The sequence below is a fragment of the Corticimicrobacter populi genome, assembly GCF_003123725.1.
Taxonomy (GTDB): Bacteria; Pseudomonadota; Gammaproteobacteria; order Burkholderiales; family Burkholderiaceae_B; genus Corticimicrobacter; species Corticimicrobacter populi.
The window spans coordinates 228374-286044 of record NZ_QETA01000004.1; the positions used below are offsets into that span (position 1 = coordinate 228374).

The 57671-nt window shown below is 62.7% G+C and carries 50 protein-coding genes and 1 tRNA gene (2 of these 51 running past the window's edge); 33 read left to right on the plus strand and 18 right to left on the minus strand.

The features are described 5' to 3' along the window. The 3 genes from DD235_RS11085 to DD235_RS11095 all read left to right on the plus strand — a co-directional run. A protein-coding gene (locus DD235_RS11085; protein WP_109062142.1) for an ABC transporter permease crosses the window boundary here: on the plus strand, nt 1–413 show its 3' portion. The gene continues 418 nt to the left of window position 1, outside the view; 413 of the gene's 831 nt are visible here — the last part of the coding sequence; the start codon falls outside the window, past its left edge; its stop codon occupies nt 411–413. Nucleotides 414–496: 83 nt separating this feature from the next. Then, on the plus strand, nt 497–1576 hold the full coding sequence (locus DD235_RS11090; RefSeq protein ID WP_109062143.1) for an ABC transporter substrate-binding protein: 1080 nt from the start codon (nt 497–499) through the stop codon (nt 1574–1576). After that, nucleotides 1573–2268: an SDR family NAD(P)-dependent oxidoreductase gene (locus DD235_RS11095; protein WP_109062144.1), complete on the plus strand. Its 696-nt coding sequence runs from the start codon at nt 1573–1575 to the stop codon at nt 2266–2268. Before DD235_RS11090 ends, DD235_RS11095 begins: the two co-directional genes overlap by 4 nt. A gap of 6 nt (nt 2269–2274) precedes the next feature. Here the strand turns inward: DD235_RS11095 and DD235_RS11100 are convergent, their stop codons facing one another. Next, a complete protein-coding gene (locus tag DD235_RS11100) occupies nt 2275–2577 on the minus strand; it encodes an ArsR/SmtB family transcription factor (RefSeq protein ID WP_109062289.1) in 303 nt (100 codons plus the stop codon). A 139-nt stretch (nt 2578–2716) separates the two neighbouring features. Between DD235_RS11100 and DD235_RS11105 the strand changes: the two genes are divergently transcribed. Next, nucleotides 2717–3808 carry an NADH:flavin oxidoreductase/NADH oxidase gene (locus DD235_RS11105; protein WP_109062145.1) on the plus strand — a complete coding sequence of 364 codons (1092 nt, stop codon included), beginning with the start codon at nt 2717–2719 and terminating at the stop codon, nt 3806–3808. Between the two features lie 46 nt (nt 3809–3854). Here the strand turns inward: DD235_RS11105 and DD235_RS11110 are convergent, their stop codons facing one another. Further along, the gene (locus DD235_RS11110) at nt 3855–4742 is read right to left on the minus strand and encodes an EamA family transporter (protein WP_109062146.1); all 888 of its coding nucleotides are present in this window, start codon (nt 4740–4742) and stop codon (nt 3855–3857) included. Next, nucleotides 4739–5371: a LysE family translocator gene (locus DD235_RS11115; RefSeq protein WP_109062290.1), complete on the minus strand. Its 633-nt coding sequence runs from the start codon at nt 5369–5371 to the stop codon at nt 4739–4741. Before DD235_RS11115 ends, DD235_RS11110 begins: the two co-directional genes overlap by 4 nt. Before the next feature lie 125 nt (nt 5372–5496). Between DD235_RS11115 and DD235_RS11120 the strand changes: the two genes are divergently transcribed. The 3 genes from DD235_RS11120 (at nt 5497) to DD235_RS11130 (ending at nt 8905) form a co-directional block, all read left to right on the plus strand. Continuing rightward, the gene (locus DD235_RS11120) at nt 5497–6069 is read left to right on the plus strand and encodes an LOG family protein (protein WP_109062147.1); all 573 of its coding nucleotides are present in this window, start codon (nt 5497–5499) and stop codon (nt 6067–6069) included. A 156-nt stretch (nt 6070–6225) separates the two neighbouring features. After that, nucleotides 6226–8154: a DUF294 nucleotidyltransferase-like domain-containing protein gene (locus tag DD235_RS11125; RefSeq protein WP_109062148.1), complete on the plus strand. Its 1929-nt coding sequence runs from the start codon at nt 6226–6228 to the stop codon at nt 8152–8154. Between the two features lie 13 nt (nt 8155–8167). Next, nucleotides 8168–8905, plus strand: a complete 738-nt coding sequence (locus DD235_RS11130; protein ID WP_162300471.1) for a 3'-5' exonuclease — start codon at nt 8168–8170, stop codon at nt 8903–8905. A gap of 91 nt (nt 8906–8996) precedes the next feature. Here the strand turns inward: DD235_RS11130 and DD235_RS11135 are convergent, their stop codons facing one another. Together DD235_RS11135 and DD235_RS11140 are read right to left on the minus strand one after the other, a co-directional pair. Further along, nucleotides 8997–10199, minus strand: a complete 1203-nt coding sequence (locus DD235_RS11135) for an MFS transporter (RefSeq protein WP_109062150.1) — start codon at nt 10197–10199, stop codon at nt 8997–8999. A gap of 131 nt (nt 10200–10330) precedes the next feature. Beyond that, a complete protein-coding gene (locus DD235_RS11140) occupies nt 10331–10639 on the minus strand; it encodes an Rdx family protein (protein WP_109062151.1) in 309 nt (102 codons plus the stop codon). Nucleotides 10640–10813: 174 nt separating this feature from the next. Here DD235_RS11140 and DD235_RS11145 point away from each other — a divergent pair, with 174 nt between their 5' ends. Further along, complete coding sequence (locus tag DD235_RS11145; RefSeq protein WP_109062291.1) at nt 10814–11143, plus strand: YegP family protein; 330 nt, start codon at nt 10814–10816, stop codon at nt 11141–11143. A gap of 18 nt (nt 11144–11161) precedes the next feature. Here DD235_RS11145 and DD235_RS11150 read toward each other — a convergent pair whose 3' ends face one another. Further along, on the minus strand, nt 11162–12751 hold the full coding sequence (locus DD235_RS11150; protein WP_109062152.1) for a methyl-accepting chemotaxis protein: 1590 nt from the start codon (nt 12749–12751) through the stop codon (nt 11162–11164). Nucleotides 12752–12909: 158 nt separating this feature from the next. Beyond that, the gene (locus DD235_RS11155) at nt 12910–13842 is read right to left on the minus strand and encodes a DMT family transporter (protein ID WP_109062153.1); all 933 of its coding nucleotides are present in this window, start codon (nt 13840–13842) and stop codon (nt 12910–12912) included. A gap of 147 nt (nt 13843–13989) precedes the next feature. Here DD235_RS11155 and bfr point away from each other — a divergent pair, with 147 nt between their 5' ends. Continuing rightward, entirely contained in the window at nt 13990–14454 is a 465-nt protein-coding gene (bfr, locus tag DD235_RS11160; RefSeq protein ID WP_109062154.1) for a bacterioferritin, read from the plus strand. A gap of 166 nt (nt 14455–14620) precedes the next feature. On the opposite strand, the gene DD235_RS11165 is transcribed toward bfr, so the two are convergent. Beyond that, nucleotides 14621–15040: a winged helix-turn-helix transcriptional regulator gene (locus DD235_RS11165; RefSeq protein ID WP_109062155.1), complete on the minus strand. Its 420-nt coding sequence runs from the start codon at nt 15038–15040 to the stop codon at nt 14621–14623. Between the two features lie 234 nt (nt 15041–15274). Here DD235_RS11165 and DD235_RS11170 point away from each other — a divergent pair, with 234 nt between their 5' ends. The 9 genes from DD235_RS11170 (at nt 15275) to DD235_RS11205 (ending at nt 29514) form a co-directional block, all read left to right on the plus strand. Beyond that, nucleotides 15275–16036 (plus strand): SDR family oxidoreductase, encoded by a 762-nt coding sequence (locus DD235_RS11170; protein WP_109062156.1) that lies wholly within the window; start codon nt 15275–15277, stop codon nt 16034–16036. A 65-nt stretch (nt 16037–16101) separates the two neighbouring features. Further along, nucleotides 16102–16992 carry an SDR family oxidoreductase gene (locus DD235_RS11175; protein ID WP_109062157.1) on the plus strand — a complete coding sequence of 297 codons (891 nt, stop codon included), beginning with the start codon at nt 16102–16104 and terminating at the stop codon, nt 16990–16992. A 216-nt stretch (nt 16993–17208) separates the two neighbouring features. Further along, nucleotides 17209–17946 (plus strand): SDR family oxidoreductase, encoded by a 738-nt coding sequence (locus DD235_RS11180; RefSeq protein WP_204524240.1) that lies wholly within the window; start codon nt 17209–17211, stop codon nt 17944–17946. Between the two features lie 258 nt (nt 17947–18204). Next, nucleotides 18205–20322: a methyl-accepting chemotaxis protein gene (locus tag DD235_RS17150; RefSeq protein WP_109062159.1), complete on the plus strand. Its 2118-nt coding sequence runs from the start codon at nt 18205–18207 to the stop codon at nt 20320–20322. A gap of 56 nt (nt 20323–20378) precedes the next feature. Further along, nucleotides 20379–21614, plus strand: a complete 1236-nt coding sequence (locus DD235_RS11190; RefSeq protein WP_109062160.1) for an MFS transporter — start codon at nt 20379–20381, stop codon at nt 21612–21614. Then, on the plus strand, nt 21611–21745 hold the full coding sequence (locus tag DD235_RS17155; RefSeq protein ID WP_275667549.1) for a hypothetical protein: 135 nt from the start codon (nt 21611–21613) through the stop codon (nt 21743–21745). Before DD235_RS11190 ends, DD235_RS17155 begins: the two co-directional genes overlap by 4 nt. A gap of 22 nt (nt 21746–21767) precedes the next feature. Beyond that, complete coding sequence (locus tag DD235_RS11195; protein ID WP_109062161.1) at nt 21768–24494, plus strand: PD-(D/E)XK nuclease family protein; 2727 nt, start codon at nt 21768–21770, stop codon at nt 24492–24494. Beyond that, the gene (locus DD235_RS11200; RefSeq protein WP_239990118.1) at nt 24491–27964 is read left to right on the plus strand and encodes a UvrD-helicase domain-containing protein; all 3474 of its coding nucleotides are present in this window, start codon (nt 24491–24493) and stop codon (nt 27962–27964) included. Before DD235_RS11195 ends, DD235_RS11200 begins: the two co-directional genes overlap by 4 nt. Further along, entirely contained in the window at nt 27961–29514 is a 1554-nt protein-coding gene (locus tag DD235_RS11205; protein WP_109062162.1) for an MFS transporter, read from the plus strand. The genes DD235_RS11200 and DD235_RS11205 overlap by 4 nt, the downstream gene beginning before the upstream one ends. Here the strand turns inward: DD235_RS11205 and DD235_RS11210 are convergent. The 6 genes from DD235_RS11210 to DD235_RS11235 form a co-directional block, all read right to left on the minus strand. Next, on the minus strand, nt 29453–30265 hold the full coding sequence (locus DD235_RS11210) for a phosphodiesterase (RefSeq protein WP_109062163.1): 813 nt from the start codon (nt 30263–30265) through the stop codon (nt 29453–29455). The two genes, DD235_RS11205 and DD235_RS11210, sit on opposite strands and share 62 nt — an antisense overlap. A 71-nt stretch (nt 30266–30336) precedes the next feature. Further along, nucleotides 30337–31167, minus strand: a complete 831-nt coding sequence (locus tag DD235_RS11215) for a carbohydrate ABC transporter permease (RefSeq protein ID WP_109062164.1) — start codon at nt 31165–31167, stop codon at nt 30337–30339. Nucleotides 31168–31184: 17 nt separating this feature from the next. Next, nucleotides 31185–32081, minus strand: coding sequence for a carbohydrate ABC transporter permease (locus DD235_RS11220; protein ID WP_109062165.1), 897 nt, complete (start codon nt 32079–32081; stop codon nt 31185–31187). A 13-nt stretch (nt 32082–32094) separates the two neighbouring features. Continuing rightward, complete coding sequence (locus tag DD235_RS11225; RefSeq protein WP_109062166.1) at nt 32095–33357, minus strand: ABC transporter substrate-binding protein; 1263 nt, start codon at nt 33355–33357, stop codon at nt 32095–32097. Between the two features lie 36 nt (nt 33358–33393). Further along, entirely contained in the window at nt 33394–34560 is a 1167-nt protein-coding gene (locus DD235_RS11230; protein WP_109062167.1) for an ABC transporter ATP-binding protein, read from the minus strand. Then, entirely contained in the window at nt 34557–35345 is a 789-nt protein-coding gene (locus DD235_RS11235; RefSeq protein WP_109062168.1) for a DeoR/GlpR family DNA-binding transcription regulator, read from the minus strand. The genes DD235_RS11230 and DD235_RS11235 overlap by 4 nt, the downstream gene beginning before the upstream one ends. Before the next feature lie 316 nt (nt 35346–35661). On the opposite strand from DD235_RS11235, the gene ahpC reads away from it, so the two are divergent. Further along, entirely contained in the window at nt 35662–36225 is a 564-nt protein-coding gene (gene ahpC / locus DD235_RS11240) for an alkyl hydroperoxide reductase subunit C (protein WP_109062169.1), read from the plus strand. 270 nt (nt 36226–36495) lie between these two features. Further along, nucleotides 36496–38058, plus strand: coding sequence for an alkyl hydroperoxide reductase subunit F (ahpF, locus tag DD235_RS11245; RefSeq protein WP_109062170.1), 1563 nt, complete (start codon nt 36496–36498; stop codon nt 38056–38058). A gap of 98 nt (nt 38059–38156) precedes the next feature. On the opposite strand, the gene DD235_RS11250 is transcribed toward ahpF, so the two are convergent. From DD235_RS11250 to mutM, 4 genes are all read right to left on the minus strand, one after another. Next, nucleotides 38157–38627, minus strand: coding sequence for a hypothetical protein (locus DD235_RS11250; RefSeq protein ID WP_109062171.1), 471 nt, complete (start codon nt 38625–38627; stop codon nt 38157–38159). A 34-nt stretch (nt 38628–38661) separates the two neighbouring features. Continuing rightward, nucleotides 38662–40059 carry a DUF3999 family protein gene (locus DD235_RS11255; RefSeq protein ID WP_109062172.1) on the minus strand — a complete coding sequence of 466 codons (1398 nt, stop codon included), beginning with the start codon at nt 40057–40059 and terminating at the stop codon, nt 38662–38664. Then, nucleotides 40056–43028 carry a DUF2339 domain-containing protein gene (locus tag DD235_RS11260; RefSeq protein ID WP_109062173.1) on the minus strand — a complete coding sequence of 991 codons (2973 nt, stop codon included), beginning with the start codon at nt 43026–43028 and terminating at the stop codon, nt 40056–40058. Before DD235_RS11260 ends, DD235_RS11255 begins: the two co-directional genes overlap by 4 nt. Nucleotides 43029–43118: 90 nt before the next feature. Continuing rightward, nucleotides 43119–43946: a bifunctional DNA-formamidopyrimidine glycosylase/DNA-(apurinic or apyrimidinic site) lyase gene (mutM, locus tag DD235_RS11265; protein ID WP_109062174.1), complete on the minus strand. Its 828-nt coding sequence runs from the start codon at nt 43944–43946 to the stop codon at nt 43119–43121. Nucleotides 43947–44019: 73 nt separating this feature from the next. On the opposite strand from mutM, the gene DD235_RS11270 reads away from it, so the two are divergent. The 13 genes from DD235_RS11270 to DD235_RS11330 form a co-directional block, all read left to right on the plus strand. Next, nucleotides 44020–45876, plus strand: a complete 1857-nt coding sequence (locus tag DD235_RS11270) for a tetratricopeptide repeat protein (RefSeq protein ID WP_109062175.1) — start codon at nt 44020–44022, stop codon at nt 45874–45876. Then, nucleotides 45873–46469 (plus strand): lipoprotein insertase outer membrane protein LolB, encoded by a 597-nt coding sequence (gene lolB / locus DD235_RS11275; protein WP_109062176.1) that lies wholly within the window; start codon nt 45873–45875, stop codon nt 46467–46469. Before DD235_RS11270 ends, lolB begins: the two co-directional genes overlap by 4 nt. Then, nucleotides 46466–47389 carry a 4-(cytidine 5'-diphospho)-2-C-methyl-D-erythritol kinase gene (gene ispE, locus DD235_RS11280; RefSeq protein WP_109062177.1) on the plus strand — a complete coding sequence of 308 codons (924 nt, stop codon included), beginning with the start codon at nt 46466–46468 and terminating at the stop codon, nt 47387–47389. Before lolB ends, ispE begins: the two co-directional genes overlap by 4 nt. Before the next feature lies 1 nt (nt 47390). Continuing rightward, nucleotides 47391–47466: transfer RNA gene (locus tag DD235_RS11285), tRNA-Gln, on the plus strand. 118 nt (nt 47467–47584) lie between these two features. After that, complete coding sequence (locus tag DD235_RS11290) at nt 47585–48535, plus strand: ribose-phosphate pyrophosphokinase (RefSeq protein WP_162300472.1); 951 nt, start codon at nt 47585–47587, stop codon at nt 48533–48535. A 124-nt stretch (nt 48536–48659) separates the two neighbouring features. Next, nucleotides 48660–49262, plus strand: coding sequence for a 50S ribosomal protein L25/general stress protein Ctc (locus DD235_RS11295; RefSeq protein WP_109062178.1), 603 nt, complete (start codon nt 48660–48662; stop codon nt 49260–49262). 92 nt (nt 49263–49354) lie between these two features. Beyond that, the gene (pth, locus tag DD235_RS11300; RefSeq protein ID WP_109062179.1) at nt 49355–49945 is read left to right on the plus strand and encodes an aminoacyl-tRNA hydrolase; all 591 of its coding nucleotides are present in this window, start codon (nt 49355–49357) and stop codon (nt 49943–49945) included. A 3-nt stretch (nt 49946–49948) separates the two neighbouring features. After that, the gene (locus DD235_RS11305; protein ID WP_109062180.1) at nt 49949–50764 is read left to right on the plus strand and encodes a CPBP family glutamic-type intramembrane protease; all 816 of its coding nucleotides are present in this window, start codon (nt 49949–49951) and stop codon (nt 50762–50764) included. A gap of 113 nt (nt 50765–50877) precedes the next feature. Next, the gene (gene ychF / locus DD235_RS11310; protein ID WP_109062181.1) at nt 50878–51969 is read left to right on the plus strand and encodes a redox-regulated ATPase YchF; all 1092 of its coding nucleotides are present in this window, start codon (nt 50878–50880) and stop codon (nt 51967–51969) included. Nucleotides 51970–52160: 191 nt separating this feature from the next. Then, entirely contained in the window at nt 52161–53663 is a 1503-nt protein-coding gene (locus DD235_RS11315) for a tetratricopeptide repeat protein (protein ID WP_162300473.1), read from the plus strand. A gap of 57 nt (nt 53664–53720) precedes the next feature. After that, on the plus strand, nt 53721–54263 hold the full coding sequence (locus DD235_RS11320; protein ID WP_109062294.1) for a sigma-70 family RNA polymerase sigma factor: 543 nt from the start codon (nt 53721–53723) through the stop codon (nt 54261–54263). Next, nucleotides 54260–55231, plus strand: a complete 972-nt coding sequence (locus DD235_RS11325; protein WP_109062183.1) for a FecR domain-containing protein — start codon at nt 54260–54262, stop codon at nt 55229–55231. Before DD235_RS11320 ends, DD235_RS11325 begins: the two co-directional genes overlap by 4 nt. Nucleotides 55232–55317: 86 nt before the next feature. Further along, nucleotides 55318–57671 carry the 5' portion of a TonB-dependent siderophore receptor gene (locus tag DD235_RS11330; RefSeq protein ID WP_109062184.1) on the plus strand. It continues 28 nt past the right edge of the window, so the window shows 2354 of its 2382 coding nt (coding positions 1–2354); the start codon lies at nt 55318–55320; the stop codon falls past the right edge of the window.

The window sequence follows — 57671 nt, forward strand, 5'->3', positions numbered from 1 at the left end:
GGTTTGGCGATGGTTCCAAGATCGCCATTGCGGCGCTGCTGTCGTTTTTTCCGGTACTGATCAACAGCTTCACGGGGTTGCGCGCCATTGAGCCTGAGCGGGTGGATCTGATGCGGTCGCTGTCAGCCACGCGCTTCGAAACCTACCGCATTGTCAAGCTGCCCAATGCCGCGCCGTATATCTTTGCCGGACTCGACATGGCGGTGGTCTATGCCCTGCTCGGGACCATCGTGGCCGAGTTTCTGGGCGCGCAAAGCGGCATGGGCGTGGTGATTACGCAGGCCCAGGCCGTGACCGACGTGGCCGGTGTCTTTGCGGCGCTGGTGATTCTGGGGGCCATGGGGATCTGCCTGCATGCGCTGGTGCGCAGGCTGGAAAAACGGCTGATCCACTGGACCGACCGGGGGCGCTAGCGCTGCCTGGACAGGCCCGGCAACGGGTGATGGCAAGACCTCATGACAAGGCCGAATAGGCAGGCCACACAAAGGAGCGAGACATGAAACAGATCGACAGAAGGACATTTCTGGGGGCGGGTGCCAGCCTGGCAGCCTGGTCCATGTTGCCGGGTTTGGGCATGGCGCAGCAGGGAAGCAGCCTGCGGCAGGTGCGACTGGGCGTGGGGCTCAAGGCCATGAGCCCGATCGTGATCAACCTGGTGATCGGGGAAATCCTCGGCTACAACGCGGCCGAGGGCTTCACGCTGAATACGCTGGCGCTGGGCACCAATGCCAATGTGCAGGTCGCGGTGGACCGGGGCGAGGTCGATTTCGGCGTGGGCGTGCCCTCGTTCGGCCTGCCGGTGCTGGCCCAGGGGGACTGGAAGCTGGCCCGTAATTTCTATCAGTACACCTACCCGTACAAGTGGGACATTGCCGTGCTGCCGGATTCGCCCGTGCAATCCTATGCGGATCTGAAAGGGCTGCGTATCGGCGTGTCGGATTTCGGTGCTACGGACTATCCGGTCACGCGCAATGTGTTGCGCCTGCAGGGGCTGGACCCTGATGGCGATCTGCAATGGATCGCAGTCGGCAATGGCGTACCGGCAGGGGTGGCGTTGCGGCGGCAGGCGGTGGATGCCCTGGCCTATTTCGATACCGGCTTCGGGCAGATCGAGGCGGCGGGTCTGCCGTTCCGGTTGCTGCCCCGACCGGACAATCTGCCGCTGGTGGGCGGCCAGTTCCTGCAGACGCGTGTCAGTACGCTCGACAGTCATCCGCAGTGGGCCGTGGGCCTGGGGCGCTCGGTCAGCAAGGCGTCGACCTTCATCCTCGAAAATCCGCGTGCCGGGGCGCTGGCTTTCCTGCGCATGTATCCGGAAACCGCGCCGCGCGGTGCCAGCCAGGATGCTGCCGTGGAGGCCGTGCTGCAGGCCATCTCGCGTCGCATCAAGCTGTACCGTCCGCCTTATCCCGATGTGTCGATGGGCTATATCGAGGTGTCGGAATTCCGGACCGAAGCCGAGATGACGGGCCTGCAGATCGCGGATTATGCGCCTTTCTATACCAATGACCTGATCGGGCAGATCGATGATTATGACCATGAGGCGATCCGTACCCAGGCGAGGAACTACACATGAGCGTCGGCCGGCAGGAAGACCGCCATGCCCTGGTGACCGGGGCGGCTTCCGGCATCGGGCTGGAGATCACGCGGCGTCTCGTGACGCAGGGCTGGCGCGTGACGGGTCTGGATCGACAGCCGGTGGCCTGCCCGGGAGTCGATTGCCGGGCGGTCGATCTGTCTGATGAGGCTGCACTGTCGGCTGAATTGGCGACCCTTGTGCAGGTGGATGCGGTGGTACATGCGGCAGGCTTCATGGCAGCCGCGCCACTTGGCAGCCTGGATTCGGAGGTGGGAAGGCGGCTGTGGCAGGTGCATGTGCAGGCAGCCGCCTTGCTGGTGGATGTGCTGGCCGGTCGCCTGCCGGATGTGACCGGACGGGTCGTGCTGATTGGCAGCCGTACGGCTGCCGGGATGGCCGGACGCAGCCAGTATGCGGCCTGCAAGGCAGCGCTGGTCGGTCTGGCCCGGTCATGGGCGGCAGAGTTGGCACCGCGTGGCGTGACGGTCAATATCGTGGCACCCGGGGCGACGCGCACGCCCATGCTGGACGACCCGTCTCGTCACGGCTGCATGCCGGTGCTGCCGCCCATGGGGCGCTATGTCGAACCATCGGAGGTGGCCGCAGCGGTGTGTTTTCTGCTGAGCAGCGAGGCGGGATCGATCACCGGGCAGCAACTGGTGCTGTGTGGAGGCGGTTCTCTGGCGTAAGGCGAGTCAGCGAGGCGTACCCAGTATGGCCGCCATCAGGCCAGGCCAGCGTGCATCGAGTTCGGCCCGGCGCAGCGAGTTGATGTGGGTGGTGCCGGCGTGGTGGGTGCAGACCAGACCGGCATCACGCAGCACGCGAAAGTGGTGCGACATGCTGGATTTGGGGCGGCCGCCGTCCAGCTCGCTGCAGGTAGCTGCCGTGGTGGCGGCCAGGGTACGCACGATGTCGAGGCGCACGGGATCGCTGAGCGCGTGGAACAGGCGCTCCAGGGTCAGGTCTTCGACGGCAGGATGTTTGAAGGGACGCATGATTCGAATCATACCCATGAATCATGATTTTGTTTTATTATTCGAATATTCTCGAATTATAGAATATGCCCGGCTCCACAGGCGAGCCGATGCTGTCCTCAACGATCCATGCCGGATCAGCCGTCAGGAGAACCTGTTCATGTCATCCCTGTTTCAGCCCTTTTCCCTTAAAGATGTGACGCTGCGCAACCGCATTGTCGTGCCGCCCATGTGCCAGTATCAGGCCCGGGATGGCGTAGCCAACGACTGGCACCAGGTCCACTATGCCGGTCTGGCGCGTGGCGGTGCCAGCCTGGTGATCGTCGAGGCGACCGGCGTCGCCCCCGAGGGGCGTATTTCTCCCGCCTGCCTGGGGCTCTGGAACGATACCCAGGCTGAAGCGCTGGTGCCCATCGTGCAGGCCATCGAGAAGGCCGGTTCCGTGCCGGGCATCCAGATCGGCCATGCCGGCCGCAAGGCCAGCGCCAACGTGCCATGGGAAGGCGATGACCATATTGCGGCGGATGATCCGCGTGGCTGGGAACCGATCTCGCCGTCTGCACTGGCCTTTGGTGCCAATCTGCCGCGCGTACCGCGTGAGATGACGCTCGACGACATCGCCCGGGTCAAGGCCGATTTCGTGGCGGCGGCGCAGCGGGCGCGCGATGCGGGTTTCCGCTGGCTGGAGCTGCACTTTGCGCACGGCTATCTGGGACAGAGCTTTTTCTCCGATCATGCCAATCAGCGCACTGACGCCTACGGTGGCAGTTTCGAAAACCGCATCCGTTTCCTGCTCGAAACGCTGGCCGCCGTGCGCGAAGTCTGGCCCGAGAATCTGCCGCTGACGGCGCGTTTCGGCGTGCTTGAGTATGACGGTCGTGATGAGGAAACGCTGGTCGAATCCATCGAACTGGCGCGTCGCTTCAAGGCTGGTGGCCTGGACCTGCTGAGCGTGAGCGTTGGCTTTTCGACCACGCAGGCCAGCATTCCCTGGGGCGAGCCGGCTTTCCTGGGCCCGATTGCGCAACGGGTGCGCAGCGAGGCATCCCTGCCGGTGTCGGTGGCCTGGAATATGGGACAGCCTTCGGTTGCCGCACAGGTGCTGGCAGCAGATCAGGCCGATCTGGTACAGATCGGCAAGGGGCATCTGGCAGATCCACACTGGACCTATGCTGCAGCCAAGACGCTGGGCGAGGCCCATCCGTCGCAGTGGCTGCCGCCGTCGTACGAATACTGGCTGCGCCGTTATTGATCTTGCGCTGTCCGGCAGGTGCCTTGGGAGGTGCTTGCCGTGCAGATCAGGACGGTTGCTGGGCGGCCGCGGCCACCGGTGGCCGTGCCTGGATCGTGCAGATGCTGCCGACCGAGGCCAGGATGGTGCAGCCGATGGCCAGCCACTGGATGGCGGACAGGTGTTCGCCCAGCACCATCAGGCCCAGCAGTGCCGCCACGGCAGGTTCCATGCTGATCATGATGCCGAAGGCTTCGCGTGGCAGGCGCTTGAGGGCGACCATTTCGAGCGACATCGGGATGGTGCTCGAAACCAGCGCAATGCCCATGCCGAAGAACAGCAGTTTCCAGTCGAGCAGGGCCGTGCCGGCATGGATGATGCCGACCGGCAGCGCCACCATCGAGGCGACCACCAGGCCCAGCGAGACGATATGCCCCGAGTGCAGGTGGCTGGCACGCTTGCCGTAGATGATGTAGAGCGCCCAGCACAGGGCAGCCCCCATGGCGTACAGCACGCCCACGGGGTCGAGGGAACCGGCACGTGCGCCCAGCGGCAGGATCAGTCCCAGCCCGAGGGTGGCCAGACCCAGCCACAGGAAATCGATGCGGCGGCGCGATGACAGCAGCGCCACGCCCAGCGGTCCGCTGAACTCGATGGCCACGGCAATGCCGAACGGGATGGTGCGCAGTGCCATGTAGAACATCAGGTTCATGACGCCCAGTGCCGCGCCGTACTGGATGATGGCGCGTGCATCCTTGCGGCTCAGTGGCCAGCGCCAGGGGCGCCAGAGCAGCAGCAGGATCAGCGCCGAGAAGCCGACCCGCAGGGCGGTCGTGCCCTGAGCCCCGATAATGGGGAACAGTTGCTTGGCAAACGAAGTGCCGAGGCCCAGCGCCGTGACCGAGCCGAGGACTGCCAGGAAGGGCAGGGCGCGTTGGAACAGGGAGGCGTTCACGCTGTACTCCGGGTGGCCGTGACCAGCCTGATCGCCAGTCCAAGGAACAGCAGGCCGGTGAGCCGGTTGAGCACGATCTGGATGCGTGGTGAGCGGGCCAGTACATGGCCCAGCGAACCGGCCAGCAGGGCGATGAGGCTGAACACCAGCAGTGAGCAGAGGATGAAGACACCCCCCAGCAGCAGTAACTGCGGCGCAAGCGGACCGCGTGCCGGATCGGCAAATTGTGGCAGGAATGCCAGGAAGAAGATCGACACCTTGGGATTGGTCACGTTCATGATGATCCCGCGCAAGTACAGACGGTGCATCGGTACCGCCGGTGCCTGGGCCTGGAGTGTCGAGGCACCCGCTCGCCAGGCCTGCCAGGCGAGCCAGGACAGATAGCCGGCTCCGGCGATCTTGAGCACGGAAAAGGCCAGCGCCGATGTCTTGAAGACCACGGCCAGCCCCAGCGCTACGGCACAGGTATGGACCAGCAGGCCGGTACACAGTCCCAGTACGATGATCAGCCCGGCACGGCTGCCGCGCAGCGTGGCCTGGGACAGGACGAACAGATTGTCAGGGCCGGGGGCCAGTCCGAGCAGAATCGACGCCATCGAGAAGGCGGCCAGGGTATCGAGCGGGAGCATGTCGGGCATGAAGGAAAGAAGCGCACGCCGACGGCCGGCATGCGCATCTGTCCATTGTGCCAGAACGGTGCATGACTTTGGATGGATGGGCATACAATCGTTGCTTTGCTGACAGGGAGCCAGGCGTGCGGTTGTGTATTTTTTCGGGATCTAATGCGGGTGCCCGGCCCGCGTACCGGGAGCAGGCTGCGCTGCTCGGCACGGCACTGGCACGTGCCGGCATCGGGCTGGTCTATGGCGGGGCGTCCGTGGGTCTGATGGCGGCGGCAGCCAATGCGGCGCTGGCCGAGGGCGGCGAGGTGATCGGGGTGATTCCGCAGTCGCTGATCGACAAGGAAATTGCCCATACCGGTCTGAAAGACCTGCGCGTGGTTGGCTCCATGCATGAGCGCAAGGCGCTGATGGCAGAGCTGGCGGATGGCTTCATTGCCCTGCCGGGTGGCTGCGGCACGCTGGAAGAATTGTTCGAAGTCTGGACCTGGAGTCAGCTCGGGCATCATGACAAACCCTGCTCGCTGCTCAACATCGAGGGTTTCTACGACAGCCTGCTGGCCTTTCTGGACCATGCCGCCAGCGAGGCCTTCATGCAGCCCCAGCATCGCAGCATGCTGATCGTCGAGCGCGATATTGATGCGCTGCTGGCCGCAATCCGCAGCTATCAGCCTCCGCACGTCACCAAATGGATCAATAAAGGCTGATTTTGTTGTTGCCAGCGGCACGCTCCGAGGCGGTATGATGGGCTAGACCGTATCCATGGCGTGCATCAGCCTGCTGTCTTGCGCGCAATGGACCGGGTTGCCATCAAAAAACAGGGCTGACCGATACCGGATCGGCCTGAACAGGAGACAGCCGTCATGGGGCAGCACGCCGATCATGCCGGGCGGACTGCAGTCGCGCAGAATGTCCAGGGCATCATGCAGTTCCTGCAGCAACATCCGCCGTTCGATCAGATGGAGCAGTCGCATCTGCTGGCACTGGTCGAGCACGCCAGTCTGGGTTTTCATGCGGCCGGTTCGGTCATTGCCTGCCCAGCTGATGGTGTGGCAAAACGCTGGTTTCTGATCCGGCAGGGACTGGTGGAAGGCGTGCGCGAAACCAGGGATGTCAGCCCTGGCACTGACGGTTTCCAACTGGGGCAGGGTGACGGCTTTCCTGTGGCGGCCCTACTGGGTGAGCGACCCACCCGTACGACATACCGCGCTGTGGTCGATACTTTCTGTCTGCAGCTCGATATGGAGATATACCTTCGGCTGCTGGATATGTCCGAGCCTTTTCGGGCATTTGCCATGCAGGGGGCGAGCAGTCTTTTCGGCCATCTGCATCAGCAGGTACAGATGCAGGCCAGTGCGCACCTTGGTGCACAGTATTCGCTTGATACCCCGCTCTCGGTGCTCATGGCTCGCGAACCGGTGGCCTGCACGCCCGATACACCGTTGCATGAAGCGGTGCAATTGATGCATGAACGTCAGGTGGGCAGCATTGCGCTGGTCGATGCTTCGCAGCACCCGGTTGGCATCTTTACCCTGCGTGACCTGCGTCGGGTCGTGGCTTCAGCGGAGTTGCCCCTGTCCCGGCCCATGGATCAGTTCATGACGCCTGATCCGATTTGCCTGCCTCCCGTGGCAACCGCTTTCGACGCGGCATTGCTGATGACCCGACATCATATTGCGCATATCTGCGTGGTTGAGGCCGGACGTCTGGTGGGGGTCATTTCCGAGCGTGACCTGTTTGCCCTGCAACGTGTTGATCTGGTACATCTGGCGCGAGCCATCAGCCAGGCCGACAGCGTGGATACGCTGGTGGAGCTGCGTCCGCAGATGACACGACTGGTCAATGGCATGCTGGCGCATGGCGCAGATTCGGAGCAGGTGACGCGTGTCGTCACGCAATTGAATGATCACACGACAACGAGAGTGATCGAACTGATGCTGGCCATGCATGGCGATCCTGGCATCGCGTTCAGCTGGTTGGTGTTTGGTAGTGAAGGACGGGGTGAGCAGACGCTGCTGACGGACCAGGACAATGGCATGCTGTTCGAAGCCGAAGGGGCCGCTGCGGCCGAGGCAGCGCGTGCCCGGCTGTTGCCGCTGGCGAACGCCATCAACCAGGCGCTGGATCGCTGCGGGCTGACCCTGTGCAAGGGCAATATCATGGCCGGCAACCCTGACTTGTGCCTGTCCCAGCAGGAATGGTTGCAGCGGTTTGCGCGCATCATACGGACGCCCGAGCCGGAGAATGTTCTGAAGGCGACGATTTTTTTCGATCTCAAGCGTCTTTGGGGGGCGGACAATGGTTTCAATCAATTGGTAGATGCGCTGCTGAATATGGTGGCCGACAGTCCGGCCTTTCAGTGGACGATGGCACAGACCGCCTTGAGACATCGCCCGCCGACCGGCATGATGCGGGCGTTCCTTGGACAGACGCTCGGTTTTGGGGAGACGGTTCTGAATCTCAAGACCGAAGGGTTGACTCCCTTTGTCGACAGTGCGCGCATTCTTGCATTGGCACAAGGTATCAGGGAGGCCTCTACGCTGGCGCGCCTGCGTTTATTGGCGGAACGAGGGGTGATCGAGCGTCGCAATGCCGAGGCCTATGTCAAAGCCTATAGTTATCTGCAATTGCTGAGGATGCGGCAGCACCAGCAGCAGGCCCTGGCAGGAGAACCCCTGGACAACCGTCTGGATCCGGCGCGCCTGGATGTGCTGGATCGTCGCATTCTGCGTGAGTCCTTGCGGCAGGCTCGGCATATTCAGGCGTTGCTGGCATTCAGATACAGGCAGTGAGCACAGGAGGCGCATGATGCGATGGTTGTCCGAACTGTTGGGGCGCAGCAAGCCTGCGACAGCGAGTGTCGTTGATCCTGTGCAGCAGGCGCGGCTGGCGGCCTTACCGGCACTTGTGCAGGCTGCGGATACCGATCTGATGCAACAGCCCTTGCTGGTGCTGGACCTTGAAACCAATGGACTGGATGTCCGGCGGGACCGGGTGCTGTCGATCGGTGCCGTGCGTATCGAGGGCGGACGGATTCCACTGGCGAAGACGTTCGAACGCGTACTGTGTGTGGACATTGAATTGCGTCCCGACAGTCAGCTGATCCATGGCCTGACGCAGGCGGATCTGGCGGCCGGTGTGGCACCAGCCGGGGCGATTCTGGATTTGCTCGAGTATGGTGCGGATGCCGTCTGGCTGGCCTATCATGCCGAGTTCGACCGCCGTATGCTGGCACGCTGCACGCAAGAGGCGCTTGGGCTGGCGCTGGTTCATGCACCCTACGATGTCGCGGAACTGGCCCCCATGTTGTGTCCTGAGATGGCTGTGCCCCGAGCGGGCCTGGATCACTGGATCCAGGCGCTGAATCTGCCGATGCCGGCACGCCACCATGCCGTGGCGGATGCCATGGTGACTGCGGAGATCATGCTGGTGTTGCTGCAGCGTGCCAGGGCGGCAGGGATGCAGACCTGGCGTGATCTCGACATGGCTCTGGCGCAGTGGAGACGACGGCAGGCACAAGCAGGCAAAGCTGTATTCTGTTGACCTGGCGAGTTGTAGATACAGTGCATGAGCCGTGAGCCGTGAGCCGTGAGCCGTGTGGTGTGTGGTGTGTGGCCGAGCGGCTGTGGAGGCTTTATGTGTTCGAGGGGCCGACTGGCAGCAGCTCTTTCCAGCCTACCAGCAGTGCGAGCAATGACAGCGTCAGGCCCGCGCAGGTAATGCCTGTCCATCCGTAGTGCTGGAACAGGCTGGCAGCCGTGATGGATCCCAATGCGCCGCCGGTGAAATAGCACGTCATATAGCCGGAATTGAGGCGGTTGCGGACTTCGGGGCGCAGCTTGAAAATGGCACTCTGGTTGGAGACATGCAGGAGTTGCAGTGCAAAGTCCAGGATCAGGATGCCCGCAATCAGTGCGATCAGCGAAGCCGGCGCAAAGGCCAGCACCAACCACGAACCCAGCATGCCACCCAGTCCCAGCATGGCTGCCAAACGGGAACGGCCCCGGTCGGCCAGGCGACCGGCCAGTGATGCGGCCAGCGCACCAAACGCCCCGGCCAGACCGAACAGACCGATGACGGCATCCGAATAATCATAGGGCGGTGCCGACAGCAGGAAGGCCAACGGTGTCCAGAACAGGCTGAAATTGGCGAAAACCAGAAAACCCATCAGAGAACGCTTGCGCAGCAAGGGCTCTTCGGCGAACAGCCTGAGAGCCGAGCGCAGTAACTGACCATAGTGCAGGCCGGCATTCTGCTGGTAACGCGGCAGGCTGCGCGCCAGCGCCAGCGCGGTGATCAGCATCAGTGCAGCAGCCAGCAGATAGACAGTACGCCAGTCGGCAATCGACGAAATGGCTCCGGCCACCGTGCGCGCCAGCAGGATACCCAGCAGCAGGCCGCTCATCAGCGTGCCGACGGCACGGCCGCGCTGCTCGGGCGCGGACAGTGTGGCCGCCAGCGGCACCATGATCTGTGCCGCCACGGAAAACAGACCTGTCATGGCCGTTCCCAGCAGCAGCCAGGGCAGGCCGGTTGCCAGGCCGCTGATCACCAGCCCCACGCCCGACAGCAGGATCATGCCGACGATCAACCGACGCTGCTCCAGCAGGTCGCCCAGCGGCAGCAGCAGGAACAGACCCAGGCCGTAGCCAAGCTGTGCCGCCGTGACGATGGTGCCGGCGTCGGTCAGCGACAGACCGAACTGGTCCGCGATGGTCTGCAGCAGCGGCTGCGCATAGTAGTTGCTGGCCACGGCTACACCGGTGGCAACGGACATCAGCAGAATCAGCGCCTGGCCCAGTGGAGGCTGGCGGGTCGGGGAAGACGGGGATGACATGGGAAGGGATACCACGATGTGGGCCCTGCATTGTAGTGGTGCCCACCTGAAATGAAGATGAAAGCGGGCCTGGTGTGGTGTGCAATGCCATAGGTATGAACAGCCTGGTCCTGGGCGCTGTGCCGGAGCGGTCAGGCCGTACCGGCGGGCGTGTGGGCGCGGTCGATGTGCCCCAGGTCGCGTGCCGGGTCGAGCCGGTCGCGCACGCGTTGCTTCAGGATCTTGGCATCGGGAAAGCCACCGTCGATCTTGCGATCCCAGATCAGCACGTCATCGTAGCGGACCTGGAAAATACCGCCGGTACCCGGGACGAGCGTGACGCCGGCCAGGTCGGTAGCAAAGGTCGACAGCAGTTCCTGCGCCATCCAGCCGGCACGCAGCAGCCACTGGCACTGAGTGCAGTATGTGATCGAGATGTGCGGAGCGGGATGCGATTCCATGAGTCCGGGGCGGCTTTGCATTTGTTGTCGTACCGACAGGCACACTAGGGGCGCACGGCGGCGATTTCTGGATATTATTGATCGTACCGCGCACGGCTGCAATGGATGCGATGCGGGTGCGGTATGAATGGCATGTTTGTCTGTGTATCCCATCTACCCTCGGAGGGCGAATCCATGGCGGGCTATTTTGTACTGAAAAGCAGCGGCGATCATTTCATGTTCAACCTGAAAGCCGGCAACCACGAAACCATCCTGACCAGCCAGCGCTACAAGAGCAAGGCGGCAGCGCAGGGCGGTATTGCCTCGGTGCAGAAAAATGCTGCCGACGATGCCCGCTACGACCGCCTTGTTGCCAAGGATGGCTCGCCTTATTTCACGCTCAAGGCGGCCAATGGCGAGGTGATCGGGCAAAGCGAAATGTATTCGGGAACGGCGGCACGCGACAAGGGTATTGCTTCGGTCAAGGCCAACGGCGCGACCACGGACATTCGCGACGAGGCCTGAGCCTGGGGACTATCGCTTTCATTTTCGGTTGTCAGGCCGGGTATCTCCGGCCTGTTCCGCCGACGGACGGACCGACAGGTAACCGATCCGGAACCCGCCCCAGTGTTTGCCTTCTACATAGATCGGGACCGACAGGTCATGCATGACCTCGCCGGTATCGCGCTTGTACGTCTGCAGCAGGAATGGTCGGGTATGTGCGCCACAGCGGCTGCCGGTGCGGTCCTGAAACAGCCGCTTGGTGCGGTTGTTGACCAGGTCGGTTGCATAGTCACCGCTCAGGGGCTGTGAATAGCGCCGGTTGTGGGTCGGGAAGTAACCCTGGTCGTCCACGGCACCGGCATAGCTGATTTCAGGCATGGCTGACAGGATGGGTTCCTGGACGGACGGCAGGACCTGATCGGTGAAACTGTCGAAGCGGGTCCGGTATTTGGGTGGACGGGTATCGGGTATGGGCTGGTATTGCCGGTCGAACAGGGCTTCGCGTGAGATCTGCCCCGAGGCAATCGCCTGCTCGAACAGCTTGCCAACCGCGTGCGCGGCATCGGCAGCGATACGGCGGATGACATCATGGCGGGTCTGTACGCCGCTCAGTGCAATCATCTCGAATAACTGTTCAGCCCGTTCGGCCAGTCGCATGGCCGAGTCCGTGGCGTGCGGCAGCGAGGCGTCGGTGCCCTGCATGCGATCGTGTACATCATCGATGGCCGTGGTGATGGCCGATGCCGTGCCGACATGCTCCCGGCTGGCGGCTGCAATGGTGTCGATTTCGCTGCCCGAGATACTGGCGTGTTCGTCGATGGCGGCCAGCAGGGCATGGACCTGCACGATCTGCTGTGCGGCCTGTTCGACAGAGCCGCTGAGGGCCGACATGTCGCGCACGGCCTGCTCGGCCTCTTCGTTGATGGTGCCCAGCATGCCGCCGATCCGTTCCGTTTCCTGCTGGGTACGTTGTGCCAGCCGGCGCACTTCGGTCGCCACCACGGCAAAGCCTGCACCATGCGCGCCGGCCCGGGCTGCCTCGATGGCGGCATTGAGCGCAAGCAGATTGGTGCTGGCGGCAATTTCGTCAATGGCGGCCGTGATGCCATGGATGCCCTGGGCGCGTTCCTGGAGGTTGCGCAGGCTGCGTGCGGCTGTTTCTGTATCCTGACGGGCAGCCTTGATGTGTGCCAGTCCCTGGTCAGCAGTCTGGCGGCCCTGCGCACTGTTGTCGCGTACTTCGCGAGCCAGTTGGGCGGCCCGTTCGATGCCGACGGCAATCTGGTCGGATGCGGTGGCACTCTGGCGGGACTGGTCTGCGATCCGGTCTGCAGCCTCGATATCCTGATCGACCTTCTGCTTGATGGTGTCGATGAAGTGTGAGGTTTCAGCTGCCCCGATCATGATCTGATCGATCGCGGGGCCGGTCTGTTGCAGCCATGACTCGCTGCCCTGGCGGCGGCGCAGCAGGTGCCATGCCGGTAGCGACAGGACGGCACCTATCGCCGCAGCCAGCCACGGTGGCAGGTCGGGCACATAGGTGGTGAGGGCGGCAGAAGTCAGTGCTGCAAGCAACAGGGCTGCCGCCAAGGCACCTGCGGTACGCAGCTTGGGTGGATATGCCCGCATTGTCTCCTCCTGGCGGGTGGCGAAACTTATTGTCTTTTTGGACTGATTTTGTCTGATTGTATCGTTCGAGTGAGACTTTTTGAGGCTCTTAGACCAAGGGATAAGGAGCGCTTGCTTGCCCGGGCCGGTGGGCATGGAAAAGCAGGGGCAGATGCACCCTACGCCTTGTGACGCCACTCCCAGAATGCAATCGCGATTCCGCTGCCGCAGATCATGGCAATGCCCAGCCAGGTGGTGGTGTCCGGAAACTGACGCCAGACCAGCCATCCCGTCAAGGTGGCGCTGACGATCTGCAGATAGGTATAAGGTGCCAGCATGGAAGCCGGGGCGTGGCGGTAAGCGGCAATCTGGAGCAGATGGCCCAGCGCACCACTGAGCCCGGTCGACAGCATGACCAGCCACACCGCGGGTGGCAAGGTTGCCAGTTCGGCCTGCAGCCGGCCCAGACCATAGAAGGGCAGAAGCAGCGACAGCAGGCAGGTGCCGACCATGCCGCTCCAGACCAGCGAGGTCAGTGGGTGATCGCGGGCAATACCGCGTGTGGCGATGAACTGGCCTGCCAGCAGACAGGCCGCCAGCAGCGCGAACAGGACGCCGATCGGATGTAGTCCTCCGCTCGGGCGCACGATGACGAGCACGCCCAGAAACGCCACGCCGGCAGCGACCCAGCGCGACAGCCGGGGGCGTTCGCCGAGCAGCCAGGGGGCGGCGCACAGCACCAGCAACGGTGCCAGGAAAGCGATGGCGGTGAACTGTGCCTGGGGCAGGTACGAGAGTGCCATGAAGACACAGAGCGTTGCTCCCAGCATGAGCACGCCGCGCAGGACCTGACGGTGCGGTACGGTGCTGCGGAACAGGGACCGGCCCCGCGTCGGCATGAAAATGCCGACGACCAGCACGAGATGCATGGCATACCGGAACCAGGCGACCAGCAGCAGTGGGCCGCCTTCGCCCATGGTCCATTTGCTGCTGGCATCCAGACAGGAAAGAACCACCGAGGACAGGGCCAGTAGACCTACGCCGAGCAACGCAGAAGGGCCGCTCTCGCCGGATCGCGAGGCGGCAACGTCGCGGGCGTTGGCGCGGAACATGGGATTCTCCTGAGACAGAGGGCGAGTTATAGCATGGGTGTAAGAATCAGGCGCAATAACCATCGACATGGCAGGTATAGGCAGTGCCATACCCCTGTGTCATACTGCCGCCATCATCAAATATTGCCCAACAGAGAGGGTGCGATCATGCAAGGAAACCCCGAAGTCATCGACTATTTCACCAAGCTGCTGCGTGGCGAACTGGCTGCACGCGACCAGTATTTCATCCATTCGCGTACCTACGCACATCTGGGGTTTACCAAACTCTACGATCGCATCAACCATGAAATGGAAGAGGAAACCCAGCACGCCGACGCGTTGCTGGAGCGCATTCTGTTCCTCGACGGCAAGCCTGATATGCGTCCTTCCGAGTTCACGCCGGGTGTCGATGTCCCCGACATGCTGCGCAAGGATCTGGCGCTGGAGTACGAAGTGCGCGCCGCACTGCGCAAGGGCGTCGACATTTGCGAACGTGCCGGCGACTATGTCAGCCGCGACGTGCTGGTCGCGCAGCTCAAGGATACCGAAGAGGACCATGCCTACTGGCTTGAGAAGCAACTGGGCCTGATCGAGAAAATGGGCCTGGAAAACTACCTGCAGTCCCAGGTCTGATTTCCCGAGCGTGCCGCCAGGCGCGGCACTCGCTGTCAGAAGGGCGCGCTTTTTGAATGGACCCCCGAAGGTTGGATACCGATCCAACCTTCGGGGGTTTTTATATTCAGATATGCCGCTCCAGGAATTCACGGATGGCCGTGGCTTGCCTCTGGCGGTCGACCTGTCAGCGCGCCTGATTGCGCGCGTCGTAGGCCATGCGCGCTTGCTCGATGCCTTCGAGATTTTGTTCGGCCCAGATCCATACGCCACAAAACGCCGCGCCCAGGCCAAGGCCCAGATCGGTGAGCTGGTATTCCACTTTTGGCGGCACTACCGGATAGACGGTGCGAGTAACCAGGCCCTCACGCTCCATGTCCCGCAACGTTTGGGTCAGCATCTTCTGGCTGATGCCTGAGACCTTGCCCGCCAGTTGCGTGAAGCGCAGTGCGCCATGCTCGGCCAGCACGTCAATGATGATCATTGTCCACTTATCGGCAACGCGAGCGATCACCTCGTTGACCAAAGCCTGTATGCGCGGATCCAGAGGAGCCTCTGTGGACAGCTTGGCTTGTACCTGGGCGTGTTTGGCGAAATCTACATTCATGCGTATTCCTGTGGGTGCCTGAATCGTGCCATGCAGTTGGCCGTGATGGGATCGTCTTGCGATGATCTCTATTACTTACCAGTTGGTTAGTATGGAACTTTTAAGTGCCTTCTTACTAAAAGAGAGTTTAGGGTTTACAGTCTGTTTTGTCCATTGATTCACGGTGTCAACATCCCGCCAATCGCAGGCGATTGCATCTGACATCCATCCCCTCAATTTTCAGGAATCAATAATATGCAAACCACAGCAAACACTATTCTTGTTACCGGCGGTGGCTCCGGTATTGGTCGGGAACTGGCCCAGCGGCTGCACGCACAAGGCAACACCGTCATCGTGACCGGGCGCCGTCTGGAGGCGCTGCAAGCGACTGTCGCTGGCCACGCCCACATGCATGCGCTGGCATTGAATGTGGATGATCCACAGGCCATCACGGCATTTGTGCAGCAGGTGTTGGAGCAGTTCCCAAAACTGAACGTGTTGATCAACAACGCGGGGATCATGCGTTATGAGGATCTGAGCACGTGTAGTGATTTACATGATGCCGAGGCGCAGATCAGCACCAACCTGCTGGGCACCATCCGTGTCACCAACGCCTTGGTCGATCACCTCAAAACACAGGTGCATGCTGCGGTGGTAACAGTGTCATCCGGGTTGGCCTTTGTGCCGCGCGCGGATGCAGCCGTGTACAGCGCTACCAAGGCGGCCGTTCATGTCTATACCCAATGCCTGCGCCAGCAGTTGGCAGGCCAAGTGGAAGTGATCGAGCTGGTACCGCCAGCGGTTCAAACCGAGTTGACGCCTGGGCAATCCGAGCGCGAAGGCTATTTGCCGCTACACGCCTTCATGGACGAGGTCATGGCCTTGTTCAACCAGCAGCCAACACCGTCCGAGATTGTGGTCGAGCGTGCCCGCCTGCAACGTTTGGCAGAGCGCGAAGGACGCTTTGAACAAGTATTCGATCGCATCAATGCCAACGCGGCTCAGCAACGTCGTTAATCGCCCAGCAGTAAAGCGTGATTGCAAGGCGTGCTTTGCACTGCTCAACCTTGTATGGAGACTCTATGCCCAGCAATGACCTCGATCCGCGGGGCCCGGCAAGCACAACAGATACCGATCCAGTGCGCCGCACCCTGCTGCACGCCGCCGCTCTGGCAGCCCCGGCTGCGTTGCTGGCTCGCACCGCGCGCGCCGCAGGGCAGAACCCTGCAGCAATCGATACTGGCCCAACCCGGTCAGCTCTTGTGACCGGATCTTCGCGTGGTATCGGCGCGGCAACAGCCAGGCGTTTGGCTCAGGACGGCTATGCGGTGACAATCAATTACCTGAGTAGCCGTGGTCTTGCCGAGCAGGTGGTACGCGAGATCACCGATGCGGGCGGAAAAGCCGTTTGTGTGCAGGCTGATGTCAGCGACCCGCAGGCAGTGCGCCGCTTGTTCGATGCTCACCACGAGGCATTCGGGTCGTTGCATGTCGCGGTTGCCAATGCCGGAATTCAGCGGCTAGGCGCATTTTCGCAGATGAGCGATGCTGATTACGACCAAGTTATCGACGTGAACATGAAAGGCTGCTTTCACACCCTGCGCGAAGCGTCGCGGCGTGTGATCGATGGCGGCCGCATCATCGCGTTGTCTTCGGGCACGGTGACGTTGCGTCCGCCCAATTACGGCCCTTATGCCGCCAGCAAGGCCGCGGTGGATGTGTTTGTGAACATTCTGTCCAAGGAACTGGCAGGCCGGATGGTCTCCGTCAACGCGATTGCGCCGGGCACCACCAACACCCCGTTGTTCACAGATGGCAAAACAGCCGAACAGATCGCCGGTTTTGCCCGCCAGACACCGCATCAACGCCTGGGCGACCCACAGGATATTGCCAATGTTATTTCGATACTGGTCAGTGGGCGAGGTGCTTGGATCAACGGCCAGGTGATCAACGCCAACGGCGGTTTGGCCTAAGGCCACGAGCCGCGTGAATGATTTCCAAACGCTTTGAAATGACGAGGAACCTGCATGTCCAACGACCACATCTCTGCCACGCCAGATCTGGAACACACCTGCCCGTCGCGCCGTCATCTGCTGCGGATTGCGGCTTTGGCTGCGCCAGCGGGCATGCTGATGGCAACCGGTACCGCAGCCGTGGCAACCGAGAAGGCCAGTGCCACGGGGGAGCGCATATCCGCCAATGGCAAAGTGGCGATTGTCACCGGCTCTTCGCGTGGCATTGGCGCAGCAACGGCCAGGCGCTTGGCACTGGATGGTTACAGCGTCACCATCAACTATTTGCACAATCAAGATTTGGCTCAAGATAGCGTGGCCTATATTGAAAACGCTGGAGGCAAAGCCATCAGCGTACAGGCTGATGTCAGTGATCCTGATGCCGTGCGCAAACTGTTCGATGCCACACAAGAAGCCTTTGGCGGAGTCGATGTGGTGGTCAGCAATGCTGGCGTCATGCGGCTTGCGTCCTTTGCCAGCATGAGTGATGAGGATTTTGACCGAATGATGGCTGTCAATCTCAAAGGTGGCTTCAACGTATTGCGCTTGGCTGCCCAGCGCGTGCGGGATTGCGGGCGCATCATCAGCTTGTCCTCCAGTATCACCCAGTTGCGCAGCCCCACGTATGGCCCGTACGCCGCCTCCAAGGGGGCACAAGAACTGTTCGCGAGTGTGCTGGCAAAAGAATTGGCGGGCCGCCAAATCTCTGTCAACGCCATGGCCCCCGGCTTGGTCAACACCACCCTATTCACCGATGGCAAAACCCCCGAACAAATCGCCGGCTTTGCACAGCGCACGCCACACCAACGGCTTGGGGAGCCGGAAGACATTGCCCATGTCATCTCCGCCCTGTGCAGTGGCGACGGCATGTGGATCAATGGGCAAACCGTTTTTGCTAATGGCGGGGTGATTTGAAGCTAGGCTGAAGACATTCGCGAGCTGAGGGGGCATGCTGTGTGGACAAGGTCTAACTGTTTGCCTCGTTCAAGTTTTCAGCCTCTTGGCGGTTTTTATTGTTATGACATCCTGCCTGCCTTGTCCCTGTTTGTTGACCATGCTCAAAAAGTACCGCCTTATCGCCGGATTGGGAATAAGGACGAGCGTGTAGAATAAAGTTGCGTTTGTTAATCTTTTATTTACCTTTTGCATTGAGCAAAGGCAGGGTGTCGATCTATGAGCCGGCTATCGTTCAGTCTGGAAAATCTTCCTGTAACACGTAAACTCGGGTTGGGATTCGGGTTTGTTCTGCTGTTGGTGGCGATGCTGGCCATCGTGGGCATCAAGTCGCTCGACGCCAGCCGGCAGCATATCGAAAAGATCAATGCCGCTGCCGAGATCGGGGATGCACTCGACAAGGCCAATTTTGCGCGCCTGGAGTTTGCCCGCTCGCGTGACGTGAAGCTGCTGTCAGAGGTCGAGACGCAGAACCAGCGCATTCTGTCGCTGTTGCAGAACAGCCGCAATCTGAGCTGGGATGTCGAGGATGAGCAGGTCATCCTGATGATGCCACATGTGGTCGAGCAGTACAGTGCCCTGCGAGCTGGTCTGGAAAAAGCGCATGAAGACTGGTGGGCCGCGCGACGCCGGATGATCGAGCCCGGTAATAAGCTGGTACCGGCCCTGCGCGAACTGACGGATCAGTTGCTGCACGAAGCGCGGCAGGACCCCTATGGTGAAAACCTTTACGAGCAGGCCGATGTGGCGATTGCTGTCGGCAGCATAGCCGAGCAGTTCGCCATGCTGCGCTATCAGGTTCGCGGGTTGGTCATGAATGAGGATGCCAAGAGCGAGGAATCTTCGCTCAAGGCGCTTGATGATGTGCGCAAGTCTATGGATGCATTGTTGCCGCGTCTGCAGGGTGATGCGCATACCAGGCTGCAGAGCATTATTGCGCTGTTGGGCGAATATCGAGCCGGTGTGGTCGGTTTCCTGCCTGTCGTGTTGCAGCGCGATGATTTGGCCAGTCAGATGAGCGACATCGTGACCAGCTTCAATACCATCAGTCAGAATGTATTCCAGAACGAATTGACGCGGTCGCGAGAAGCGGCCGAGCGCAATGGTCTGCTGATGATCATCCTGTCGGTGACTGCCGTCGTGCTGGGGGTGCTGGCAGCGTGGCTGATTGGCCGCCAGATCGTGCGCCCGCTGCGTCGTACCGTGACCCTGGCCGAGCAGATTGCCCATGGTGATCTGACGCATACGATCAGCAGCACGCGTCGCGATGAACTGGGCCAGTTGCAACAGGCCATGCATCGCATGCAGCAGTTCCTGGCGCGTACGGTCAGCACGGTGCGCAGTGGCGTCAAGGAAATCAATACCGGTGCACAGGAGATCGCCTCCGGCAACGCCGACCTGTCGTCCCGCTCCGAGCAGCAGGCCGCTTCGCTGGAAGAAACGGCGGCCAGCATGGAACAGTTGGCTTCCACGGTCAAGAACAACGCCGACAATGCCAATCAGGCCACGTCCCTGGCGAACGAAGCCTCCAGCGTGGCTGTGCGTGGTGGTGAGGTAGTGGGGCGTGTGGTGAGTACCATGCATGGTATTTCCGACAGCTCACGCCGGATTGCCGACATCATCGGCGTGATCGAAAGCATTGCCTTCCAGACCAACATCCTGGCGCTTAACGCTGCTGTCGAGGCAGCCCGTGCCGGAGAGCAGGGCAAGGGCTTTGCCGTGGTGGCCTCCGAAGTACGTTCACTGGCGCAGCGCAGCGCGGGCGCGGCCAAGGAAATCAAGACACTGATCGATGACTCTGTCGACAAGGTTACGGCAGGTTCGTCCCAGGTACAGCAGGCCGCCGTCACGATGGAAGATATCGTCAAGTCGGTACGACGGGTCAGCGACCTGATCGAGGAAATCTCGGCTGCCTCGCGCGAGCAGGCAACCGGGATCGACCAGGTCAATCAGGCGGTGGGGCAGATGGATCATGTCACCCAGCAGAACGCTGCCCTGGTTGAGCAGGCGGCTGCGGCCTCGGCCTCACTGGAGGAACAGGCCACGCGCCTGGCGCAGGCCGTAGCCGTATTCAAGACCGAGGAGGGTGACGACGATCCTGTGCTGGCTGCCACGCAAGCCGCACCCGTGCGTCGTGCAACTGTACCCACGCCGGCACCGGTTGCCCGCAAGGCCCCGCGTGCCGCGCCTGCACCTGCCGCTCGCCGCGAACCTACGGTCAAGCCCGCACTGTCCGCGCCCGCAGCAGCACCTGCCAAGTTCACGGCCCCGGCCCGCAAGGCTGCGGCTCCGGTGGCACTGTCGCGCAAGGATGACGACGACTGGGATACGTTCTGACAGGGAAAATTGTATGATCCCCATTCATAACAGATACAAGAGTATGGGGATCATCCATGTCCACGCATCAGGTTCGCTCGCCGGCCGCTGAAACGCCCGAGTCTCTTTCCGTCAAGGTGGTGCTGGCCGGTACGCTGGTGGTGCTGCTGGCGATGGGTACGCGTGCCACTTTCGGGCTGTTCATGCAGCCCATGGGCATGGATCGTGGCTGGGACCGCGATGTGTTTTCCATGGCTTTCGCCATCCAGAATCTGGTCTGGGGCGTATTCAGCATTCTCATGGGCATGATGGCCGACCGCTTCGGCTCGGGCCGCACGATCGTGCTGGGTCTGTTGCTGTATGCGGCAGGCCTGCTTGGCATGCTTTTTGCAGACAGTGAACCGAGTCTCTATCTGACGGCGGGCGTGCTGGTGGGCATGGGGCAGGCTGGCGTGACCTTTCCCGTGATCCTGCCGGTGATTGCCCGTGCCGTGCCTGCCGCAGCACGCAGTACCGCGATGGGTATCGCCAGTGCGGGTGGTTCGCTGGGCCAGTTCCTGGTGGTGCCTGCGGGCCAGTTTGCCATTGATGGCATGGGTTGGTCGGGGGCGCTCTGGGCCCTGTCGCTGTTCACGGCGGCCGGCCTGCCGCTGGTCTGGTTCCTGCGCGGCCGTCCGGCCCAGGCCCGTGACACGCAGCAGTCCCTGGGCGACAGTGTGCGCCAGGCCGTGCGCGACAGGTCTTTCCAGTTGCTGTTCTGGAGCTACGCGGTCTGCGGTTTCCATACGGCTTTCATTACGCTGCATCTGCCAGCCTATGTGATGGATGGCGGGCTGACACCGACGCATGGTGCCATTGCCCTGGCCGTGATCGGACTCTTCAATGTGATTGGCTCTTTCATGGCCGGCAAACTGGGTGGGCGGCACAGCAAGAAACAATTGCTGGCCTGGATCTATGGCCTGCGCGCACTGGGTATGCTCTGGCTGCTCGAAATGCCGCTTTCGCCGTGGGTTCTCTATGTATTCGCAGCATGGATGGGGCTGTTCTGGCTGGGCACCGTGCCCCTCACGCAAGGCCTGATCGGTCAGATCTATGGTTTGCGCTATGCCGCCACGCTGTCCGGCGTGGCTTTCCTCGGACACCAGATCGGCAGCTATGTCGGTGTGGTGATGGGTGGCCGCGTCTATGCCGAGACGGGCAGCTATGATCTGGTGTGGTGGGTTGGCCTGGCATTGGCACTGGTCGCGGCGGTGTTGTGCCTGCCAATACGAGAGCAGCCCCTGGCACCGCCGGTGCCGGCGAGGGCGGCATGAAGCCCGGTCGCCTGTGGACCTGGGCGGGCTATGCGCTGGTGCTCCTGCTGCTGGCCGTGGGCTTTCGTGCCTATCTGTCGCCTTCGATGCTGCTCAACTGGGAAACCTTCATGACGATGTGCGGGTTCTGACCTGCCGTTGCGGAGCTTGAGCATGGAATTGCAGGAACTCGACTGGGCCGGCTGGATGGCCCTGCCGGCAGCCGACACCCTGGCACTGACGGTCAATAATCGGCTCGCCCGGCGGCTGATTGCCGATATGGCTGCGACCCTGGGGCCACAGCAGCGCGTCGCCGAACTACCGCGCATCGTGCCGCTGTCGGTCTGGCTGGTCGACATGGCAGACCAGCTTGGCTTTGGGGGCCAGGTGCCGCTCGCGGCCTGGCGACTGGACAGCTTTGCCACGCAACGCCTGTGGGAACGGGTCATTGCGCAGGCGGAGCACGACAGGCCTCTGCTTGATTTCGGGCAGACCGCACGGCTGGCAGCCGATGCCGATGCCCTGATGGATGAATGGGATCTGGCCGTGGCACCAACCGAGGCCACACACGAATACACCCGCTTTGCCTGCTGGCGCGAAGCCTATGTTCGGCAACTGGCAGCGCTGGATGCCGAGGATGCCGGGCGCAGTGCGGCCCGGGTGATTGATGCCCTGTCGCTTGATGAGGCCGTGCCGGTGCCTGCGCATGTCGTACTGGCCGGTTTCAATGAATACTCGCCGCGCCAGCAGGCCATGCTGGCCGCACTGGCTGCGCGTGGCGCACAGTTATGGCAACTGCATGCCGACAGTGCCGAGCGCGTCGAAACATCGCAGTTGCGTCGTTTCGCGGCCGCAGACCCCCAGACCGAATGGCGTATGGCGGTCGCCTGGGCTGCAGAGCGCCTGCGGACCGATCCGCAAGGTCGTTATGCCATTGTGGCCGCGCACCTCGAAAGCGATGCGCCGCTGGCCCGGCGCTTGCTCGAACAGGCGCTGGCGGCCCGGCCCGGGCAGTCGGCTCTGCCTTATAACGTCGCCGTGGGCCGTCCTTTGGACGAATGGCCCGTGGTACGGGCTGCGCTGGCCTGGCTGGAAACCCTGGCCACCTTTGCGGAAAATACCACCTGCCCCGTACCCGTGCTGGGGCAGGCCTTGCTGCTGGGGCAGGTGACAGGCGATCGCAGTGCCCAGGCAGGCATGGTCGAGATCGACGTGCGCCAGCGACGCAGCGGCGAAGTCACGGTGACGCAGGCACGATGGCTGGAGCGATTGCAGGGAGCCAACCCTGCGCTGGCACAGGCCTGGCAGCAGGCGCTGGCCATCTGGGTCGATCCGGGGGCCGGGACGGCGGCGCAGGACTGGGCGGCGCGCTGGCGGGCCGCCCTGGGCCTGCTGGGTTTTCCGGGTGATGCCAGCCTCGACAGCGTGGGTTTTCAGGCCTGCGAGGCGCTGTCTGCGGCGCTGGATCGCTTTGCGGCGCTGTCGGTTCTGGAGCCTGAACTGGAAGGGACGGTGGCGCTGAGACTGTGGCAGCGGATGTTGACCAACACGCCTTTCCAGCCCCAGCGGGCACCCGACGCACGCCTGGATGTACTGGGCCTGCTGGAAGCCGAAGGGGGGCGCTGGGATGGCGTCTGGGTACTTGGGCTGGTCGATGAGGTGCTGCCCGATATGCCCAGTCCAAACCCGTTGCTGCCGGCCCAGGTCCTGCGGCAGGCGGGCGCACCCCGCGCTACGGTGGATCGCGAGCGGATATGGGCCGAACAGATGTATGCGGCGTTGTGTCGTACGGCACCCGATATCATGTTCAGCCACGCCCGACGGGATGGCGAGCGCGAAATGCGTCCCGCACCCCTGATCGCGGCCTTGCCCCTGGCGGGCTGCGACTGGCCGGTGCCCGCAGTGCCGGCAGCATTGCCGCAGGAGACGCTGGTTGATGAGCAGGGGCCGGCGCTGGCATTGTGGCAGCCCGAGGCCGGCGAGGCCGGTGTCATGCGTGGTGGGCTGGATGTGCTGGAGTTGCAGTCGCGCAATCCGCAGTGGGCTTTCCTGCGGCACCGGTTGGGCGGGCGCAGCCTGGCATCGTATGCGCAGCCGGGCGGCGCACTGTCTCGTGGACAATTTTTGCATGGTGTCATGGAGGCACTCTGGAAGGTGCTGGGCAGCCAGGATCGCCTGCACCAGGCGATGGCGGAACACAGGCTGGAGGCACTGGTGGCCGAGGCGGCAGAACAGGCGGCCCGGCAATATCTGGATGACGCCTTGCCTGCCGAGCGTGAACTGGAAAAGGCCCGTGCCTGCGGCATCGCCTTGCGCTGGCTGGACCTGGATGCGCAACGCGAACCTTTCAGGATCGATGGCGTCGAGCAGGCTCACGTCTGGCGTCGTGGCCCATTATCCCTGCAGGTACGACTGGACCGCATTGATCAGGTCGATGAGGGGCGACTGGTGGTGGACTACAAAACCGGCTCGTCGGTGGCCGAGCCCGGACGCGACTGGACGCGCCTGCGCCCGGTGGAATTGCAGTTGCCTTTCTATGCTTCAGTGGTCGGTGGGGTATCCGGCTTGATGCTGGCGCAACTGCATGCCCGCAAGGTGGCTGCCAAGGGGATTGCCGAGCATGACATGGGCGTGGTGGGACTGGCGCACCTGCCCGACTGGCAGTGGCCTGACGCTGTGCCCGGCATGTTCATGGATGACAGCTCGGCAGGGCCGGCACCACAGGATTGGCCGGCGCTGTTGCTGCGCTGGCGCACCGCCATCGAACGACTGGCCGATGAGTATGCGGCCGGCTGGGCCGTCAACCGTGCCTGGCATGGCGCTGACCTGCGTTATTGCGATGCTGCTGCCTTCCTGCGGCTGGATCTGGAGGACTGGCAGGCCGAAGAGGATGAAGCATGACCATGATATCTGCCGATGCCGGGAGCGGCACCGAACGCCAGCCGCATGATCTGGCTCAGCGCCGGCGGGCGCTCGATACCCGTCGTTCGTTCCTGGTGCAGGCACCGGCCGGTTCCGGCAAGACCGAATTGCTGACGGATCGTATTCTGGCACTGTTGTCCACAGTCCAGAAGCCCGAGGAAATCGTGGCGATCACCTTCACGCGCAAGGCGGCTGCCGAAATGCATGCGCGGGTGCTGGAGAAACTGCAGGTGGCCCGTGACCGGGATGTGCCCCCCGAGCAGTCGCACCAGTTGCAAAGTTGGCAACTGGCACGCGCGGCCCTGCAGCGTGATGCCGAACTGGGCTGGCACCTGCTCGACTATCCGGCGCGGCTGGGGATACGTACTATCGATGCCTTTTGCGCGTCGCTGGTGCGTCGCCTGCCCTGGCTGTCCGAGCTGGGCGGCCTGCCCGACATGGCCGATCGGCCCGAATTGCACTATCGTGCAGCGGCACGGGCCACGCTCGATATGGCCGGAGACCTGGACGCCATTCGCACGCTGCTGATCCATATGGATGTGGATGCTGTGGCAGCCGAGGAGGCGCTGGCCGGCATGCTGGCCCAGCGCGAACAGTGGTTGCCCCTGCTGGCGCATGGCGCGGATCGGGGATCGCTGGAAGACGCCATGGCGCGCATGATCGGCCAGGACATGCAGCAACTGCTACGCGCCATGCCCGATGGCTGGCTACGCGTGCTGCCTGACGTGGCACGGCTGGCCTGCGCGGCGCTCGACGAGCGCCAGGCCGCAGGCGAGATCGACTTCAATCCCCTGGCGGCCTTGCGGGACTGGGTGGGCGAACCATTGGCTGCCGATGCACATGACCTGCCGCGTTGGCGCGCGCTGGCCGCCTTGCTGCTGACGGCTGATGGCGGGTTGCGCAAGCCACGCGGACTGACGGTCAAGGGTGGTTTCCCGCCGAAGAGTCTGCAAAAAACCGTGCTGGGTGAGTGGCTGGAGGGGCTGGCGGGTCTGGATGACCGCTGGTGCAACAACCTGGATGCCGCCCGCCAGTTGCCTGACCCGCATCTGACCGACGCGCAATGGGCAGTGCTCAACGCCCAGTTGATGGCCTTGCGACTGGCCGCGGCGCAGTTGATGCTGCAGTTCTCCGAAGCCGGCGAGGTCGATTTCACCGAAATTGCGTTGCGTGCCATCCGGGCGCTCGGCACCGAAGACGATCCGGGCGAATTGCTGCTGCGCATGGATGCCAGCATTCGCCACCTGCTGATCGACGAGTTCCAGGACACCAGCCAGATGCAGATCCGGTTGCTGGAAACCCTGACCTCGGGCTGGCAGCCCGAGGATGGGCGTACGCTGTTTCTGGTGGGCGATCCCATGCAGTCCATCTACCGTTTCCGCAAGGCCGAGGTGGGGCTGTTCCTGTCGGTTCGCGATCAGGGGCTGGGGGCCTTGCAGCCCGAATTCCTGCAACTGACCGATAACTTTCGTTCGCAGGGTGGTATCGTCGAATGGGTTAACCAGGTGTTCGGGCAACTCTTGCCCAGCCTGGATGATCCGGTCAGCGGCGCGATCCGCTACGCGCCCTCACAGGCTTTTGTGCCGACGGAAGCCGGCGAGCCGGTTGGCCTGCACCTGATCGAAGGTTCGGATGCTGCTGCCGAACGCCTGTCTGCGCAGACGCTGGTGCGGCTTTGCCGCGAGGCGCTGGAGCGCCATGCCGGCAGTACCCATCCGGTTGCGGTGCTGGTTCGTGCCCGCACGCACCTGGGATCGGCGGCGCGCGCGCTGGCGCAGGCCGGTATTGCCTGTCGGGCGGTCGAACTGATTCCGCTGGCACGGCGGGCGGTGGTGGTCGATCTGGTTCAACTGGTACGCGCCCTGGTGCATCCTGGTGACCGACTGGCCTGGCTGTCGGTCTTGCGAGCCCCCTGGTGCGGCCTGACACTGGACAGCCTGCATGTCCTGCTGGGGGACGATCATCGCACGCCGGTGCCGGTCCTGTTGCAGCGGGTATTGCGTGCCGCCGGGCGTGGTGCGCCACAGTCACTCGCTGCTGGCGAATGGCACAGGCTGGCACGGGTGGCCGGTATCCTGCTGGATGACAGCAATGCCTCCGGTCGCCTGCCGTTCGCGGCTTGGGTCGAGCAGGTCTGGAACCGACTGGGAGGCCCCGGTCTGTACGTCGGGCCAGGTGATCTGGCCGATGCGCAGAGCCTGTTTTCATTGCTGGAAAGGATTGCACCCTATGGGGCGCTTGATCTGGACCGGTTCGAAGCCGAGATAGGCCGGCTCTATGCCTCTTCGCAGGAAAACGGGATCGACGATGACCCCGATGATGCCTCAGGTGTCCGCACGGGTCAGGTCGAGATCATGACCATGCACAAATCCAAGGGGCTGCAGTTCGAGACGGTTATTCTCTATGGCCTACAGCGACTGCCGGCACGCGACCGTGATCCCCTGGTGCGCTTTGAACAGCAGGGAGATGACATCCTGATGGGGCCGGTCAAGGCGCGGGCTGATACCGAGGCTGACCCGGTGGCGCGCTATCTGGCGCGTCGCGAACGTCGTCGTACCGACTATGAAACAGAACGGTTGCTGTACGTGGCGGCGACCCGCGCGCGCAAGCGCCTGCACCTGATGGCGCAGGTTGAGGTCGACGACGCTTCGGGCGAATCCAAACCACCTGCCGCTTCCACCCTGATGGGCAAGCTGTGGCCGGTCCTGCCTGCGCCGGGCGTGCCACAGGCACCGGTGCGCGAGAGCGGTGAGAGATCGGCGCTCACGCAGCCTGACTTCCAGGGTCCGCCGCTGCAGCGGGTCGTGCTGGCCGAGGGTCAGGTCATGCCTGGCGCGGGGCAAGTCCAGAATGGCGGCATTCGGTTGTCGCGCGTGCGCTGGGCGCAGCAGGGGGCCTATGACCGGCTCATGGGCACGGTGGCGCACGCCTGGCTGGCGCGGATGGGGGCCGAAGGTCTGGCGCGCTGGCCACAGGCACGCATCCATGATGGCTTGCCGTTGATCCGACGGCAACTGACCCGTGCGGGCGTGCCGCCCGCGCACGTCGAGGCGGCTGCGCTGGACGTGCAGGATACGCTGCTGTGCATGCTGGCCAGCGAACGGGGGCAGTGGCTGCTGTCCCAGTCCGAGGCCCGTCGTGAGTGGCCCTTGCTGGACATGTCCGGCAAGGTGTCGATTCTCGATCTGGCACTGGAGCGCGAGGGGGGCTGGCTGGTGGTGGACTACAAGTCGGGCCGCCCGGGGCCGGATGAATCCGTCGAGGTGTTTGCCGAGCGCATGCGGGCACAGTATCGCGACCAGATGCAGCGCTACCTCGATCAACTGGTGGCCCTGACCCGGCAACCCGCCCAGGCTGCGCTGTTCTTTCCGCGTGCAGATTTGTGGCTCGACATGGGTGCTGCGCAAGTGCCGGTGTCATCCGGCAGCGCATACAATCCGGGGCTATGACGCATACGCAATATCCCCGTTCTCCTTCCGCAACGCAGGCGCAACATGCAGACCGGTGGCTGATCCTGGCCATCGTATCGAGTGCGCTTTTCCTGATCGTGGTCGACATGACCGTGCTCTATACGGCCTTGCCCAGGCTGACCCACGATCTGCATGCGACTGCCAGCGAAAAACTCTGGATCCTCAATATCTATGCTCTGATCGTGGCCGGTCTGTTACCGGGACTGGGCACGTTGGGGGATCGCCTGGGGCACCGGCGACTCTTCATGTCGGGCCTGCTGGTGTTTGGTGCCGCCTCGCTGTGGGCGGCGTATTCGCCGACGCCGGGTTGGCTGATCGGGGCGCGTGCTCTGCTGGCAGTCGGCGCGGCCATGATGATGCCGGCCACGCTCTCGATCATTCGCCATACGTTCACCGATGCGCGCGAGCAGTCGTTCGCCATCGGCGTCTGGGCTGCTGTGGCCTCGGGTGGCGCGGCACTCGGCCCGGTGCTGGGCGGGTTGCTGCTGGAATATTTCTGGTGGGGCGCGGTGTTCCTGATCAACGTGCCGGTCGTGCTTGTGGCGTTTGTGCTGACCGGGTATCGCATCCCGGTCTCGGGCCGCGATCCGGGGCGTAGCTGGGACCTGACGGGGTCGCTGCAGATCATGGTCGGCATCATCGGCCTGGTGTATGCGATCAAGGAAGTCAGCAAGCGGACGGCTTCATATGGCGAGGCCTTGCTGGCCTGCGCCATCGGCCTGCTTTTTCTCTGGCTGTTCGTACGGCGTCAGCGACGTCGTCCCGAGCCGCTGATCGATTTTGCCCTGTTCCGGCGCTGGCGCTTCCTGGCGGGGGTGGTGACCGCCGTGATCGCCTCGATTGCACTGATCGGCATGGAACTGGTGTTCAGCCAGCGCCTGCAACTGGTGCTGTCACTGTCGCCGTTGCAGGCCGGTCTGCTGATCCTGCCGATTTCGCTGGCCTCGTTCGTGGCCGGGCCGCTGGCCGGCGTGTGGCTGCCCAGGCTGGGCAGTGAACGTGTCATGTGGCAGGCGCTGGGGCTGACAGGACTGGGGCTGGCCCTGCTGGGACTGGTGGCGGGGCTGTCGCTGTCCTGGGTGATCCTGCCGCTGGCTCTGATCGGCTTCGGCATCGGGGCAGGCATGACGGCAGCGTCCAGTGCAATCATGTTCAATGCGCCCCCCGAGCGTGCCGGCATGGCGGCCTCGATAGAAGAAGTGTCGTATGAACTGGGTGGGGGTCTGGGCGTGGCGCTGATGGGCAGCCTCATGAGTGTGGTCTACATGCTCTCCATGCGGGTGCCGGAAGGGCTGTCGGTCTCGCCGCAGGTGCGCGACAGCCTGGATGAGGCGCTGATCGCGGCCGAGCCGCTGGCACCGGACCAAGCCCGCCTGCTGGTCGATACGGCGCGGCAGTCGTTCGACCAGGCCTATCTGGTGGTGATCGTGGCCTGCACGATCATGGTCTGGTTGGCAGCGGCCTGGATCAGGCAGCGGCAGCGTCGTGAACTGGCGGATGGTAAGGAAAGCGCGCCGACGCATCCGTGAAGGCATGGAAGTGCGTGACCACGTCGCCGTCGCGAAACAGGGCGATGGCATAGGCAGGCGGTTCCAGCCGGGTCGTGGCATAGCCCGGCGTGGCGAGATCGAGTTCGTGCTGGTGGTTGGTGCCGGGCACGGTCGAAAACGGCATGCCCTGCCAGATACCCGAGGCGGCCCGGTGCACATGGCCTGAAAAAAGGTGGCGGACCCGGCCATGGCGCTGCAGCAATTGCAGCACGGCCATCTTGTCGCGCAGTCCGATCCAGTCCATGGAAGGATATTGCAGGTCGGGCAGCGGATGGTGCGTGAACAGCAGCACGTCGCGGTTGCGCGCGCCGTCCAGCGCCTCGGCCAGCCACTGCAGCCGGCGTTCACACAGTCGGCCATGGATTTCCCCGGTTTCCAGCGTGTCGAGAAAAATCAGACGCAGATCATGCATGTCCAACCAGGACTGCACGAAGCCGTGTTGATCGGTCGGGGCATCAGGAAACTGTGCCAGGAAGCCGGCACGGTCATCGTGGTTGCCGAGCAGCAACTGGTACGGGACGGTCAGTGATTTCAGACTGTCGGCCAGTGCGGCATACGCCTCGGGTGCGCCGGCGTGAGCCAGGTCGCCGGTCAGGACGCACAGATCCGCGTCGGCGTGATGGGTGTTGATATGCGCGATGCAGGCCTGGAACTGAGCCAGCGGGTCGAGCGAGAAGAGGCGTTGGCCGGGTGGGACGATATGCAGATCGGAAACGTGCAGTATTTTCATAGGGTGATGGTGCCTGTCGATTTGACGAGGAAGACGGCTCAAGGGGGCGGGCGCACGGGCAGGGCGCGTAGTCAACGGATACCGGCTCTCAGGAAAGCCTGGATGAACTGGCGCTGGAAGATCAGAAAGCCGATGAGCAGCGGTGCGACAGTCATCAGGGTGGCGGCACCGATCAGCGCGATATTGACGCCGCTCTCTGGCGCGCCGAACAGCGACAGGCCCACGGTCAGTGGCCGTGTGCTGTCGGTACTGCTGATCACCAGCGGCCACAGGAAGTTGTTCCAGTGGGTGGCGACGGAGACCAGGGCATAGGCGATATAGACCGGACGCGCCGCCGGGATATAGACACGCCACAGTACGCCCATCATGCCGCAGCCCTCGATACGGGCCGCATCCTCCAGTTCGCGCGGCACCTGCATGAAGGTCTGGCGCAGCAGGAAGATCCCGAAGGCGCTGGCCATATAAGGCACACCCATGCCCAGCAGGCTGTCGATCCAGCCCAGCCGGGCCACGGTGGCGTAGTTTTCCACGATCAGCACTTCGGGCAGGATGAAAAGCTGGGCCAGGATCAACAGGAAGACAGCCTGCTTGCCGGGAAATTCGAAGCGGGCAAAGGCATAGGCAGCCAGTGTGCAAAGCAGGAACTGGCCTGCCAGGATCAGTCCGACCAGCAAGGTGGTGTTGAGAAAATAGCGCGGCCACGGCGCGCGCGCCCAGGCCTGTACGAAGTTGTCCAGCGTCCAGCCTTGCTGCCAGTCAAAGCCCAGCGCAGCCTCGGGGGTACGCAGTGCGGCCCAGGTGGCAAACAGCAATGGTGTAATCCAGAGCAGGGCCAGCAGCAGCGCACCGGCGCTGTCGAGCAGATGGATGGCGCGTTCGCGCCAGAGATGCAGGGCAGTCATGGTGTTCGTACTGATGTTTATTGGTAGTGGGTGCGGCGATCCAGCCAGCGGAACTTGATGGCGGCGATCAGGGCCAGCGAAACCAGCAGCAGCACAGTCATGACTGCAGCCGCAGGGGTATCCAGGTAGGCGAAGGCCATTTCCCAGACCCAGTAGAGGGCCAGCTTGGAAGCGTTGTTGGGGCCACCTTTGGTCAGAATGAACAGGTGGTCGATCAGCTTGACCGAATTGATCAGGGCATTGATCAGGATGAATATGGTAGTTGGCATCAGCAGCGGCAGTACGACCCGTCGGGTATAAGTCCAGCGGCTGGCACCTTCGATGCGTGCGGCATCGCGCAGGTCGGGCGGCAGGGTCTGCAGTGCTGCCAGGTAGAAAATCATGAAGAAGCCGGCCTCTTTCCACACCGTCACGGCCATGATGGCCCAGAGTGCCGTCTCCGGCTGGCCCAGCCAGTTGGTCGAGGCCATGCCGAACAGCGCCGTGAAGCGGTCCAGCAGGCCCAGGCCCGGCGTGTAGAAAAACAGCCAGAGGTTGGCGGCGGCGATCATGGGCAGCATGGTCGGCGTGAAATAGGCGCAGCGTACGAAGCCGCGTGCCGGCAGCTTTGCATTGGCCCACAGCGCCATGCCCAGCGCCAGGATCATCGACACCGGGATGGTGACTGCGGCATACAGCAGGTTGTTGCCCAATACCTGCCAGAAGACCGGATCGGCCGTCAGGCTGGCATAGTTGTCCAGCCCCGCGAATACCGAAGGGCGCCGCGCCGTACTGCGCGTCATCAGGCTGGCCTGCAGGGTATGCAGGGCCGGCAGGAAGGCGAACAGCGTCAGCAGGATGAGTGCCGGGCCGAGTAGCATCCAGCCGTAGAGGCTTTGCAGGCGCTGCGTATGCGAGGACTGGACAGCAATCATGGCAGGTCCCGGATCAACGGAAAGGACGCAGCAGCCGGTCGGCCTGTGCCTGGGCTTCGTCCAGTGCCGCCTGCGGGGTCTTGGCATCGGTGAGTGCCGCCTGCACCGCATTCGAGAGCAGTTCGCGCACACGGGCCGTCTCGTAGGTGGCGAACTCCGGAATAGCGACAGCCAACTGGTCACGTGCCACCAGGGCCTGCGGGAACTCGCTGGCATATGTCTGCAGGGCAGGTGTCTCGTAGGCTGCCTGGCTGGTGCCGACATAGCCGGTGGCGATCGACCACTGCGCGGCGCGTTCGGGGGCGGTCATCCAGCGGATGAAGGTCAACGCGGCTTTCTTCTGTGCATCGCTGGCACCCTTGAACAGGTAGAAGTTGCCGCCGCCGGTCGGCGAGCCGGGTTGTACGTTGGCCGGCAGCATGGCGACGCCGAAGTCGAACTTGGCTTCCTGGCGGACGGCCGTCAGGTTGCCGGTGGTGTGCCACATCATGGCCGTCTGGCCCTGTACGAAGGCCTGGCGCAGCGTGCCCCATTCGATGGTGCCGGCTGGACTGATCTTGTATTTGGCGGCCAGATCACGGAAAAATGCCAGTGCCTCGACCGAGGCCGGGGTGTTCAGGAACACCTCGGTGCCGGCGTCGTTCATCAGCTTCTGGCCGTTCTGGATCGCCAGCGCCTGAAACATCCAGTACGGATAGCCGGTGGAGGGGATCATCACGCCATAGCGGCCCGGCTGGGTCAGCTTCTGGCCCATTTCGACCATCTGGGTCCAGGTCAGCGGGGGCTGCTCGGGGTCCAGACCGGCGGCGCGGAACATGTCCTTGTTGTAGTACATGACGATGGTCGAGCGCTGGAACGGAATGCCCCAGACGTGGCCGTCGAGCGTACCGTTGGCCATCAGTGCCGGATAGAAGCCTTGCAGCCAGGCCTTTTCGTCGGCTTCGGTGGCAATCGGGTCGAAAGGTTCGACCAGTCCCTGTTCCACCAGGTCATGCGTATCGAGCGCGCCCAGCACCGAGAGCTGGACCGGTTCGCCACCACGCAGCGCCGACAGGGCGCGTACGCGGGTTTCGTCGTAGTTGCCCGAATAGACGGCCTTGACGCGGATGTCGGGGTGGGACTGCTGGAATGCGTTGATCATGCCGTCCACCACATCGGTCAGCGGGCCGCCGACGGAGATGGGGTAGTACATGGTCAGGTCGGTCTGTGCCATGGCAGGCGTGCCCAGGCCGAACAGCGCGGCGCAGGATGCGCCGGTCAGGAACTTGCGTAGCATTGGAAACCTCTTTGCAGGTCGTGGTGCGGAAAACGGTCAGGCGTATTGCGCGACCGGTCGGAAATCGTCTTGTGTCGTGTGGGGCTGTGCCTGATGGTCTGCCGTACCGGTATGTGGCAGGTCAAGGCGTCGACCGCTGTCGGGCGCGAAGTAATGGGCATGCACGGTGTGCCAGGACAGCCCCAGGCGAGCCCCCGGCAGTGCCGGCAAGCCATGGGCGATGCGGGCGATGATCTGACTGGCATCGGGCAGCTCCAGATAGGCATAGGCCTCGGCTCCCTGGAACTCCCTGTGCCGCAGGATGACCGGGATACGGCCGGCAGCGACATCGCCCAGGAGCAGGTGTTCCGGCCTCACGCCGATGCGCAGGGGGCCGCCCGTCGTGCTGCCATCATGATGGGGCAGCAATTCTGCCGGGACATAGCTGCTGTCGAGCAGCATCATGGGAGGCGTGCCGATGAACGTGGCGCAGAAGGTGTTGCGTGGCTGGTTGTAGAGTTCGGCTGGCGCGCCCTGCTGAGCGATGCGTCCCTGGTCGAGCAGCACGACCGTATCGGCCATGCCCAGCGCCTCGGTCTGGTCATGGGTGACATAGACCACTGTCATGCCGAGGCGCTGCTGCAGCGAACGGATTTCATGGCGTACGCTGTGGCGCAGTTTGGCATCCAGGTTGGACAGCGGTTCGTCCATCAGGCACAGCGAATGGCCCGAGACGATGGATCGTGCCAGCGCTACGCGCTGCCGTTGTCCGCCCGACAACTGGGCCGGCTTGCGCTGTTCCAGTCCGGCCAGGTTGGTCAGGCGCAGTGCTTCCTGCAGCCGGTGTTCCCGTTCGCCACGTGCCAGGGAACGGACCTTGAGGCCGAACACGATATTTTCGGCCACGCTCAGGTGCGGGAACAGGGCATACGACTGGAAGACCATCGACAATCCGCGCTGTGCCGGCGGCGCTGCCGTGACATCGTGGCCGTCGATCTCGACACTGCCGCTGTCGGGGTGCTCCAGGCCGGCGATCAGTCGCAGCAGCGTCGACTTGCCGCAGCCGGAGGGGCCCAGCAGGGCCGTCAGGCCGCCACGCGGAATATCCAGGTCGAGGCCGGGGATGACCACCTGTTCGCCCCAGCTTTTGCTGACTTGGCGCAGGCGGATGGCGGGCGTGGGATGTAGGTGGGCAGTGGCATGTGCCAGGGGTGCGTGATTCATGCAGATAGTTCCTGTCCTTGTGCCTGTGGAATCATCAGGCGCGTTGTCTCTGTCATGACGTTCTCGAAACCGTCGGGCAATGCGCTGTCCGTGACCAGAATTTCATGGTCGCGGATATGGCCGCTGCGCACGGGGGCCGTCCGACCGAATTTCGAGTGATCCAGAATCAGGATGCGGGTCCGGCAACTCTCGCGCAGCGCCTCATGGCAGGCGGCTTCGGCGCGGTCGAAGTCCAGCAAGGCACCATCGGGATCGACGCCGCCCACACCCGAAATGCCGAAGTCGGCCCGGAAGCTGCGAAACAGCCGTTCTGTCTCGGTCCCGAGGATCTCGGGATTGGGAATGCGCAATTCGCCGCCCGGCATCACGATGCGGTGGGTGTCGTCCTGGCCCAGCGCCAGGGCGACCCGCAGGTTGTTGGTGACGACGGTCAGGTGGCGTCGCTGCTGTCGCGCCAGGGCCAGCGCCACCTGTTCCGGCGTCGTGCCGAAGCCCAGCAGAATGCAGCTATGGTCGGGGATCAGACTGGCGACCGCCTGACCGATCAGGACCTTGGCATCGAAGTTGCTGATGCGGCGGGTGTCGTAGGGCTGGTTGAGCTGTGGTGCGATCAGTTCGGCACCGCCATGGCGGCGGCGCAGCAGGTTGGCTTCATAGAGCTGGTTGAGGTCGCGCCGGATGGTCTGGGGCGTGACCTTGAAATGTCCGGCCAGACGGTCTACGCTCATGGCACCGTGGCTGCGCAGCATCGCGACGATGTGATCCTTGCGTGTCGAGAGATTCATTTGACGGCATCTTTGTTTTCATATGAACAGGCCGTAGCGTAGGCAGCGCGAATGACATCACCGTGACCGGCGGATGAAGAAAAAATGACAGCGTTATATATTCATATGAAAGTGGTCGGATGACGCCAGCCTTTTCGCGGCATGATGCAAAGGGTTTATCGAATTCATCTACATTGATAGCTCATGACAATCGCAAATATGGAATTAATCAATTTTACATATCGGTCGATTTGAGGCATCATGTGAACCATGGATCGGCAAGCAGTGCTTCAAGCCCTCCCCGATTGTTTTTCAACCCATTGTGAGGAAACAGGAAATGTCCCTTATCAACACCCAGATCAAGCCGTTCAACGCTACTGCCTACCACAATGGCAAGTTCGTTCCCGTCAGCGACGAAACCCTCAAGGGCAAGTGGTCCGTGATCGTGTTCTACCCGGCCGACTTCACCTTCGTCTGCCCGACCGAACTGGAAGACCTGGCCGACCATCACGCCGAGTTCCAGAAGCTGGGCGTCGAAATCTACGGCGTGTCGACCGACACCCATTTTGCCCACAAGGCCTGGCACGACACGTCCGAAGCCATCGCCAAGGTCAAGTACCCCCTGGTCGGTGATCCCACCGCCACGCTGGCGCGCAACTTCGACGTGCTGATCGAAGAAGAAGGCCTGGCCCTGCGCGGCACCTTCGTGATCAACCCCGAAGGCCAGATCAAGGTTCTCGAAATCCACGACAACGGTATCGGCCGTGACGCCAGCGAGCTGCTGCGCAAGGTCAAGGCAGCCCAGTACGTGGCTTCGCACCCGGGTGAAGTGTGCCCCGCCAAGTGGCAGGAAGGTGCCGCCACCCTGACCCCCTCGCTGGACCTGGTCGGCAAGATCTGATCACCCAGACCGGCAACAGGGCGTCCGGTCCGTAGCGGCGTCCTGTTCCTCCCTGCCGACGGGCCTGGCCCGTCGCAGGCGATTTCTTTCCATGCGGCGGCCGTGTCTCTGGCCGGTTGTCGCATGCCGGCCCGGCCATGATACGGATCATGATGGTGCCGTCGCTTTATTCCTATACTCATCGTGGCTCATGCAGAGCCGGGCGGCTGTGATGCACAGCGGTTCGCCGCCGGTCGCCCGTACAAAACGCATTTCGTTGGAGTCGTCATTATGTTGGATGCAAACCTCAAGGCCCAGTTGAAAACCTATCTGGAAAGGATCACTCAGCCGATCCGCATCGTTGCGCATCTGGATGATGGTGATCATTCGCGCGAAATGCGTACGTTCCTGCAGGACGTGGCCAGCCAGTCTAGCCGGATCGAACTGATCGAAAGTTTCGAGGGCGACGATGTGCGCCGTCCCTCGTTCTCGGTTGCGCGTCAGGATGCCGAACAGGCCGGCGTGGTCTTTGCCGCCATTCCCATGGGGCATGAATTCACTTCGCTGGTACTGGCCTTGCTGCAGGTCGGCGGCTACCCGGTCAAGCTCGACCAGGATGTCATCGATCAGGTGGCGGCGCTCGAAGGTGAGTTCCACTTCGAAACCTACATGTCGCTGACCTGCCAGAACTGCCCGGACGTGGTTCAGGCCATCAACGCCATGGCGGTGATCAATCCGCGCATCACCCATGTCGCCATCGACGGCGGCCTGTTCCAGGATGAGGTCGAGCGTCGCCAGATCATGGCCGTGCCGACGGTCTATCTCAATGGCGAAGTGTTCGGCCAGGGCCGTACCGGTGTCGAGGAAATCCTGGCACGTCTGGATACCGGTGCTGGTGCCCGCAAGGCAGAGCAGCTCAGCGCCAAGGAAGCATTCGACGTGCTGGTGGTCGGCGGGGGCCCGGCAGGTGCGGCGGCGGCTGTCTATGCCGCACGCAAGGGCATCCGCACCGGCGTGGTGGCGGAGCGTTTCGGTGGCCAGGTGCTGGATACCATGAGCATCGAGAATTTCATTTCGGTGCCGCATACCGAAGGCCCGAAGTTCGCGGCTGCGCTGGAACAGCACGTCAAGGACTATGACGTCGACATCATGAACGTGCAGCGCGTGCAATCCCTGCGTGCCGGCGACCTGATCGAGGTGGAACTGGCCAGTGGTGCAGTGCTCAAGAGCCGCAGCGTGATCCTGGCGACGGGTGCCCGCTGGCGCGAGATCAACGTGCCGGGTGAGCAGCAGTACCGCAACAAGGGTGTGGCCTACTGCCCGCACTGCGATGGTCCCCTGTTCAAGGGCAAGCGCGTGGCGGTGGTCGGCGGCGGCAACTCCGGCGTCGAGGCGGCCATCGATCTGGCGGGCGTGGTGGCGCATGTGACACTCATCGAGTTTGGCGATGCCCTGCGCGCCGATGCCGTGCTGCAGAGCAAGCTGCGCAGTCTGCCCAACGTCGAGATCCTGACGCAGGCCCAGACGACCGAGATCACCGGCGACGGCCAGAAGGTCAATGGCCTGTCGTACAAGAACCGCGCGACCGGCGAAGCGCATCATGTCGAGCTGGAAGGCGTGTTCGTGCAGATCGGTCTGGTGCCCAATGCCGAATGGCTGGGCGAAACGGTCAAGCGTACGCAACATGGTGAAATCGAGATCGATGCACGCTGCGCAACCAATGTGCCGGGTGTGTTTGCGGCAGGCGATGTCACCAACGTGCCCTACAAGCAGATCGTGATCGCTGCGGGCGAAGGTGCCAAGGCGGCGCTGAGCGCCTTCGACTACCTGATCCGTTCGTCGGCCCCGAAGTAAGCAGTTGGGTGGCAGTCGGTCTGGTATGTTCTCAGGACCGAAAAAAACCGGGCGGAAATAATTTCTGCCCGGTTTTTTAATGATGTCCTTAGGTGATGTCAGAAGTGCTTCCACAACTGCATTCGTTGCCTGTCCTTTTTTCTTTTCTCGAACACCAGATTGGAACCAATGACTTCAACCCAGTATTTTGCATTTTCCAGCACGAAGTGCCGGTAGCTGTGCTGCTGGTTGGCATCAGCCCAGTCCGGGTCGTGCTGGGTGCGATTTGCGAGGGTGTCGCGCAGCCACGGCGAATGGGTGATTTCGTAGTAGTAGCATTTGCAGTCATGCTCCGTCTCAACGGGATAGGTCGTCTGTTTGGTAAAGCGGGTATGCCTGATTGCCAGCATATTCTCGATAGTGAAGCAGCCTAGAAAACCTGCATCCTGAACTTTTCCGTCAAGCATGGACTGATAGTCCCAGCATTTGAAATAGTAAAAGAGCTCATCCCGGATGAACTCCGTCATGCAGAACGACTGCGGGTCCTGCCAGACCTGGTCGATGGGCCGGATAATGATTTCCGCTTTCATGTCGTGATTCTGATTTGGCAAGGGTGAGCCAAGGCTACTTCTGCGGCGTGCGCATGGCACGAAGGGTGATCCAGACGACCAGCGCCACACCGGCGACCAGAACCAGCCAGAGCACCCATTGCCAGCGCATGCCTGCATCGATTTCATCGGCGGTTGCCGGCGTGAGCGCGCGCTGCCCGCCTGCAGTCTCCATGGCCCCCAGGCTGGCGACCGGCAGCATGACGGCATCGCGCTGGATGGTGCCCGAGGCCAGCAGACCGTCGATGGGGTAGTCGGCACGCTCGGCCCGTCGGCTGCCGGCAGCGAGGAGGTAGGGTGCATCGCCCTGGGGCAGCACCAGGAAGCGGTCCGGCCGATAGGACAGTTGCAGTACCGGAGCCTGCGGCAATGCCGGGCGCGAGACGATACGCCAGTAGGTATCGCGGTTGCTGGCCAGCATCTGTGGCGAGTGGGTGGCCGGTTCTGCACCGGGCTGGCGCAGCGAGAAGGCCGTCAGTCCGCCCACCGTGCGCCAGGGCGCGTCTGCTGTGGCGCGGCTCTGGATTTCGAGCGCGCTGACCTGGTTTGCACCCAGCTCGACATTGAACTGGGTGACGGGATAGCGCCCTGTGCTGCGATAGTCGAATGTGCCGGCCTGCGTGTTTGCGTCAGTCGATGGCTCGGCTTGCAACGACAGATTCTGCAAGGGGACTTGTTGCAGGGTGGCGGCAGTGTGCCGCAGTTCGATGCCTCGCAAGGCCGGCCATGCCTGGGCCCCAGTGGGATGCAACCGCAGATAGCGGGCTCGGGTGAGAGGCAGATCGACCTGCAGGCGTTCGATGCGCAGGCCATTGTCATCCAGCAGCAGGATGCGCTGGCGTGGTGCCAGTGTGTGCCAGTCTGCCAGGTCGTCGCTGGCCAGTACGTCGAATTCGACCTGTACGGGGGCCTGCTGTGCCGGTGCCAGAATCAATTTGATGGCATCAGGTGCCTGATTGCCGGCATCCAACAGCAGATCTGGCGGGCCGGACTGGGTGTTGGAACCGGCTGCGGCTGTGTTGATGTCCAGCTTGCGCAGGCGGCCATCGGCATCGCGTTCCAGCCGCAGCGACAGATCGTCGCCAGGCTGCACTGTGCCTGGCTTGCCCGACGCCGGGATGGCGAGCCACTCTGCAGGACGCCAGGATTGTTCCGTATAGGCTGCGTCACGCCAGGGGGCCAGCGGGATTTCCTGGCCTGCAGCGTTGAATGCGGCAATATCCCTGATATCGGGGCGCACGGTGTTTGCGTAGACCTCGACGGGCAGGGTCAGCAGATGCGCGCCGTTCTGCGCATCGGCCTGCAGCGGCCATTGCTGCGCATAATCCTGTGCACCGGCATGGGCCGTCTGGCCTGCGGTCAGGGCCAAACCCAGCAGGAGGAGCTGAAGCGAACGGAGAGGGAACCGGGTCATGATGCAGGTGTTCCTTGCGAATCGGGACGAGGGGTGCGGGGAGGGCTGGGCGCAATGCGGCCGACGACGACCAGCAGCATGCCTACCGCGAGGAAGGATGCGATGCCGGTCAGGTTGCCGATGTATTGGCGATCAACCAGCAGCAGCTTGAGCAGGACCAGACCCAGCAGGATGGCTCCGCCGGTCCAGATGGCCCGGTTGCCATGGCGCGATCCGGCGATCCAGGCGACGACCCCGGCAATGCTCCAGGCGATGCTGAGGGAAATCTGCGCAATCGGCGTGGCCAGCAGACCAGGATGCCAGGGCAGATCGGCCCAGTGGTGGCAGGCACGCAGCACGCTGCTGGTCAGGGCGGCGAACAGGGCGGCGCTCCAGCCCAGCCATGCAGCGGCTGGCAGGGGGCGTGCGGATTGGCGCATGGCCAGTGCCGTGCCGGCCAGGCCGCCGAACAGGAGCAGTTCGGTCGGATTGAGGACCGGTACCCAGAACGGGAGAGGCAGGCTGTCGCCAGGATGGAACAGGGCACTGAGCCAGAGAATGGCGGGGATCAGGCTGGCAATGACCAGCCAGACCCGGCACCACTGCAGGAATTGCTGCCCGATGGGCCAGCCGGCGCGTTGTGGCTGTTCCCAGGCCAGCCAGAGCATGAATGCCCAGGGCAGGAAATAGGCCAGTTGTGCCCAGGCTCCCAGCGTCAGCAGGCCGCCATGGTAAATGATGTCATCGTAGTACGACAGGCGACCGGCATCCGGATAGGCCAGCGTCTGCATGCCTTGCGACAGCGTCGTGCTGGCCAGGATGGCGACCAGTCCGAGCATGCACAGATGGACGATGGGCAGGGTTTTTGACGGTGTGGTTGGGCTGCCTTCGGCCTGGGGGTGGGCCGACGCATGTCCGGCCACCAGTGCGCGGCAGGCCAGCAGCAGGGCACCCGGAACAAGCAGCCAGGGCAGTTGGCGCCAATCGGTCAGCGTCAGTGGCGTACGGCTGTCGGACATGGACAGCAGCGCGTAGAAGGCGCAGAGCGCGGCGGCAGCCACCATTGGCCAGGCCAGCTTGCGCCATGCCAGGGGCCGGTAGGCCAGCGCTGCCACACCCGCCAGCAATGCGGTGAAGGCGGCCAGCACAGGCAGGGGTTGCCGGATACTCTGTTCGAAGAGAATTTCCCAGAGACCCAGTGCATAGCCCCAGAACAGCCCCCAGACCAGCATCACGCCAGCCAGGATGGGTTGTGCCCTGGGCATCGGGCGAGGGGCAGGCCGATCCAGCAGCCAGGCCGAAACCAGCGCCGACAGGGACAACAGTACGATGCTCAGTCGATAGGACACGGTGTCGGGCTGCTTGAACAGCGACCAGAGCGACAGCGGCCACAGTTCGCTGATGGCACCGTAGGATATGTGGTCGAGCAGGGCAATGGCGGCGGCACCCTGCAACAGCAGACCGGCCAGTATGAGCAGACGGCGCGACTGGCGCTGACCCAGCCAGACCAGCCCGGCACCCTGCAATGCCCAGATCGTGGAGGTCCATTGCGCCGACAGGGCCAGGGGAATGGCCAGCGTGACGAACGCCAGCGCGATGCCGGCCAGTGCCTGGGACAGCAGTTGTCCTCCGGTGATGCGGCGTGCCCAAAGACACAGCAGGGCGTAGACGAAGGCGACCGCCAGTGCACTGTAGGCCAGTGCCATCGGCTGGCCCGTGAGCATCGCCGCCTGCAGGCCGAATGCCAGCAGCGGCGTGCCGAACAGCAGGGTATGGTCCAGACGTGCATGCAGGCGGCTGGTGACGGCACGCGGCGTGCGGGCATACAGCAGCGGAATGATGGCGTAGAACAGGAAGAACAGAATCAGGAAGGGTTCGACGCTGGCAAACAGTTCGTCGCGATAGGCGCGTGCACCCCACATGGTGCCGACGCCGAATGTGAATGCAAACCCCAGCAGATTGAGTGCGCGCCAGGGGCGCAGCCAGGCCACCAGCAGCACGGCGGCGTTGAGCACGGCATAGAAACTGAACAGGGCGACATGGTTGCCAGAACCCGTGGACAGCAGCAAGGGGGCCAGGTAACCGCCCGACAGACTCATGAAGGCCAGTGCCTGGGCATGCTGGCGCACAGCCAGAATGCTGCCGCAGGCCACCAGCACGATGATCAGGGCCAGTGCGACCGTAGCGGGCAGCAGGTGGTAAAGCCTGAATGCGGAAAATACGATCAGCATCAGAATGCCGAGCGCGCCACCCTGAAGCGTGAGCCCGAAGGTGGGGCGCTGCCTGGCCGAACGCAGCCCCCAGCCGAGCATGCCGAGTGCGGCCAGCGCCGCGATGGCTAGGCGCAGCGGCATGGGCAGGGAGAACAGCCCGGTTTGAGCGGCATAGCGCAGCGCGGCACCCGCGCCGATCAGTAGGATCAGCATGCCGATCTTGACCGGGATGTTGCCCTCGAAAAGCCATTGTCGGACCAGGCGTGAGGCTCGCACCAGCCAGTCTGGCTGCGTAGCCGTTGGCCTTGTGCCGCTTGCAGTATCGACTGGGACGGCAGCGGCAATACTGGCCATCGAGTTGGTGGGGGTGGGTATGTCGGCTTCTGCGTGCGCCGTGATGGCGGGGGCCGGCACAGGGACGGGCGTTGTCGCTACGGCAGGCGTTGAGGGGAGACTGGCCGGCTCGGGTTGCGGCATGGCAGCAGCCGGTGAGAGGGGCCGGGCAGCTTCGGTAGTAGCCGGAGATGACTGCGCAAGTCTGGCCTCAAGGGCATGCAGTCGCTGGTGCAGTCGTGCAGTCTGGCGTTGCTGCCAGACGGCGAAGGCCAGCAGGCCGGCCAGGGTGCCGCCGCTGACTGCGAAGTAGCCGTCGCCAAGCAGGTGGATGGCCCAGCCTGCGAAAGCCGCCAGCAGGAACGGCGTAATCGCGCGACGGGCATTGATGTACCTGCCGATCAGCCAGGCGACAAGCAGGGAAAGGACCAGGGCGAATTCCATAGGCGGTGCCAATAAGGTATGAAAATGCGTTGCTGCGATTTAACCCGAAAACGGGAATGCTTCCTACTGTCTTTTTTACAGCTATCCCGCTCAACGGCGTGGCTGGCAGTGCGGGCAGAAATAGGTCGCACGCGTGCCCTGCACAATGCGGCGTATTGCCGTACCACACTGACGACAGGGCTGACCGTCGCGTTCGTATACATAAGCATGGAACTGGAAATAGCCGGGTTCCCCGCCGATGCCGACATAGTCGCGCAGCGTGGTGCCACCTGCACGCAGGGCATCGCCCAGCGTGTCGCGAATGGCCTGCAGCAACCGGGCGCAGCGCGGGCGCGACAGCCTGTTGGCCGGCAGAGCAGGGTGGATGCCGGCCCGGAACAGGCTTTCGGAGGCGTAGATATTGCCGACGCCGACGACGATGTGGCCGCCAAGCAAGGCCTGCTTGATCGGCAGACTGCGCCTGTGCAACTGTCCATGTAGCCACTCGGGTGTCAGTGCCGGGTCGAAGGGTTCCATGCCCAGTATCGCCAGCAGCGGATGTGCCTCGATCGGCCCGGCTTCGGCCGGATGCCAGAGCACGGCACCGAAACGGCGCGGGTCGTGCAGCCGCAGAGTGGCGTGATCGAATATCCAGTCGATGTGGTCGTGCTTGCGGGGCAGTTCGTCATCGGGGGTGCGGCGCAGCGAGCCGGACATGCCAAGGTGAACGATCTGCGTGCCATGCTCGAAGCGGATCAGCAGGTATTTGCCCCGCCGCTGGCAAGCCAGCACGGAATGACCTGCCAGTGTCTGAGGCAGGTGCGCGGGCACGGGCCAGCGCAGGGCAGGCTGTCTGACCACCAGTTGGTGCAGCGGATGGCCGGTCATGACGGCGTCGATTCCGCAACGGGTTGTTTCGACTTCGGGTAACTCAGGCATGGAGTGATGCTAACATTCCCGCATCCGCTCATGCCTGCCTGGGCATGAAAAGTTTTCATTCGGTAATGCTCAGATGATGAATCCCGTTCGGTTTTTACTGACCTCGCTGGGAGCGGGGCTGCTGGCGACTGGCTCGGCCAGTGGCAGCACGCACGTTTCGCGGCTGCTGGCCGCAGACGACACGCCCAAAGTGGTGCAGTCGGCCCGTGAGGTCGAGCGCATTCACCTGCGCCAGGGAGAACTGCCGGAGGTCAAGCTGACAGGCGATATCCTCTATCGCATCCTGGCGTCCGAAGTCGCGGCACAGCGGGGTATCTATCCCACGGCAGCCAGTACGCTCTACCAACTGGCACAGTCCACCCGCGACCCGCGACTGGCCAGACGTGCGCTGGAGTTCTCGTTGGCCGGCGGCAGCCTGGTCAATGCGCTCGAGGCAGCGCGACTCTGGGCCACGCTCGATCCGGCCGATCCCGAGGCAGATTCCTCCGTGCTGGCCCTGAGTGCCGCCAATGGACAGACTCGCGGTCTGGCGGACGAATTGCGCCAGCGCATGACCAACGCCACCGACAAGGTCGCTGCGCTGGAGCAGGCTTTGCAGGTCTTGGGACGGGTGCGCCAGCGCAAGCAGGCGCTGGATATCCTTGACCAGGTACTCGACGATCAGACGCGCCAGATGTACGAGGCCCGGCTGGCCCTCTCCGATCTTGCCTTTGCTGCCCAGGAAATCGATCGCGCCGTGCTGGAAGCGCGTCTGGCGCTGGTGGCCCGGCCCGGAGCCGAGCAGGCCGCCTTGCGCGTGCTCGAATACGGCGTGAACCTGGATCAGGAGCAGGCTATCGAGGATGCCCGGACGTTTGTCCGCAACCACCCCGGTGCCCGCGAAGTACGGCTGGCACTGGTCGGTCTGTTCGTCAACCTCAATCGCTACGGTGATGCGCTGCAGGAGCTGACGCTCATGCGTGCCGATGCTCCCGAGGATTTCGATCTGCTGCTGTTGCAGGCCGAAGTCAATTACCAGTCCGAGCGTCTGGATACGGCCCGCGCGCTGCTGGACCAGTATCTTTCGGTGCAGACCCAGCGGCGGCGCGATGTGGGCGATGGCGCATCGGATGCCTCTTCCGCGCAGGCTGATGCCTATTTGCTGCTGGCGCGCATTTCCCAGGAGCAGGGCAAGATCGAGCAGGCCGTGCAGGAACTGGGCATGATCGATGACCCCGACATGCAATTCCAGATATCCCTGCGTCAGGCCCAGCTGTATGCCAGCCAGGGGCAGTTCGATGCTGCCCTGGATCGGGTTCATCAGGCACAGGCACGCGACGATGACGAGCGTATCCAGCGGGCTCAGTTCGAGGCGCAGCTCCTGCGTGAAGCCGGCCGTGTGGAGGCCGCGATTGCTGTGCTGGAAAAAGCCGATGTCGACATCCCGGATGCGACCCAGATCAAGTATGACCTGAGCATGCTGTACGAGCGGGTGGGGCGACTCGATGAGATGGAACGCCTCCTGCGCCGGATCATCGAGATCGATCCTTCCCATGCACATGCCTATAACGCACTGGGCTATACCTTTGCGGATCGCAATATCCGCCTTGACGAGGCGCATACCCTGATTTCCAGGGCGCTCGACATGATGCCGGACAACCCCTACATCCTCGACAGCATGGGCTGGGTGTTGTTCCGGCAGGGCGATCTCGGCCGTGCCCAGGATTATCTGTGGCAGGCCTACCGGATCGCACCCGAGTCGGAAATCGCCGCGCATCTGGCCGAAGTGATGTGGCAGCGTGGCAGTTTCGATGAGGCCCGCCAGTTGCTGGCCGATGGATTGCGCCAGGAGCCTGACAGCGCTGTGCTGCTTGAAACCGTCAAGAAACTTGGCCTGACCGCCGACGAACTGATTTCCGTGCAGCCCGCACAGGGCGTATCCGCGCCATGAGCGGCAAATCGATCTCGCGGTTGGTGCGTGCCGGCGTCATGGCGGCAGTGGTTCTGACACTGGCTGCGTGTGCCACACCGGATCCGCTGGGCAGCCTGGGCACGGGTGATGCCGCGCATCATGCCGTCGTGCGAACCGGCCGCTTCGCCGTGCAGGTCGTGCAGGCTGATGGCAAGCAGGATGCCGTGCAGGGTGGTTTTGCCTGGCGCGACGAAGGATCCCGGCTGCGCCTCGACCTGTCCACCCCAATGGGGGCCACACTGGCGCGTATCGACGCAAGCCCTGCGCAGGCGCGGCTCACACGCAGCGATGGCAGTGTGGAGCTGGCCGAGGATCCCGATGCCCTGGCCCGCAGGGTGCTGGGCGCAGATGTACCTGTCTCGGGATTGCGTACCTGGCTACAGGGGCGTCCTCTTCCGGGCACGCCTGTCGAAGGGGCACGTCATGACGCGGCGGGTCGGCTGGTCTGGTTCGAGCAGGATGGCTGGCAAGTGGCACTGGAACGTTATCGCGAGGATGGTACGCCGGGCCTGGTGCGCCTGTCGCGCCAGGCGGCCGACAGGCGGGTATCGGTGCGCCTGGTGATGTCGTGAAGACGCTTTACGATATTCCGGCACCTGCCAAGATCAATCTTTTCCTGCATGTGGTCGGTCGCCGTGATGACGGTTATCACCTGCTGCAGACTGTCTTTCGCTTCATTGACCTGCAGGATACGCTGCAGGCCGACGTGCGTGCCGATGGCGAGATCAGTCGCAGCTACGACCTGCCCGGCGTGTCGCCCGAGCAGGATATCGTCCTGCGTGCCGCCCGTCTTCTGCAGGCAGAAACCGGTACGTCGCTTGGTGCCCACCTGGGCCTGGACAAACGCATCCCGATGGGCGGCGGATTGGGCGGCGGTTCCAGCGATGCCGCCAGCGTGCTGGTGGCACTCAATCGGCTCTGGGATACGGGCCTGGATCGCAGCCAGTTGATGCAACTGGGCCTGCGGCTGGGCGCTGATGTGCCGGTATTCATCTTTGGCCAGAATGCATTCGCCGAAGGCGTGGGCGAGGAATTGCAGCCCCTGGTCTTGCCGAAGGCGGCCTACGTGATCGTACAGCCTTGCGCGAGCGTGGCGACTGTCGATATTTTTTCGGCGAAAGAGTTGACACGTGACACAAAGCCTGTCAGAATTACGGACTTTCCTGCTGCTGAAACAGATTTTTTGCTTCAGCCACCTCAAGAGGTGCGGCAGTTCGGGCATAACGATCTTCAGCCTGTCGTCTACAGCCGGTATCCGGTTGTTTCGCAAGCTGCAAAATGGTTGTCGGGCCTGGGTGTCGAGGTCAGGATGTCGGGCTCGGGTGCATGCCTTTTTGCCGGATATCATGATCTGCAAAACGCCGTTTTGGCAAAACAGGAAATTGTCGCTACAATGCGAACCGCCGGATCGGAAGCGATCAGGTTGATCAACTCGGTGCATGCATGTGCCGGACTGGTCGAACATCCATTGCGACATTGGGTTACCCGATAATTGGGGAGTGGCCAAGCGGTTAAGGCACCGGATTTTGATTCCGGCATGCGAAGGTTCGAATCCTTCCTCCCCAGCCAGAATTCGTACGTGATTTACAAAAATAAAAGCTGTTGAACCTGCCAGGAAGAAATCGAGGGGGCGGGTTCGGCGGCTTTTTTTGTTTTCAGGGTCCAGGCCCGTTACATCTGCATCGACATGGCACACGAACACTTCATGATTTTCACCGGCACCGCCAACACACGTCTGGCAGCCGATGTGGCCAACCATCTGGATATGTCGCTGGGAAAAATGACCGTCGGTCGTTTTTCCGATGGCGAAGTGATGGTTGAAATCAACGAAAACGTGCGAGGCAAGGACGTGTTCGTGCTGCAGCCGACCTGTGCACCGACCAATGACAACCTGATGGAAATCATGGTGATGGTCGATGCCCTGCGCCGCGCTTCGGCAGGTCGCATCACCGCCGCGATTCCCTACTTCGGCTACGCCCGCCAGGATCGCCGGCCGCGTTCGGCCCGCGTGTCGATCTCGGCCAAGGTGGTGGCCAACATGCTGCAGGTCGCCGGCGTCGACCGCGTGCTGACCATGGACCTGCACGCCGACCAGATCCAGGGCTTCTTCGATATCCCGGTCGATAACATCTACGCCGGTCCGATCCTGCTGGGTGATATCTGGCGTCGCAACTTCAAGAACCTGGTCGTGGTGTCTCCCGACATCGGCGGCGTGGTGCGCGCCCGTGCGCTGGCCAAACCGCTCGAGGCCGATCTGGCCATCATCGACAAGCGTCGTCCACGCGCCAATGTGTCCGAAGTCATGAACATCATCGGCGATGTCGATGGTCGTACCTGCATCATCATGGATGACATGGTGGATACCGCCGGCACGCTGTGCAAGGCTGCGCAGGCGCTCAAGGATCGTGGTGCCGGTGCCGTGTATGCCTATTGCACCCACCCGGTACTGTCGGGCAGCGCCATCGAGCGCATCACCGATTCGGCGCTGGATGAGCTGGTCGTGACAGATACCATCCCGCTGGGCGAGGAAGCCCGCAATTGCGGCCGCATTCGCCAGTTGTCGTGTGCCGCACTGCTGGGCGAAACCATTCTGCGTATTGCCAACGCCGAATCGGTCAGCTCGCTGTTTGTCGAATAAAATACCCGGTTTTCCGGCATGACTGGTCGCGGTCATGCCGGGCACAGGTCCCGCATGTGCGACGGCCTGAACATCTGGACATACCCCTATACGGGATGTCTGCTTCAATAGTCTGGAGTTTTACATGAAATTCAATGCAACTGCGCGTAGCGTCCAGGGTACGAGTGCGAGCCGCCGCCTGCGCCGCGCTGGTCGTGTGCCGGCCATCGTCTACGGCGGTGCTGCCCAGCCCGTCAACGTCGAACTGGACCACAACGAGATTTTCCACGCACTGCGCAAGCCCGCGTTCGCCTCGTCCGTGCTCGAAATGGATCTCGAAGGCAAGGTCGAGACCGTTCTGCTGCGCTCGGTCCAATGGCACCCCTTCAAGTCCCAGGTCCTGCACATCGATTTCCAACGTGTGAGCGCCAACGAAAAGCTGACCACCAAGGTGCCGCTGCGCGTCATCAACGCTGAAGTGTCGCCGGCTGTGAAGCTGAGCAGCGCCCTGATCAGCCAGATCCACACCGAAGTCGAAGTGGTCTGCCTGCCCAAGGACCTGCCCGCCGAGATCATCGTTGACCTGAGCAACCTGCAAGGCGGTGCTTCCGTGCACCTGAACGACCTGGTTGCCCCGGCTGGCGTGAGCTTCCAGGCTCACCCCAACGATCCCAACCCGGCTCTGGTGACCGCTATCGTCAAGGGCGGCGGCGCTGCTGCTGGCGCAACGGAAGAAGCCGAAGGCTGATCCCGGATATGCCGGCCTGCGCCGGCATGCTGGAACCCCATGCATGCAGCCGCATGTCATGGGGTTTTTCATAATAAGAGTGTGCATTCGAAATGAGCTTACCCATACGTCTGCTGGTCGGTCTTGGCAATCCAGGCAGTGAATATGCCCGAACCCGGCACAATGCCGGTTTCTGGCTGCTGGATCAGGCGGCCTCCGATCTGGGCGCTTCGTTTGGCATGGACAGAAATTTCTTTGGCGAAGTCGCGTCGGCTCGTCGTGGCGGCGAACGGATTCACCTGCTCAAGCCCACGACGTTCATGAACCGCTCCGGCCAGGCCGTGGGCACCATGGCGCGCTTCTACAAGATTCAGCCCGAGGAAGTCCTGGTCGTGCATGACGAACTGGACCTGATGCCGGGACAGATCAAGCTGAAGCAGGGCGGTGGCCATGCGGGCCACAACGGCCTCAAGGATATCCAGGCCGCTCTGGGCAGCCCCGCGTTCTGGCGCCTGCGCATCGGCATCGGTCATCCCCGTACGCTCAACCTGGCGCAACAGGTGGCCGCTTTCGTGCTGAATCCGCCGCGTCTGGAAGAGCAGATCGATATTGATCGCGCCATCGACAAGGGACGCAAGGCATTGCCGCAATTGCTCGACGGCCAGTTCGAGTTCGCCGTGCGCGACCTGCATACGGAGAACTGATCGATGGCGGCCACGCGCTTCAGGGAAGACTTCAGGCAATTCCGTGCTTTCCTGCGCCGGCCACACCTGCGCCATGCGCCTCGTTCACCAGGCCTGTCCGGCATGGGAGCGACGGCGCTTGACTGGACGCAGGGGCTGGATGTGCGCCGCCTGCTGTGTTGGGCGGCCTGCCTGTGGTTCAGCAATATTTTCGTGCTCGGCCCGCTGGTGCTGATGGCCATCGGTGCGGGCGGGGCGACGCATCGGCTGGACATGAACAATATTCCCTGGCTGGCGGCCCTGGCCTGGGCCCCTCTGGTGGAAGAACTGCTGTTTCGCTACGGCCTGCGCCGTCCCTTTCAGTCGCTCTGGCTGCTGCCTGCGATGCTGGCGATTACGCTGCTGGGCCCCAAGAACCCGGCCATCGTGGCCGTGGTGGTGGTACTGGTCCTGCTCTGGCTGCCGGCCTCGCTGGGTAAATGGCTGTGGCGGCGTGGCTGTGCGTTGCTGCCGAAAATGGCCTGGCGCTCAGTGTGGGCGGGCAGCTTGCGCGCAGGCCGCTGGCGCTGGCTGCGTCGATATCGGCGAGCATTTCCGTGGCTGTTCCATCTGAGCGTGCTGCTGTTTGCTGGCATGCACTGGATGAACTACGAGATGAACCAGATGCCGCTTTGGCTGATGCCGCTGCTGGTACTGCCGCAGTGGTTGACCGGGCTGGTGCTGGCCTGGAACCGGGTGCGTCATGGCATTGCCTCTTCCATCCTGCTGCATGCCATTTTCAACAGTGGCCCATTGCTGCTGATTGCGCTGTTCATGCTGGGCGGCGCGGATCTCTCGTAGTGCTGCATGACCGATACACGGCACAAGCCGGTTAAACTGTCGAATGACGGATCTGGAGATCCGACCCCATTCCACTGATTACTCCCTATCTCTCTTTCAGGAATACAAGATCCATGGCACTGCAATGCGGCATTGTTGGTCTGCCCAACGTCGGTAAATCCACGCTCTTCAACGCGCTCACGCGCGCCGGCATCGCGGCGGAAAACTATCCGTTCTGCACCATCGAGCCCAACGTGGGCATCGTCGAGGTGCCCGATCCGCGCCTGGACAAGCTGGCCGAGATCGTCCATCCGGAGCGCGTGCTGCCGGCCACGGTCGAATTCGTCGATATCGCCGGTCTGGTGGCCGGCGCCAGCAAGGGCGAAGGCCTGGGCAACCAGTTCCTGGCCCACATCCGCGAGACCAACGCCATCGTCAATGTGGTGCGCTGCTTCGAGGATCCCAACGTGGTCCACGTGGCCGGCAAGGTCGACCCCATTGCCGACATCGAGGTGATCGAGACGGAACTGTCGCTGGCCGACCTGCAAACCGCCGAGAAGGCCCTGCACCGCTACAGCAAGACGGCACGCTCCGGCGACAAGGAAGCCCAGCGCATCGTCAGCGTGCTGGAAAAATGCATTGCCCACCTGAACGAAGCCCGTCCGATCCGCGCACTCGACCTGAGCGACGAAGACCGCGCCATCATCAAGCCGATGTGCTTCATCACGGCCAAGCCGGCCATGTACGTCGGCAACGTCAGCGATAGCGGCTTTACCGACAATCCCATGCTGGACCGCCTGATGGCCTACGCCGCCGAGCGCAACGCGCCGGTCGTGGCCATCTGCGCCGCCATCGAGGCCGAGATCGTCGATCTCGAGGATGCCGACCGCGAAGTCTTCCTGGCCGACATGGGCATGGAAGAGCCGGGCCTGAACCGCCTGATCCGCGCGGCCTTCAAGCTGCTCGGCCTGCAGACTTACTTCACTGCGGGCGTCAAGGAAGTGCGTGCCTGGACCGTGCCGATCGGTGCCACCGGCCCGCAGGCTGCCGGCGTGATCCACACCGACTTCGAACGCGGCTTCATCCGTGCCCAGACCATTGCCTACGAGGACTTCATCCAGTTCAAGGGCGAGCAGGGAGCCAAGGAAGCCGGCAAGATGCGCGCGGAAGGGAAAGAGTACGTGGTGCAGGATGGTGATGTGCTGAACTTCTTGTTCAACGTTTGACGAACAGAAACAGTCCATTCTGCTTCCGCCACCTCCGAAATCTCCCAAAAGCCCTGCGTAAATGCCGGGCTTTTTGCTGTTCAGCGTTGTTCGCCGAACTCCGGCAAAAAAGCGGGCGTATTGATGGATATGCCCGGAGTGTGATGGCAGTAACATTTGTCCACTGCATCACAAGGCATCAAAAATTCAATATGAAAAATATATTCCGCAGAATGGCCGACACGCTGCGCCGTCTCATGGGGTCATCTGGCAAAAATGACGACAATCCTGATGCGCAGTATCAGCGAGGCCGGAGCTATGCGGATGGAAACGGCGTTGTCCAGGACTATGCGCAGGCCGTGCACTGGTATCGCAAGGCCGCAGAGCAGGACCATGCGCCTTCCCAGAATGCCCTTGGCTGGCTGTACATGCGTGGCCTGGGTGTGCCCCAGGATGATGTCCAGGCAGTGGCGTGGTGGCACAAGGCGGCCGAGCAGGGATTCCATATCGCCCAGAACTGGCTGGGTGGTATGTATGCAGCGGGGCGCGGCGTGGCTCAGGATGATGCACAGGCGGAGAGTTGGTGGCGCAAGGCTGCGGAGCAGGGGAACGCCAGGGCCCAAACGAATCTCGGCAGCATGTTTCAGCTTGGCAGGGGCGTGGCCCAGAGCGATGCTCAAGCCGTAGCCTGGTGGAGCCGGGCGGCGGAGCAAGGGCATGCCGAAGCGCAATCGAATTTGGCCGATATGTATGCGGCCGGGCTGGGTGTTGAACGGGATGATGTTCAAGCTGCAGCCCTGTGGCGTCAAGCGGCCGAGCAAGGCAACGTGATCGCCCAGGCGAGTCTGGGGGCTTGTTACTCAAAGGGTGATGGCGTAGATCAGGACGATGCCCAGGCCGCTGCGTGGTGGTGCAAGGCGGCAGAGCAGGGCCATGCTGTTTCTCAGGCGAATCTTGGCGCTTTGTACATGGATGGCCGCGGGGTTGCTCAGGACGCAGAAAAAGCAGCCACCTGGTGGCGTAAAGCCGCAGAGCAAGGCAACGAGCTGGCCCAGTCCAATCTCGATGCCCTGCAGATTCTCCAGCAGCGCGATGTGGATGACGCGGTCGAGTGGTTGCGCACCGCCGCCGAACACGGTGACGCGGAAACCGGGGATGCTCTCCTGTTCGATGAGCGGCATCCTGCCGTGGGCGGTATCGAATCGCTGGTGCTGGATGGCACGACCTATTTTTTCGGATTCGACTTCAAGAGCGATATGGTGCTATCGCCGTTATTCGATGATATTGACGCGATGGCTGCGTATGCCAGCCGGTATATGCTGCAAACGGATGGCGCGCACGACGCGGCCTATTGGCGAGAATTGGCTGACGATGCCATCGAGGATTCGGCGCTTGCGTCCAGCCTGGAAGAGCGAACCTTCTCCAGTCATGTTCTGGCCTTGACGCTCGAAAAATTGCGCCATGCCAGCCAGAGTAATTCGACGGTGCCGGGTTTTTCGGTAGAGCCTCATTTGATCTATCTGCTTGAAGCAGCCGGCGGCTGGCGTGCAGACCGGAGCAATATCGAGGCGGACATTTGCAGCATCGCTGGCGAGGAGTCCCTGGCAGAAGGCGAGAGCGTGACGCAGGTCTCGCAACGCCTGCAAGCGCAGCTTAAGGAATTGGTCGAGCAAGCGCCAGGCAACTGGTCGGAGCGGTTCGCAGCACTGTCGTGATAGAAGTGAGAACTGATATTATAATCTTCTCATCTCTGCTGTGGCGTGTATGCCCAAATGTCTCATTCCGGTATCGAGGAACTCTATCAGTCGCACTATGGCTGGCTGCGCACATGGCTGCAGCGCCGCCTGGACAATGACAGCGACGCTGCCGACCTGGCCCAGGATGCATTCGTGCGCCTGCTGGTCACGCCACGCGGGTTCGATAGCCCCTGCGGGGCACGGGCCTATCTGCGCACGATGGGCAAGCGGCTGTGCATTGATCTATGGCGTCGCCGCGAGGTCGAACAGGCCTGGCGCGAGGCGTTGCGCCATGCGCAGGGCGTGGCACCATCGCCCGAGCAGCAGGCCATTGTGATCGAGACCTTGCTCGAATTGGGCAACATATTGCAGCGCTTGCCGGCCAAGGTCCGGGAAGCCTTCATCCTGGCACAGGTGGAGGGGCTCAAATACCGGGATGTGGCCGAGCGCCTGAATGTGTCCGAGCGCATGGTCAAGAAATACATGGCGCAGGCGCTGGTGCATTGCGCATTGCTCGAAGCCGATTTTCAGGACGCCCAGCCCAGGTGGTCGGGCATGACTGCAGTACCACAGGAATGACATCGGCCCAGGAGTGGCATCGTGTTTTGCAGGAAGCGGCAGACTGGTATGTGCGGTTGAGTGATGCGCCGCACGATGCGGCACAGCATGAAGCCTGGCGGCAATGGCTGCACAGCCAGCCCCTGCACTCTCTCGCCTGGGAAAAAATAAACAGCGTGGGCCAGCGCTTTGCGGGCCTGGGCGAGCAATCCGATTCGGTGTCCATGGCAAGCGGTTTGCGCCGGGCCGCAGCGCCGGGTCGTCGCCGTGCGATGGGTACGTTGGCCTGCCTGTTGACGGCGGGCGTGGGTGGGTGGTTGGCCTGGCGATATCCGCCGGTACAGGATCGGCTGCTGGCCTGGCAGGCCGACAACCAGACCGGCGTCGGTGAAATCCGCGAACTGCGCTTGCCGGATGGCAGCCTGCTTTGGCTGAATACCGCCAGCGCCGTGGATTTCGTGATGAGCGGGGATCAGCGATTGTTGACCCTGCACCAGGGCGAGGTTGTGGTCGAGACGGCACATGACAGTGCCCGGCCCTTCCTGGTTGCCACGCGTTTTGGCACGATGCAGGCTCTGGGAACGGTGTTCCTGGTACGCAAGGAGGCCGAGTCGGCCCATCTTGCCGTGCTGGAAGGTGCGGTTGAAATCCGTCTGGCCAGTACGGGTGAGCGCCGGATCATCGCTCAAGGCGGGCAGGTCAATGTCACTGTGGACAGTATCGGCGCGGATGCGGCACTCGGCCCTGCGCAGGCGGCCTGGCGCAATCGCGTGCTGGCGGTAGACAACATGCGGCTGGAAGATGTCCTGGCGCAGCTTTCGCGTTATCGGCGTGGCTATCTGGGCGTGCATCCGGACGTGGCCGACCTCAAGGTCATGGGAGCCTATCCGGTGCCCGATACCGACGCTGCACTGGAATTGCTGGCAGAGGCTCTGCCTATCCGGGTACAGCGCAGCCTGCCTTGGTGGGTCACGATAGAGCCGCGTTGAACGACGAGTTCCCTTTTTTCGTTTTCGTCCGTTCTGTATAGGGAAGGCGCTGCACAACGGCCGCGCCCGCAACCTTCGCGTCTGTCATGTCATTCCCTATTTTCTTTCGTCAATCCATCCTGCCTCGTGTCCTGGTCGCCAGCCTGATGGTGCCTGCGATATTCCCGTTGGCCGTGTCGGCGCAGCAGACTGCGTCGGCACCTTCGCAATTCGACATTGCCGCCGGCCCGCTCGGCCCGGCCCTGAATCAGTTTGCACAAATCGCGGGTATTTACCTGAGTGGTGCCGGCAGTCTCACCGAAGGGCGGCAAACGGCCGGCCTGCATGGCACCTACAGCGTCGAACAGGGCCTGGCCATCCTGCTGGCCGATGCCAATCTGCAGGCGCGTCGTACCGGGGAGGGGCGATATACCTTGCAGCCCAGGGCCGATGCAGCGACATTGGCCCCCATCATGGTGACGGCTGCTGATGCCCGGACGGACGGGGGCCTGAACGCCTTCGTGGCCAGCCAGAGCGGCAGCGCCGGCAAGGTGGAAGCCGAACTGTTCGAAACGCCACGCTCGGTCAGTGTGGTCACGCGTGCGCAAATGGAAGCGCGCGGTGCCATGAGCGTATTGGACGCCGTGACCTACACGGCCGGGGTAACGACGGGCAGCGCAGGTTTCGATCCTCGCTTCGATCAGATATCCATACGTGGTTTCCAGGTCAATATCAAAGGGGATTACCTGGATGGTCTGCGCCAGACGCCGGGTATCTATGCCACGCCGCGCACCGAACCCTATTTGCTCGAACAGGTGGATATCGTCAAGGGACCGATGTCGGTACTGTATGGGCAGGGCACCCCTGGCGGCCTGATCAACCGGGTATCCAAGCGTCCGACCGACACGCCTGTGCGCGAGGTGATGGTGACGGGCGCTTCGCACGATCGCAAGCAGTTTGCCGTCGATATCGGTGATGACATGAATGAAAGCGGTACGGCGCGCTTCCGGGTCACGGGTCTGATCCGGCGTGGCGAGTTCGACCGGCAGATCAACGATGACAGGGATGTGCTGGCCCCGGTATTCGATTTTCAGCTCAGTGACAAGACGACGCTGACGGTGCGCGGGCAATACATGAAGGATGATACCGATGGCGGGGTCGGGACGTATGTCGATAATGGCCGGCCGACCAGCATGCGCATCAGCGATCCTGACTACGATTATCAGCGACAGACGGAATACCAGTTTGGCTACGAACTGGTGCATCGCTACAGTGATGCCCTGACGCTGAGCCAGCACCTGCGCTACAGCGACCTGGACATGAAGGTACGTTATCTGGACAACGCCGGCTTGCGACCGGGTACGCGCATCCTCGACCGCTCGGCCTGGTCTGTCGGCAGCAAGGTGGAAAGCCTGGTGGTGGATAACCGTGCGCTCCTGAATTTCCAGACGGGCGAGATCGACAATCAGTTGCTGGCGGGCTTCGACTATCAACGGGTCAACTGGAACAATCGTATCGGTTTGCTGACCAGCGGTGTGCCGCCGCTCGATCTGGACAATCCGCAGTATGGCAATGTCTCCTTGCCGACACCCGACTACAACCTGGTCTCGGTCAAGCAGCGCGATGACCAGCTTGGCTACTATCTGTCCCATCAGGCCAGCATCGGCAATTGGCGGCTGAATCTGGGGGGGCGCTACGATGTCGTGCATCAACGCAACCAAAACGTCCTGGCGGGCGGCAGTGTGCTGCGCAAGAAAGATGATGCGTTCACCTGGCAGGCTGGCGTGCTGTACCTGAGCGACAGTGGTTTTGCACCGTACCTGAGCTATGCCACTTCGTTTACGCCCAACAGCAGCCTGAATGCACAGGGCACGCCGCTGGATCCGACGCGCGGTTCGCAGATCGAGGCCGGGGTCAAATATCAGTTGCCCGGTCAGCGCAGCCAGATCACGCTGGCGGCCTATCAGATCGATGAAAAGGATGCTGTGCGGGCTGTGCCGGGTACTGCATATTCGGAGCTGGCCGGCAAACTGCGTTCGCGAGGTGTAGAACTCGAGGCATTGGCCGAGCTGGATGACGGACTCGATCTGATTGCCTACTACAGTTATCACCGCAGCCAGGTACGGGCCAGCAACAATCCTGCCGAAGTCGGCAAGACCCCGAGTCGCCAGCCGCGCCATACTGCCGGAGCATGGCTGGATTATCGCTTGCAGCAGGGGCCGCTGGCAGGGCTGGGTTTCGGGGCCGGTGCGCGCTATGTGGGCAGCAGCTATGGCGACACGCTCAATACCATGCATAACCAGGCCTCGACGCTGGTCGATCTGGCAGTCAGCTATGACTTTGGCTTGCGCAATGCATCGCTCAAGGGCTGGTTTGCGAGCCTGAACGTGCAAAACGTGGCCGACAAGGAAGTCGCAGTGTGCAGCAGTGGCTATTGCTATCTGGGCATCGGTCGGCAGAT

Bases quoted from the DNA above. Each gene is read 5' to 3' on its own strand.
- DD235_RS11090 (WP_109062143.1), top strand. From the start codon at position 497: ATGAAACAGATCGACAGAAGGACATTTCTGGGGGCGGGTGCCAGCCTG.
- DD235_RS11095 (WP_109062144.1), top strand. From the start codon at position 1,573: ATGAGCGTCGGCCGGCAGGAAGACCGCCATGCCCTGGTGACCGGGGCG.
- DD235_RS11100 (WP_109062289.1), bottom strand. From the start codon at position 2,577: ATGCGTCCCTTCAAACATCCTGCCGTCGAAGACCTGACCCTGGAGCGC.
- DD235_RS11105 (WP_109062145.1), top strand. From the start codon at position 2,717: ATGTCATCCCTGTTTCAGCCCTTTTCCCTTAAAGATGTGACGCTGCGC.
- DD235_RS11115 (WP_109062290.1), bottom strand. From the start codon at position 5,371: ATGCTCCCGCTCGATACCCTGGCCGCCTTCTCGATGGCGTCGATTCTG.
- DD235_RS11125 (WP_109062148.1), top strand. From the start codon at position 6,226: ATGGGGCAGCACGCCGATCATGCCGGGCGGACTGCAGTCGCGCAGAAT.
- DD235_RS11130 (WP_162300471.1), top strand. From the start codon at position 8,168: ATGATGCGATGGTTGTCCGAACTGTTGGGGCGCAGCAAGCCTGCGACA.
- DD235_RS11135 (WP_109062150.1), bottom strand. From the start codon at position 10,199: ATGTCATCCCCGTCTTCCCCGACCCGCCAGCCTCCACTGGGCCAGGCG.
- DD235_RS11140 (WP_109062151.1), bottom strand. From the start codon at position 10,639: ATGGAATCGCATCCCGCTCCGCACATCTCGATCACATACTGCACTCAG.
- DD235_RS11145 (WP_109062291.1), top strand. From the start codon at position 10,814: ATGGCGGGCTATTTTGTACTGAAAAGCAGCGGCGATCATTTCATGTTC.
- DD235_RS11150 (WP_109062152.1), bottom strand. From the start codon at position 12,751: ATGCGGGCATATCCACCCAAGCTGCGTACCGCAGGTGCCTTGGCGGCA.
- DD235_RS11155 (WP_109062153.1), bottom strand. From the start codon at position 13,842: ATGTTCCGCGCCAACGCCCGCGACGTTGCCGCCTCGCGATCCGGCGAG.
- bfr (WP_109062154.1), top strand. From the start codon at position 13,990: ATGCAAGGAAACCCCGAAGTCATCGACTATTTCACCAAGCTGCTGCGT.
- DD235_RS11165 (WP_109062155.1), bottom strand. From the start codon at position 15,040: ATGAATGTAGATTTCGCCAAACACGCCCAGGTACAAGCCAAGCTGTCC.
- DD235_RS11170 (WP_109062156.1), top strand. From the start codon at position 15,275: ATGCAAACCACAGCAAACACTATTCTTGTTACCGGCGGTGGCTCCGGT.
- DD235_RS11175 (WP_109062157.1), top strand. From the start codon at position 16,102: ATGCCCAGCAATGACCTCGATCCGCGGGGCCCGGCAAGCACAACAGAT.
- DD235_RS17150 (WP_109062159.1), top strand. From the start codon at position 18,205: ATGAGCCGGCTATCGTTCAGTCTGGAAAATCTTCCTGTAACACGTAAA.
- DD235_RS11190 (WP_109062160.1), top strand. From the start codon at position 20,379: ATGTCCACGCATCAGGTTCGCTCGCCGGCCGCTGAAACGCCCGAGTCT.
- DD235_RS17155 (WP_275667549.1), top strand. From the start codon at position 21,611: ATGAAGCCCGGTCGCCTGTGGACCTGGGCGGGCTATGCGCTGGTGCTC.
- DD235_RS11195 (WP_109062161.1), top strand. From the start codon at position 21,768: ATGGAATTGCAGGAACTCGACTGGGCCGGCTGGATGGCCCTGCCGGCA.
- DD235_RS11200 (WP_239990118.1), top strand. From the start codon at position 24,491: ATGACCATGATATCTGCCGATGCCGGGAGCGGCACCGAACGCCAGCCG.
- DD235_RS11205 (WP_109062162.1), top strand. From the start codon at position 27,961: ATGACGCATACGCAATATCCCCGTTCTCCTTCCGCAACGCAGGCGCAA.
- DD235_RS11210 (WP_109062163.1), bottom strand. From the start codon at position 30,265: ATGAAAATACTGCACGTTTCCGATCTGCATATCGTCCCACCCGGCCAA.
- DD235_RS11215 (WP_109062164.1), bottom strand. From the start codon at position 31,167: ATGACTGCCCTGCATCTCTGGCGCGAACGCGCCATCCATCTGCTCGAC.
- DD235_RS11220 (WP_109062165.1), bottom strand. From the start codon at position 32,081: ATGATTGCTGTCCAGTCCTCGCATACGCAGCGCCTGCAAAGCCTCTAC.
- DD235_RS11225 (WP_109062166.1), bottom strand. From the start codon at position 33,357: ATGCTACGCAAGTTCCTGACCGGCGCATCCTGCGCCGCGCTGTTCGGC.
- DD235_RS11230 (WP_109062167.1), bottom strand. From the start codon at position 34,560: ATGAATCACGCACCCCTGGCACATGCCACTGCCCACCTACATCCCACG.
- DD235_RS11235 (WP_109062168.1), bottom strand. From the start codon at position 35,345: ATGAATCTCTCGACACGCAAGGATCACATCGTCGCGATGCTGCGCAGC.
- ahpC (WP_109062169.1), top strand. From the start codon at position 35,662: ATGTCCCTTATCAACACCCAGATCAAGCCGTTCAACGCTACTGCCTAC.
- ahpF (WP_109062170.1), top strand. From the start codon at position 36,496: ATGTTGGATGCAAACCTCAAGGCCCAGTTGAAAACCTATCTGGAAAGG.
- DD235_RS11250 (WP_109062171.1), bottom strand. From the start codon at position 38,627: ATGAAAGCGGAAATCATTATCCGGCCCATCGACCAGGTCTGGCAGGAC.
- DD235_RS11255 (WP_109062172.1), bottom strand. From the start codon at position 40,059: ATGACCCGGTTCCCTCTCCGTTCGCTTCAGCTCCTCCTGCTGGGTTTG.
- DD235_RS11260 (WP_109062173.1), bottom strand. From the start codon at position 43,028: ATGGAATTCGCCCTGGTCCTTTCCCTGCTTGTCGCCTGGCTGATCGGC.
- mutM (WP_109062174.1), bottom strand. From the start codon at position 43,946: ATGCCTGAGTTACCCGAAGTCGAAACAACCCGTTGCGGAATCGACGCC.
- DD235_RS11270 (WP_109062175.1), top strand. From the start codon at position 44,020: ATGATGAATCCCGTTCGGTTTTTACTGACCTCGCTGGGAGCGGGGCTG.
- lolB (WP_109062176.1), top strand. From the start codon at position 45,873: ATGAGCGGCAAATCGATCTCGCGGTTGGTGCGTGCCGGCGTCATGGCG.
- DD235_RS11290 (WP_162300472.1), top strand. From the start codon at position 47,585: ATGGCACACGAACACTTCATGATTTTCACCGGCACCGCCAACACACGT.
- DD235_RS11295 (WP_109062178.1), top strand. From the start codon at position 48,660: ATGAAATTCAATGCAACTGCGCGTAGCGTCCAGGGTACGAGTGCGAGC.
- pth (WP_109062179.1), top strand. From the start codon at position 49,355: ATGAGCTTACCCATACGTCTGCTGGTCGGTCTTGGCAATCCAGGCAGT.
- DD235_RS11305 (WP_109062180.1), top strand. From the start codon at position 49,949: ATGGCGGCCACGCGCTTCAGGGAAGACTTCAGGCAATTCCGTGCTTTC.
- ychF (WP_109062181.1), top strand. From the start codon at position 50,878: ATGGCACTGCAATGCGGCATTGTTGGTCTGCCCAACGTCGGTAAATCC.
- DD235_RS11315 (WP_162300473.1), top strand. From the start codon at position 52,161: ATGAAAAATATATTCCGCAGAATGGCCGACACGCTGCGCCGTCTCATG.
- DD235_RS11320 (WP_109062294.1), top strand. From the start codon at position 53,721: ATGTCTCATTCCGGTATCGAGGAACTCTATCAGTCGCACTATGGCTGG.
- DD235_RS11325 (WP_109062183.1), top strand. From the start codon at position 54,260: ATGACATCGGCCCAGGAGTGGCATCGTGTTTTGCAGGAAGCGGCAGAC.